Source organism: Kitasatospora hibisci (assembly GCF_043950205.1).
GTDB classification, from domain to species: Bacteria; Actinomycetota; Actinomycetes; order Streptomycetales; family Streptomycetaceae; genus Kitasatospora; species Kitasatospora hibisci.
Window position 1 is genome coordinate 505,998 of sequence record NZ_CP171642.1, and the last position, 57,671, is coordinate 563,668.

A 57,671-nucleotide genomic window follows, 5' to 3' on the forward strand; every position below is an offset into this window, starting at 1 on the left:
CGGGTGAGCGCCGGGGTGGCGCGCGGACCGAGCGCGGCGCGGGCCAGGTCGCGGACCTCGGACTCGTCCAGCGGGTCGAGCCTGATCAGCGCTCCGCCGACGCCGGCGGGGCGCCGGTAGGCGGCGCCGAGGGCGGGCGTGTCCGGCGGCAGGTCCTCGGCCCGGTAGGTGAGCACCAGCGCCAGCCCCGGCGGCACGTCGCGGGCGAGCAGCAGGAGCAGCTCGCGGGTGGCGTCGTCCACCCAGTGCAGGTCCTCGATCACGAGCACCACGTCGCCGAGCACGCCCAGCAGGGCGCGGACCGCCTGGACGAGCAGGTGCCGGCCGGGCGGTCCGTCGCCGGCGCTCGCCGGGTGGGGCGGGAGCCGGTCGGCGAGGTCGGGCAGCAGCGGCCGCAGCGCTCCGGCGCTCGCCGGGATGCCCTCGGACGGCGGCAGGAGCGGGCCGACGGCCCGCAACGCGTCCACCACCGGGCCGAAGGCCAGCGGCTCGCGCAGGGGGTGACAGAAGCCGGTCAGCACCCGTCGGCCCGCCGCTGCGGCGGCGGCCGCGGCCTCGGCGACCAGGCGGGACTTGCCGAGTCCGGCCTCGCCCTCGACCAGGACCACGGCCGGCGGACGGAGCATGGCCCCGGTCAGGCGGGCCAGCTCCGGCTGTCGCCCGACGAAGTCGAATCCCGCGCCGGGCGCCGCCGGCTCGACCGGCCGGTTCACGGGCGCCCCTCCCGTCCGTGCGAACGGCGCTCGCCGAGGAGGGGTGCGGAGGCCATGGGGCCATCATGCCGTGGGGGCGTTCGGTCGTGCCCGCCGGGGTACCCGGTTCCCGCTGCGGGGAGCGGAGCCGCGCGGAGTGCGGGGCGAGCCGTTCGGCGGGCCGCCGGGCGGGACCGGGCGGCGCGTCGGCCGACGGGGTGGCAGCGGTGCCCGGCCGGCTGGGGGCGGCGGTGCCGGCCCGGGTGGTGCGGGACCGGCGGCGGGTGCCCGGGGAGCCGGCGCGGCGCCCGGGGGTGGGGGTCGCTCGCACCACCTGCGGCGCGACGCCCACCGGGTACGGTCACGCGGTGCGGGCGTCGACCGGCAGCGGGCGGGGCGCGGCGGTGGGGGCGGCCGCCGGGGCACCCGGGAGCCGCCCGTACGCGCCGCGCGGGGCCGGCGGACGGGCGCGGCCTGCGCGGTCGGGGAGTTCGAGCACCGTGCAACCCAGGGCCTCCAACCGCTGGACGGTGGCGCGCGCGGCCCGGTCGTCGAGCGAGAACACGAACGGCCCCGGCACCAGTACCACGTCCACCCGGCCGTGCTCGGCCTGGCGCAGCAGCCGCTCCAGGGCGGGCAGCCGGGTGCCGGAGCGCATCCCGTCGTCCACGTAGGAGCCGGGCACCGGCAGCCCACGCTGGAGGGCGAGCCGTTCCAGAGCCGCGTGCTGGCACTCCAGCCCCGCGGTGTCACTGGGGTAGCAGCGTAGGTACAGCGCCGTCCGGGACGGCCGACCCTGCCGGGAGAGGTGGTCGATCATGCCGTTCACCTGCTTTTCCGAACGGAGAGATGGGAGCGGGCGGGGGAACCCGTCCACTCCAGCAGGCCCTGCGGAACGGTGCGGGATCAATAGGGGTGATCACCCAATCCTGCCGCCCCGCCGGTCCGCCTCCGTCACCGGTCCCGGCTCGGGCGGGGCCGGACGGGCGGGCGTGCGGGCGTGCGAACGCCCCGGCCGCGCGGTGCGGCCGGGGCGCCCGGTGGCGGTGGCGGTCAGCCGTCAGCCGTTGGAGCGGGAGAACGCCTCCAGCCAGCTGAGCTTCGGGCCGAAGAGACCCACCGACGCGGCACCGGCCGACAGAGCGGACGCCGACGAGGGCTGGGGCGCCTCGCCGCCGTCCGCCATGGCCGCCGTCGGGACGGCGATCGTGGCCACCGCCGCCAGGACCGCGGTCGCGGCGAACTTGCAGAGCGTTCCGCGAACGGACATCTCATGACCTCCAGGTCATCGCTGCTCGTCGAAATCTGCCCGGGTGGGCAGGCCGGGCCCGGAGCGGGCCGCGGAGGCGCCCCGCCGAGGGGCGCGCGAGCCACGTTTGCACACGAACACAGCCGGTTCGAGTTCCCTGCAACCGCAGCGGTGCGAACGGGTGACAGAGATCCCCCGCCCGGACGAACGGGACGGGCCGACCGGGGTACGGGGGGACCGCGCGCGCAGGGGGCACCGCCCGGCCTGCGGCGTCCCGGAAGCCGGCCACGCCGAGACCCGGAAACCCGCTCAGGAGCCGGAACCCGCCGTGGCGCTGACGGCGGGTTGCTCGGCGTCGCCGAAGCGGGCCAGCGCCAGAGCCCCGGCGATCGCCGCCGCGAAGCCGAGGACGGCCAGCGGGACGGCGCCGTGCCGGGTGTGGTCGCCGAGCACGGCGACGCCGACCACCGCCGGCCCGAGCGTCTCGCCCAGCACCATCGCCGCCGTCGCGGCGGTCACCGAGCCGCACTGCATCGCCCAGGTGAGCGCCGCGAAGCCTCCGAGCCCGGCGACGGCCACCGCGTACGCGGAGGGTTCGGTCCACAGCTCGGCCGGGTTCAGGGCCGGCAGCACCCGCACGGCCACCCCGACGACACCGAACTGCAGGCCGGCCACCAGCCCCAGCAGCGGCGCGGCCCGGTGGCCGCCGAACCGGCCCGCGGCCCAGCCGGCCGCCAGCAGCAGCACCGCGACGACCAGGGTGCCCAGCCGGAGCCCCTCGCTCCCGTGGCCCTCGCCGTCGCGACCGGCGGTCACGGCCAGCAGGCAGAGCCCGGCGGAGACCGCGACGACGCCCGCCCACTCCGTGCGGCGGAGCCGGATGCGCAGCACCCGGGAGGCGCCGACGGCCGTCACCGCGAGGGCGGACGCCAGCGCGGCCTCGACCACGTAGAGCGGCAGCCGCTCCAGCGCGTACAGCTCGGCGCCGAACCCGGCCATGTCCATCCCGACGCCGACCGCGAAGGGCCACTGGCGCAGCGTCCCGGCCAGGGCCGCCGCCTCCCCCGGGCGGTGACCGACGGCGGCCCGGCGCGCTCCGAGCGCCTGCAGCACGGTGGCCGATCCGGTCAGGAGGGCGGCGAGCAGCGCCGCGAGCAGGCCGGTGGACATGGCCCCGACCGTACGTCCCGGAGCGGCTCCACCGGACCCGGACACGCTGGCGGCGACGCGCGCCGGGCCGAACGCGGCGTTCTGCGCGATGGCCTCGCCCACCGGGTGCGAGGCGCGGGGACGGCCCGTCGTGGCCGTCCCCGCACCTCGCCTGCCATCACGCGGCGGCCGACGCGGTCACCTGCCGTCACCTGCCATGGGGCGGATGCCGAGGGGGATACCGTCGCCGTCGGCGAGTCGGCGGGTCGTCCCCGGCGGAGAGGGCCGGCGCGGCGGCCGGGGAACGGCCTGGAGCAAGCCCCCGGGTCAAGGCCGCGCAGGCAGCCGCTGCGGCTGCCGACGTACAAGCCCGTCGGATGGACTGCCGGAGAACTCCCGCCGGTGCCGCCGGTCGGAGGTTGTGCCCGCTCGCGCACAACCGGGTCCACCCGGCCGGTGGGACCACGCCTTCGCAGGGCTGCCCCCGCCAGCGCGGGCAGCCCTCGATCGGCGGCCGCTGTGGCCTTCCTCAGCCCGGCACCTCCAGCTCGATGTCGCCGATCCGCAGGCTCAACCGACGGTCGGACCCGGTGCCGATCCTTCGGGTGCCCGTCAGGTTCTTCGCAAAGGCCTTGCGCTGGGCCGGACTCACGGAGCGCCAGCGCAGCTCGAGGACGGGGCGTACCGGCGGGATGAGGTCCCGCAGCCATTGGTCGACCTGGGCGAGGCCGGTCTCGTAGTCGTCGTCTGGTCGGTAGACCAGATCGAGGTCGACCGACGGCTCGGCGCCACCGGCCTGGTGGTGACAGGCCATGAGCCATCGGGTGATCGAGTCGAGTGCGATCCGGACCGTGGAGGAGATCTGCTCCTGCCACTCTCCGAGGTAGGGCGCGTTCACCGACTCCGCGGTCACCTCCTCCGACATCACGATCAGCCCGCGTACCGCGGTGCCGAGCAACTCGACGTGGATGCGCGGCCACAGGCCGCTCGCGTCGATCCGGAAGGAGGGAAGGCGTCCCGCCATGTCGATCCCCAGCCGCAGCTGGGCCCAGTTCATCGCGTCGGTCGGTGGCCGGTCGGCTGTGTACGGCCCGGTGGTCCGATGCCCCAGCTGGCTGGCGCGCATCATGAACACGGCCTCGAACTCGTCGCCTCGCAACGTCATGCTGACGGGGAAGAGCGCCCCGATCTGACTCATGAACGCCTTGCCGATGATCAGAGCTTCGATACTGGGCCGAGCCTGGTTCATCGCCGCCTCCTCCATCGCCGCCGCGCCGGCTTCTCCGGCGCCGGCTCCCGCACGTTGTCCAGCTCCGCCTGGACGGCGAGGGTGTCCGGGTGGTCGTCGCCCAGGTGCAGCCGCCGCTTCGCCAACACCTCGCGCAGGGCCGGTTCGGCGTCGCCCGGTCGCCCGAGCCGGTGGTGCACGCGCGCCAGGCCCACCCGGGCGTCGAGCGTCCGGCCGTCGTCGCGGCCGAAACGCTTCACGAGCCGGGGCAGTAGGTCGCCGTACACGCGTTCCGCTTCCGCCTGCTCGCCGCTCAACGAGAGCAGGGAGGCGAGCCTCGCAGCCGCGTCCAGGGTGGCTGGGTGGTCCGGCCCCAGGTCCTGTGCGCGCTCCCCGGTCACCGCTTGGACCAGCGCCAGGGCCTCCGGCTCCCGGTGCAGGTCGGTGAGGACCCCGGCCCAGCCGAGCATCGCGCCCTGGGTTTCGGGGTGCCCGGCGTCCCAGAGGTGGGAGCGGACGTCGACGACGAGTCGCCATGCGTGTTCGGCGGCGGCCAGGTCACCCTCGCGGTGCAGGACCACGGCGGCCTCGGCGAGCGTGACGAGGTCGTCCTGGAGCTGCTGGGCGAAGTAGCCGGCCCAGAACTCCTCGGACCGGTTCAGCTCGGCCTCCGGTCGAAGCAGCATCGCGAGTCGTTCGGCCGTGCTCGGAATCTGTGTCGGCTCCCGGGTCGCCGCGTCCGCGGCCACCCGGCGCGTGTACAGCCGGTAGCCGGTCCCGGTGCGTGAAACGATCTTGTCCAGTTCGCCGGCGAGCTCCAAGGTGCGCGTGGCGGCGTGCCGCTGCCGGTCGCCGAGGCGGGCGAACGCCTCGGCGAGAGCCGGGCGGCCGTCCTCGCGGGAAGGCAGCGGTACGGCGACCTCGGCCCGCAGCTCGTCGAGCGCGGGCCCGGCCTCCGACCGCGAGCCGGTCACCGAGCCGAAGTCGTACTCCCAGTCCAGGGCCCAGGTCAGCAGGCGCCCACCCTCGTCTCCGGCGAGGAGCAGAGTGCCATCGGGGGTCAGTGCGATGCGTGTGACCGCGTCCGAGAAGCCGGTGAAGGCGCGCAGCTGGAGGCCGGTCGCGAGGTCCCACAACCGCGCCGTCCGATCCTCCCCGCCCGACGCCGCGAGCCGGAAGTCCGGTGTGACGGCCAGGCTCCGCACGGTGCCGGCATGCCCGGCGAGGACCCGGACGCAGCGAGCACCGGCGACGTTCCAGAGCCGGACGGTGCCGTCCGCCGAGCAGGACAGCACCTGCTGCGCGTCCGGACTCGGCAGGACGTCGACCACGGCGTCCGCGTGCCCGGTGAGCGCAGCCACGCACTGCCCGTCGGAGGTACGCCAGGCCCGCACGCCGGCGTCGGCGCCACCGGTGACCACGAACCGGCCGTCGTCGCTCGGCCGCGCGGCGCCGATCCACTCGCCGTGCCCGCCCAACTCCCAGCGGAGCCCGCCGTCGCGCAGGTCCCATATCCTCACGCGGGCGTCCTGGCCGCGCGAGAGCCCGTAGCGGTGATCGGCGCTGACGGCCACGTCCAGCACTGCCCCCGGATGCGCCTGCCAGCGCCCGATGGCCCGGCCGCTGCCGATGTCCCAGGCCGCGACCAGGCCGTCGGCGGTTCCCGACAGCGCCACTTGGCCGTCCTGGCTGACCGCGACGTGGTACACGTGGTCGCGGGGGTCGGTGAACAGCCGGACGATCCGCCCGTCGCGCGGGTGCCAGGCGACGACCCGGCCGTCCTCGCCTCCGGACACCGCGAGCCGGCCGTCGGCGGTCATCGCCACGGCGTTGATGTGGCCGGTGTGCAGGCTGAGCGTGTGCAGCAGCTTCCCGGTCTCGACGTCGAAGACCCATGCTTCGGCGTCGTTCCCGTTGCGGGCGAGCGCGGTGGGGCTGCGGCCGCCGAACTCCAGGGCCCACGACCGGCCGTCCTTCAGGACGATCCGGCCCGCGGCCCAGGCGTCGACGAGCTCGGTCCGGCGGCCGAGGGCGCCGAGCCGTCGCCAGAGACGCACCGGCTCGGCGTGGCGCCGGTGCCCGGGCAGTGCGCGAGCGGTGCGGATCCGTCCGGCCGCGTCGCCGATCCGTCCGGCACCGGCCAGCGTGGCCGCCTCCGCCAGCAGCTCCGCCGCCCGGGCGGCGGTGGCCGCGATGTCCGAGGCCTCGCGCGGGCGGACGTAGCTCCACGGGGCCGACGGTCCCGCGGGCGGCAGGTGCCACACCCGCACCGACTTGCCCTCGGCGGTCACGGCGACCCGCCCGGCCGCGCTCAGCACGACTTCCTTGGTGTCGGGCGCTGGGTCCAGCGACAGACGGCACCGGCCGGTGTCCAGGTCCCATAGGCGTGACGGCTCGTCGCGGCCGCCGCCGGAGAAGCCGACCGTGCCGTCCCGGTTGACGGCGATCCGGCCGTGGCCGGTCCTCAGCTCCCGCCGGGGTCCGCCGGATGCGAGATCGACCAACCGGACTCCGAGGCTGCCGGCGCCGATCACCGCGAGGCGGCCGTCGCCGCTGAACCGAGTTCCCGTCAGGGTGCGGTCGAACCGGTGCACCAGCTCGCCCGTGCGGACGTCGTACACGGAGGTCGTGCGGCGCTCGTGGTCGATCACGGAGCACAGGGTGCCCTGGGCACCGAGGACGTCCGCCTCCCTCTCGAACTGCCGGACGTCCAGGGCCTGGCGCGTCTCAAGGTCCCAGGTCACGGTCTCTCCCTCGGAACCGCTGGTGACCGCGTGGCGCTGGTCCGCCGTCAACGCGACCAGGCCCACCCTTCCGGGGTGGCCGGGCAGCTCGAAGCCGGCCCCGGCTTCGAGGTCGAGCACGAGCGCCCGTCCGGTTCCCCCGCCGACGACCACGAGCTGCCCGTCGTCGCGCACCGCCAGGGCCGAGGCGCTGAACTCCTCGAACTGCAGCTGCTGCCGGCACTCCTGCGCCGGGACGTTCCACATGCGCAGTCCACCCGAGCTGTCGGCCGAGACCGCGGCCTGGCCGTCAGAGGTCAGGGCAAGGGCGGTGATCCAGTCCTCGTGCTCCCCCGGCAGGACCGATTGCACGGGCGAGGGCGCGTACTCGACGGACGCGAGCGCGGCGGCGACGTTCGGGTCTTCGGGCATCCGCGCGGCCGCGTCCCGCAGCAGCGCGGCCGCCGCGACCGGGTCGCCGCGCTCCCGGTGCACCAGCGCGAGCAGGTACGCCCCCGCGCCGTCAGCCGGATCCCCGAACCGCACGGACTCCAGTTCGTCGACCAGCTCGGCGTCGGTGATCACCCCGGTTCGCCACCGGTGCAGCCCGCGGTTGTAGCGGGCGTGCGGATGGTGCGGATCCGCCCGTAGGGCCCGAGCCCACAGCTCCTCGGCGTTGTCGCTGCGGCCGAGGTCCAACATCGACAGTGCGTGGTTGGACAGGCCATCGGCGAGCAGGGTGGCCGCCGCAGGGGTGCGCCGGGGGTACGGGCCGACCTCTCGCTCGTACACCCGGATCAGGCGCTCCGCGAGCGGCCCGAGACGGTCCGGCCTCGTGGCCGGGTCCTCGGCGAAGCACTCGCGCAGCAGGTCCGCCACCTCGGCCGGCACCGGTGCGATCGCGTCCGGGGCCCCGGAGCGGGCGAAGCCGTCGAAGGCGCCGCCGGCCCCGGTCCCGTCCGTCACCGGTGGCCTGCCGAGGAACATCTCGAAGACGGTGACCGCCCAGGACCAGGTGTCGGTGGCCGTCGAGAGCCCGCCCGGCGACCGTGCCTGTTCGGGCGAGCAGTACGCGGGCGTCAGGCCGCCGCGGCTGACGAACGCATCGGCGTCCCCGGGTGCCTCCCCGGTGGCGACGCGGGCCCGGGCCATACCGAAGTCGGTGACCTTGACCGTGCCGTCCCTGGTGAGCATCACGTTGGCGGGCTTGACGTCCTGGTGCACGACGCCGTTCTCGTGCGCGTGGTCGAGCCCCCACGCCGACTGGATCGCGACGTCCAGCAGCGATCCCAGGGGGTCGTTCCCGTACAGGAACCGGCTGCGGACGGCTTCGGCCAGGCTGCCCCCGTCCGCCCACTCCGCGAAGACCCGGGGCACGCCGTCGAGGGTGCGGACGTAGACGCAGTTCGCGATGTGAGGGTGCAGACCCAGCCCGACCCACACCTCCGCTTCCCGTTCGAAGTCCCGGATCGCCTCCGGCGAGCGGACCAGGGATTGGCGCGGGGTCTTCACCGCCAGGTCGATGTCCCAGCCCCGGTGCCGGACCCGGTGCACCAGTCCCATGCCGCCGGTGCGCACCACGTCCAGGACCTCGTAAAGGCCGAGGACCACGTCACCACGGCGCCAGGCCGCCATCGCCGTCAGTCGACGGTGGCCACGTACACCGGCGTCCCGAGCAGCACCGACCCGGCGGTGCCGTCCGGACTGTCGCCGTGCAGCAGGCGTTTGGCCACGAATTCGACGTTCTGCGCCGGCCACCGCAGGCTCGCCACGGCGCTCTGCACCCGGGCGAGCGCGGCGCGATCGGCCCGGTCGAGGTCGCCGTCCACCGCGTCGGCGACGTACTCGTCCTCAAGGTCCGAGGCGGCTCCCAGCCCGTCGAGCATCGACGACATCATCGAGCGCCCCACCCCACGTGCCTCGGCATCCGGCACGGAGTCGCACACGTGCCTGTACGAGCCGCCCAGCCCGACGACGGTGTCCTCGCTCCGCCCGCCGAAGAACACCAACGAGGAGGTGGGATCACCGGGGAACGCCCCCCAGCGCATCGGCAGCACCCCCCAGAAGAACTGACCCGGCTCGTCCACCGAGCCGAGATCACCGTGATCGCGCAGGTACCCGACGACGGTCTCCAGCCGACGGATCCGGTCGTCGGACGGGCCCTCGGTCGTTCGCCTCGCCGACAGCACCGTGAGGTTCACGCCCAGCTCCGTCTGGCGCTTCGCCCCGAACCCGGGGTCGATCTGCGGTAACAGCATGTTGACCTTGCTGTCGCTGACGTACACGTAGTAGCTGAACGACACTCCCGGTTCCCTCCCCGGCGTCGACCCGTACCAGCGTAGCGATGACCGCCCGATGAGAGCCACCGGATACGGGAGCGGATACCGTGAAGTTGCAGTGCCCGCACTCCGATTGAGATGACCGGCCGTCAAGATGCCGAGGACGGGCGGAAGCGCCGGGAGGCGCCGGCCCGTCGGAACCGCGACGCCGGCGACGACGGCTGCCCGGCGGCCGCAGACGGCTCTGGTCCTGGTGGTCGGTTCGGGCCGCGGATCCCGGGGAGTTCCGCCCGCGCGCTCGCGCAGGCGGAACGGTGATGGCGCAGGCACGCGTCATCGCGTGTCGTCGCCGGGCGGGTGGGGCCGTCGCAGCCCCTGGAGGAGCACTTCGATCAGCCGGCGGGGGTCGTAGCGGGGGTCGGCGTCCCGTCCGATGCAGAGGTTGCCGATGCCGCGCATGAGTTCGTAGGGCTGGATGCCGGGCCGAGTCTCTCCGGCCTGCGCCGCAGCGTCGAGCAGCTCCCCGCAGACGGGCGTCAGGCGGTCGAGGAAGTGGGTGTGCAGCGCGGCGAAGCGGTCGGTGTCGGACTGCAGGGCGTCCGCGAGCCCGTGTTTGGTGACCAGGAAGTCGACGAAGAGGTCGATCCACTGCCGCAGCGCGTCGAACGGCGAGGCGGCGCCGGCCAGGAGACGCGGGCCGGCCTGGGCGCAGGCCTCGATCTGGTGGCGGTAGACGGCGGTGACGAGGTCGGCCCGGGTCGGGAAGTGCCGGTAGAGCGTTCCCAGTCCGACCCCCGCCCGGGCCGCGATCTCCCGGATCGGCGCATCGACCCCCGAGGACACGAACACCTCCGCGGCGGCGTCGAGCAGCGTCTGCTGATTGCGCACCGCGTCCGCCCGCTTGCTGCGGGCAGACGCGCCTTTGGACTGGCCTGCAGTGGGCACTGCGCACTCCTTCCAGTGGCCGTTGACGAAACGGATCACTGTTCCATATCGTAAATGGAACAACGATCCGCTTCAGGTTAGCCGAAGGCGGACGCTCCGTCCTACCCACCGCCGGCTCCACCGGCGGCAGGGGCCGTCGAAAGGCACATCATGAGCAGTCCCACGTACGCGGCCGGCGTCCCCGGCTCGCCCACGCCCGTCCTCTCGGTCAGCCCGGTGGTGCTACCGGCCCCCGGACGCTCCGTCGACCTGCAGGTACGCGTCTCCGCCCCGATGACCGGCAGCGGGCTTCCGGTCATCCTCCTCTCGCACGGTCTCGGCTTCTCCAACAACCTCTCCTCGCTGAACGGCTACGCCCCTCTCGCGAACCTCTGGGCGGCGCTCGGCTTCGTCGTGATCCAGCCGACCCATCTGGACTCCAGGACACTCGGTCCGGCCCCCGACGGGACCGGGCCCGCAGCGCACTGGCGCACCCGCGCCGAGGACATGAAGCGCGTCCTCGACCAGCTCGACGTGATCGAGGCCGCCGTCCCGCAGCTCCTCGGCCGCATCGACCACCACCGAGTCGCGGTGGCCGGCCACTCCATGGGCGGGCACACCGCGAGCCTGCTGCTGGGCGCCCGCCTCACCGATCCGCACGACGGAACCGAGGTGAACCTGGCCGAGCCCCGGATCAAGGCGGGTGTGCTGCTCGCCGCGCCCGGCCGCGGCGGTGACGCCCTCACCGGGTTCACGGTCGAGAACTACTCCTTCTTCCTGACGACGGACTTCTCCACGATGACGACGCCCGCGCTGGTCGTCGCCGGCGACAAGGACGACTCCGCCTTCCTGACGGTCGCCGGCCCGGACTGGCACGCCGATCCGTACGCCCTCTCCCCGGCGCCCAAGTCACTGCTCACCCTGTTCGGTGCAGAGCACGGGCTCGGCGGGGTCTCCGGATACGACGTCGCCGAGACCACGGACGAGAACCCCGAGCGGGTCGCCGCGGTCGCTCGGCTCACCTCGGCCTACCTGTACGGCGAGCTCTACGGCGAGGGCTCCGCCTGGCGGACCGCGTGCGACGCGCTGGCCTCCGGCCCCGACCCGCTGGGACGGGTCGAATCCAAGTAGCCGGCATCGGCCCGCCCTCCTCCCCCACGATGCCCGGCCGGGAACCGTAGCCACGCATCGGCCACCTCGGGCGGCAGCCCTTCGCGCGTCGACAGGCAGGCTTTCGGGGAGGATCGGTCCGGGTTTTGGCGGTAGCGGTCAGCCGCCGGTGATCTGCTTCGGGACTCGCCCGGAGGCCCGGAGTTCCCGCAGGTCGGGGATGTGGTTGTAGAGGGTGCCAGGGCTGACGCCGAGGATCTTGGCGATCGAGGTGATCGAGTTCTCCGGGTTGGGCAGCATGTCGCGGGCGGCCCGAATGATCTCGGCGGTGGCGACGGTGGGGCGTCCGCCGACCCGGCCGCGGGCGCGAGCGGCGTCCAGGCCCTCGCGGGTGCCGGAGACGATCAGCTCGCGGATGAACTCCGCGAGCGCGGCGAAGACGTGGAAGACGAGCCGGCCACCGGGCGTGGTGGTATCCAGGCGCTCGTGCAGCGAGCAGAAGCCGACCTCGCGGCGTCGGAGCTCGCCGACCATGTTCACCAGGTCCTTGAGCGAGCGGCCGTAGCGGTCCAGCGACGGGACCACCAAGGTGTCGCCGGACTGCAGGAAAGCGTGGCACGCCTTGAGCTCCGGACGCAGGTCGTCCTTGCCGGACTTCTTGTCGGCGAAGATGCGCCGGCAGCCGGCGGCGGTGAGGGCGTCGATCTGGCGGTCGAGCTTCTGGCCGCCGGTGGAGACCCGGGCGTAGCCGATGAGGATCTCGGTCCGGTGGGCGGGTTCGGCGACCAGGAGGTCGAGCGAGTCGGGTCCGAAGGGGGTGCTCACGCCCCGGATTCTGTCAGAAAACAGTGTTCCGGAGTTCTTGAACGGACCCGGTTTTTGAAGGAGTTTTTGAAGGCCCTGAGGAGCCGTCGGATGGTCAGGTCGGTGGTCTTCAAGAAACGATGGTCTGTTGAAGCCTGTGTCCTGTCGGCATGTGCCTGAAGGTGTTCGGACGAGGACTTGGTGGCTCCTGGGCATCGACGCGGGCCAACGGGTCGGCCTCGGACCACCGGGCTTCCCGGATCCGATCTCGGAGTGCACATAGATTTCTTGCCATAACTGGTTTGCAATGCAAAGCTGATGGCATGACAGATGCATCTGTGCCCTCATCGGGCACGCCCCGTGAAGTCCTGACAGGCCTCAGCGACCTGACCCGCAAGGTCCGGGCCGCGCAGCGCGGCACCTGGTTCCCCCTTCTGCTGCTGGGGGTGCTCACGCTGGGCGGGATCCTGGTCGGCCGCTTCACCTTCAAGGTCGAGACCGTGGCCTGCCCGGCGGGTGAAGCCGCGACGGGCAGCGGCTGCACCCTGGTCACGCAGGGTTCGGCGCTCTACTGGCCCCTCGGGCTCGCCCTGGCCTACGCCGCGACGGCGTTCTTCTACATTCGCCGCTCCCGCAACCGCGGTGTCGGGACCCGGGTCCGGCCCTACGTCCTGACGGGGATCGTCCTGGTCGCCCTGGCGAGTGCCACCGCGCTCTGGAGCCTGCGCCACGGGATGCCGCAGCTCGGCGAGCGGCTCGACTTCTGGGGCCTGCACCTCGACCCCGCTTCCGGAGTGACGAGGTTCCTCGAACGGCTCGCCGGGAACGCCATGGCCGTCGGGCTGCCGCTGCTGGTGCTGGCCTGGGTGGAGCGCAGCCGCGCCTTGCTGCTGCTCGCCGCGGTCTACCTGGCCGTCGAGCTGGTGCCGCTGTCCACCGGTTGGTCGGGGATCCCGTTCACCTCGCCGTGGTCCGCTCTGCCCACCTTCGGCGTCCCCGGCGTGCTTCTCCTGCTCGGCGCCCTCGGTTTCGGCCTGGCCGAGCTGTCCGGCCGGCGCGACGCGTCATGACCGATCAGCCCGAGCAGCACCCCGCCACCGGCCTGGACGACGTGGTCCACCAGCGCGTGCGCCTGGGCATCCTCACGGTTGCCCACCAGGCGCGCCGGGTCGAGTTCGGCTTCCTGCGCACGGCGCTCGGCCTCACCGCCGGAAACCTCAGCCAGCACCTGTCCGTGCTGGAGAAGGCCGGGCTGGTGGAGATCGAGAAGGGCTACGAGGGCAAACGCGCCCGCACCTGGCTCTCCCTCACCCCCGCCGGCGACCGCGCCCTGCGGGACGAGGTCGCCCAGCTCAAGCGCCTCATCCACCAGATCGAGCACGGCAGCTCAGCCCCGGAGTCCTGATCCGCACCCCGGCGAACCGCGGTGAGCCATGAGCGGCTCCCGCCGACATCCGGCGGGCCCGGACAGCACGCCGAACACCGTCCAAGAAACCCAGGGAGGACATGTGACCATCACACCGGTCACCACGACGGACGTGACGCGCCGTCGCTTGCTCGCAGCCGCGCTGGTGACAGGGGTCGGGGCCGCCGTGCCGATCAGCGCAGCGCGCCAGGCGTGGGCTGCTCCGGCCACCCCCGGTCCGTCGCAGCTCACGCTGCCCAGGCCCACCGGGCCACACCCAGTGGGCACGGTGCCGCTCCACCTCGTCGACACCTCGCGTCCGGATCCTGTGGCCGGCCCGGGGCATCACCGCGAGCTGATGGCCAGCGTCTGGTACCCCGCTTGCAAGACGAAGGACCTGCCGCGTGCTCCCTGGATGACCCACGGTGCGCTGCGGGCGATCCTGGCGGACGTCGGCTTCCCCCTCGATCCCGCCCTCGGCCCGCTCACCGCCGCCCACGTGGGCGCGCCGGTGCACCGAATGGGCCATCGCCTGCCCGTCCTCGTGTACTCGCACGGCGCGGGCAGCCACCGCGGCGACCACACCATCATGGTCCAGGAACTCGCCAGCCACGGCTATGCCGTGGTCACCGTCGACCACACGTACGACGCGTTCAGCGAGTTCCCCGACGGCCGACTCACCGTCCCGGCAGAGGTCCCGCCGTTTCTGGGGCCCCGGGACTTCGCCACGGACCTCCGGTTCGTGCTCGACGCCGTCGAGGGCCTTGCCGCCGGGCACAACCCCGACGCCGACGGCAGGCCACTGCCCCAGGGACTGCTCGGCGCCCTCGACCCTCAGCGCATCGGCGCGTTCGGCTGGTCGAAGGGCGGCACCGCCACCGCGCTCACCATGCTCGCCGACCAGCGCATTGGCGCCGGGCTCAGTATCGACGGCCCGATGCAGCCGACCATCACCACCGACCTGGACCGGCCGTTCATGATGATGACCGCCTCGTTCACCCGGGCCGCCGTGCCGGACGTCGCCGAGTTCTGGACACACCTTCGCGGTTGGCGGCTGAACATCCAGGCCGACGGGGCCATCCACACGACGTACGGCGACAACGCGACACTGATCCCGCAAGCGGGCACGATCCTCGGCATGACCAACCAGCAGATCAAGGACATGATCGGCACCCTCGATCCGGCCCGGGCGGTCCGGATCCAGCAGGCCTACCCGCTCGCGTTCTTCGACCAGCACCTGCGACACCGCGGGGGACATCTGCTCGACGGCCCGAGTACAGCCTTCCCCGAGGTGAAGTTCATCCCATGAGAAGCGTTGGACCGCGCGAGGCGCGGTCCGACCAAGACCGCCAGGAACGCCATCGCCATCCGGGTGCGGCCTTTGCAAGGCCAGCTATCCGCGCAGTCCTTCCATCGCGCGGTCGGCGCTCCTACCGCTCGCCGTCGTCCTCCCCGCCGGACGAGGGTTCGCGTAGTGGCCTGCGGCCAGCCTCCTGCGGGCGGAAAAACGCGTAGCGGCCGAAGAAGTTGATGTGGTCGAACTGCAGCGGTGACAGGCGAGCCAGCAGGTCGTCGGTGACGGGGAAGCCGTCCGCGGCGAGCTGCTTGGCCGCCCGGTCCAGGTAGAGGCTGTTCCACAGCACCACGGCGTTCAGGGCCAAGCCAAGGGCGCCGAGCTGGTCCTCCATGCCCTCGCGGTAGTTCTGCCGCAGCTCGCCGCGCTGACCGAAGAAGATCCTGCGGGCCAGACGATGGCGGGCCTCGGTGATGTTCAGCTGCTTGCCGATCATGCGGCGGTAGCCGTCGTCGGAGATGAACTGCAGCAGGTGCAGGGTCTTGAAGATCCGCCCGTAGTGGGCGAGCGCATCACCCAGACCGGTCGGGCGCCCGTCCCGGGACAGCATGTGGATCAGGTCGTGCCCGCGGACCTCACCGAGGGTCAGGGAGCCGGCCACCCGCAGCATGTCGCCCCAGTGCGCCCGGACCCGGTCCAAGCGCACCGTGTGCCGGGAGGCATCCTGCAGCGGCCCGTAGTCCGCGCTCGCGTGGGTGCGCCACAGCCGCGCGTCGGAGATGTCCGCGATCCGTGGGGAGAACTGGTAGCCGCAGATAGCGAACAGCCCGAAGACGATGTCGCTGTAGCTGGCGGTGTCGGTGACCACGGTTTCCGGCTTCGGTCCGCCGTCGCGGCCCAGCAGCGCGTCCAGGATGAACAGCGAGTCGCGCAGCGTGCCGGGCACCACCACTCCGCCCAGGCCCATGACCTGGTCATTGACCACGTTCAACCAGGTGGCGCCCTTCTTGCGAAGGCCGAAGTAGAGAGGGCTGTAGCCCGCGTGGATCGTCTGGACCGGCACGGTGAACCGCACCCCGTCCGCGGAGGCGACCAGTCCCCCGCCCCAGGCCCGGACGATGTCCACCTTGGCCTGCGCGCCGATGAGCATCCCGTTGGCGGCGCTGATGGTCTCGGCCCGCAGGTAGCCCTGGTCGACCTGGACCAGCCGGGCGCGGGTGAGCGCCGGCACATTCGGCTTCGCGACCGGGGTCAGGCCAACGTTGCAGGCCTCCGCGAGCAGCAGCGCGCACACGCTGACCTCGAAATCGTCCATGTGCGGATCAGCGCCGGAGATGTGGGTGAACGCGCTGGTCATGCCAGTCAGCTCGGCGACCTCCAGCAGCAGCTCGGGGAAGTCGACCTTCGGCAGCATGCTGTTGGCCAGCTGCCGGAAGGCCGGCATCAGGTTCGGCTCGGGGGCGGGGCCGAGCCGGTCCAGGTGCAGCTTGCCGTCCTTCACCGTCACCGCGCTGTTGGTCGGCAGCCCGGCGACGACCTGGTGGTAGGCGCCGTGCAGGGCCGAGGCGAGCTCGGCCAGGTGCGCGGCAGGCTCCGCCTCCAGTCCCAGCGCCGTCAGCACCGTCGTCTCGGCGCTCTCCCAGCGGTCTCCGGCCAGCAGCTTCGCCCGCGGGTCGCCCCACCGGTCCCCGTCCCTGGCGAACACGTCCCGGCGCCGAAGCGCCCGGTGCAGGTGCTCCAGCACGCAGAACGAGTACGCCGCCTTCTCCACACAGCCCGGCTCGGTGTCGGGGTTGGCGAACACCAGGCGCCGCCACGAGCCGGTCACCAGCTGCTGGTCGACCTCGGAGGCGGCGACCTTGCGCCGGCCGACCAGGTGCGGCAGCTGCTTGAGCGCCTTCACCACCGGGGTCCCGGCCGACACCGCGCCGAAGTCCACGGTGTCGACCAGCAGGCGGATGAAGCCGCGCACCGTCCCGTACCGGGAGGCCAGCGCGGCCCGCCACTCCGCATCCTCATCACCGTCGCCGTCCGGCACACACTCGGCGATCACGGCCAGCGCCTCCGCGAGCTTGCCGCGCGGCACCACCTTCTCGATCGCCTCCCAGGCATCCAGTACCGAGGTCGCCTCACCGTCCGCGGTGGCCGGGGCGGTGCCCAGCAGCACCTCCACCGCCTTGGCCACCCGTCCGGCGGCCTTCTTCAGCTTCGGCAGGTTCTTGAGCTTCTCCTCCCGACCGAGCCGCTCGGCCCGAGCCAGCAGCCGACTGCCCATCAGGATGTCGAGCAGGTCCAGGGCGTCGTCCACCGCCGCGATCTCTAGGTGCCGCACCGTGGCCAGCATCGTCGCGGTCTTCCGGGTCTCCTCCAGGTCGCGAAGTGTCGGGGCCTTCGAGCCCATCCCGTACCGGGCCAGCGCCGCCATCCGCGCGGGCGGCACCGCGCCGACCTCCACCAGGCCGGCACCGAGCGAGCGCACCTCCCGAGCCCGGTCCAGGGCCTCGCGCATCGCGGTGCCCGACACCCGCACCGGCCCGGTCCGCAGCCGTTCCAGCTCCGAGACCCGCTTGCCGGTCGGCACCTTCAGCAGTTCGCGCAGCGCCTGCCGCAGCTCCTGCGGCACCGCGGCATCCAGCGTCCGGTGCAGCTCGGCCATCTCCTGCGCCCTCGTCTCGGCCACCAGCCGCGTCAGCGTCGTGATCCCGGGCAGCAGCACGCGGTTCTCCACCAGCCACACCACCGCCCGATCGAACAGTGCCCGCGGCCCCTCGACCGACGCCCACACCCGCGCCGCCAGAAACGCGCGGACCTCCTGCTCGGCGGCGGAGAACTCGCGGTAGCCGTACTCCTCGCGGATCTCCCAACTGTGCTCGTACGCCGTCTTCGGCCGACTGCCGTACTCGGCCAGCACCTGCGGCTCCAGCCCAAGCTGCTCGGCGACGAACGCCACGGTCGATACGGGCACGCCGGCCAGGTCGTCCAGCAGGAACGTGCCCAGCATCCGCACGATCCCCCACTGCACCGCCCAGCCCAACCGGGTCGCATCACGCCGCTTGGCGGCCCCGAGCTCTCGGGCCCGAGCGTCGAGGCGAAAGAACTGCTCCAGCTCGCCCGGGGTGGGCACGGCGGCAAACCGGCCGTAGCGGGAGACCTGGTCATCGGAGAGGAAATCAACTGGAATGAGCCGGAACGTAGGCCCGCTGACCAGGCCAAACAGGCCGAGTCACCGCACTGGTACCGAGATCACCGGTCTACCGCCAAAACTCGGACCGATCCTCCCCGAGGGCCAGGCAGCGGAAGTGGTCACCGGCCGTCGCGGAGCTGCGGGGATGGAACCCCCGCCGGACGGGCTCCGGCCCGTCCTGCCGTCCATCTCCTCGACCCGGCTCACGGGCCCCTGTCGCGGGGATGTCCACCCCGCCACCGTCCGGTCCGCGACCGACGGATGCTCAGGCCGTACGCAGGGGAGGAGGATTGTCGAGGAGGAGGTCGTGTCCGACGTCGGTGACGGTGTGGCGGACCTGCCTGCCCTCGCGGCGGGTCGCGATCAGGCCGGCGGTGCGCAGGGCGGCGGCATGGGCGGAGGCGGAGGGCGGGGTGACGCCGAGCCGCTGTGCGAGCTCGGTGGTGGAGCAGGCGCTGCCGGCGACGGCTCGCAGGACGCGGGCCCGGGCGGGGCCGAGCACGACGGCGAGGCCGTCGGCAGCCGGTGTCCGGGCCGCAGGATCGGCGGTCGGGGCGGCGATCGGGTGCAGCAGCAGGCTCTGGCGGCCCGGCTCGGCCAGCAGGCTGATGCTCCGCTGGACGAAGTAGTTCGGCCGCAGTTCCAGGCCCCGGCCGCCGAGTTCGAAGGAGCCCTCCAGTTCGCCGAGGGTGCACTCCAGCACTCCCTCGTCCCGCCAGACGGCCTTCGGGTGGAGCGAGTCGAGCATTTCGCCGATCCCGGAGCGGGCGGCGGTGCGGGCCCGGACGGCGATGTCGGCCTCCAGGGCGCGGCGGATGTCGGGCCAGTCCGGGGCGAGACAGGACCGGAACAGCGCCCAGGCGCCGTCGCTGACCTCCCGCAGGCCCCGGCTGCCGTCCTCACGCAACCGGGCCAGGGCGGCCGGGACTTCCGCGCCCCTGCCGAACATGGCGACGCCCTCCTCCACGGCCTGCTGCGGGACGGAGAGGAGCGCGTCGAGCTCGTCGGTCAATTGCCGCCGGACGCCGTCGAGGTCCGCCACCATGAAGTCGGGGACGCCGACCGGGCTCGCGTTGACCACCTCAAGGAAGCGCACGGCGCGGTGGGGCACGTGGCGGCGGATGTCCCGCCACCAGCGCTCGCTGCGCGACCCGCTGCCCTGGTGAACGCCCAACCGGGCCGAGCCGGCCATCAGGTGGTCGAGCGGGGATATGACGAACCGGGTCCTCGCGAGGTCCGCGACCCCGAACCTCAGTGCGATCACGAACCTTCCTCCGGTTCCCCGCAGCCGCCCTGACCTGCCGCGTTGTTGACTATTAGGCCCAGAGGCTAATGCATGGCCGTCCGGCCGTCCGCGTTGGCATGCTCTTCTCGCCGGCGCGACCGAGGCCCGCTCCGGCCCCCACCACGAGGGGAGTGGGGGCCGGAGCACGATCCTCGACCGGGCGTTCGTTGAGCCGAACGCCCGGCGTCGCCCGGCTCACCGCGCCAGGCCAGCGCCCGGTCGGCTCCCGGGTCGGTGTGCGCGCCCCGCGGCCCGGGAACGAGGCGGAGCCCGTCGAGTACTGAACCTCCGGCCCGCCCGCCGACATCCCCGCCCGGGGCCCGGTCCGACTCGTGGAGTCACGCCGGCGGCTCGGCCCCGACCGCCACGGACCGACAGGACGGCGCCCACCCCGATCCGGGCCGTCCCGCGCCGGATCGCCTCGACCGGGCGCAGCGCGAGACCGGCGGCCGGCCGGGCCGCCCCGGGCGGGCCCCACGACGGCACGTCGTCCAGCAGTCGAGCCCGGACGAGCAGCCCGTCACCAGCCGACGCCGCGCCATCCGGCGCCCCGCTCCGTACCGAATCCGTCGACGGTCACGGCCGCAGAGCCCGTTACCCCTCGCCCAGGGGGCCTGCAAGTCCTGACAGGCCATCATCCGACGCATGGATGCGCACTAGGGGAGCGCGTCTGCGCTTCGTACGCCCCGCTGATCGAGTGACCCTCGGTGGGACGAATCACGCCACACCCCGATGCGAACAGATCTTCGATGCACGTCCGCCCATCCGGCCCGGGAGAGTCCAGCCCGCCCCGCCGGCCTGGGACTTGGCCCCGGAGAGGCGTTCGACCGCCCCGCCGACCCGGCGCGCGCGGGGGCGTGCCGAGAGTGCTCTATACCACCAACTACCGCTTCTCGGAAGAGTCTTCCGGTACATACCCCTCGCATGGGCGAACTGGGCGCAGGCACGGGCACGGCAAGCCCCGGGCGCGGTAGGACTGGTGCCGGCACCACCCCGGCAGACCGGGCGGGCGCCCCGCGCCGGAGTCCCGGGAGATGGCCGAAAGCCACCCGCCGACCCACTGCGGGGTGCCGCCCCGGGCCCGGACCACCCGACCCTTGTCCCTCCCAACCCCCCTTTCCTACGAGTCGCTTGAGGATGCTGATGCTTGGTGCTGGATCGTCACCCAGAGGCCGGCGCGCCACTCCCGTCCTGGTGTGGCTCCTGCCCACGGTCGTGACGGCGGCGGTCGCCGTCGCCGCCGCATCGGTGGCCTCCGCCGGCGCCCGCGCCGGAGTCGCCTGGTGCGGGGCGGTCGGGACCACGGCGGTGGCCGTGGTCGCCGCCGAGACGGCCCGCCGGGGGCGCGCCCTGGACGCGCTGCGCGAACAGAGCTCCCGGCAGGAGATAGAGCTGCGCCGCCGGCTGGCCGAACAGGAGGCCGAGACGGTGCGGCTGGCCACGAGCGCCCTGCCCGAGGCCGTGGCCCGGCTCCAGCGCGGCGAGTTCAGCACGGACGTGCTGAAGGCGTACGAGTCCCACAACCCCGCCGTCGGCGCCGACTTCCAGGCCGCCCGGCACGCCGTGCTGCGCACCGTCCTGGAGGCGGTCGACAACGAGGAGGGCATGCGCGAGGCCGCCCAGCGGGCCTTCGTCAACATCGCCCGCCGGGTGCAGGCGATCGTCCACCGCCAGGCCCACGAACTGCGCGAGATGGAGCACCTGCACGGCAACGACCCGGCCGTCTTCGGCGACCTGCTGCGGCTGGACCACGGCAACGCGCTGATCGGCCGCCTCGCGGACAGCATCGCCGTCCTCGGCGGCGCCCGCCCCGGCCGCCAGTGGAGCCGGTCGGTGCCGCTCTACAGCGTGCTGCGCGGCGGCATGTCCCGGATCCTGGACTACCAGCGGGTCGAGCTGCACCCGGTCTCCGACGTCGCCGTGGTGGGCCCGGCCGTCGAGCCGCTGATCCACGCCGTCGCCGAGCTACTGGACAACGCCACCCGGTACTCGCCGCCGCAGACCAGCGTGCACCTGACGGCGGCCGAGGTGCAGACCGGGATCGCGATCGAGATCGAGGACGGCGGCCTCAGCCTGAGCGAGGAGGGCCGGGCCCGGGCCGAGCGGATGCTCCGCGAGGCGCAGGCCGGCATCGACCTCAACGACCTCGGCGAGACGCCCCGGCTCGGCCTGGCCGTGGTCGGCCGGCTCGCCCAGGCGTACGGGTTCCAGGTGTCGCTGCGGCACTCCGCCTACGGCGGGGTCCGTGCGGTGCTGATCGTGCCCCAGGAGCTGATCACCACGGCCCCGGCGACCGGGCGCGCCCACGGCATCGGCGTCACCTCGACCTCGCGGCCGGACCCGTCCACCGCCCCGGCCGCGGCCGGCTTCGACCGCTCCCCGTGGGGTGCGCGCAAGGTCTCGCCGTCCCGATCCGGATCGTCCGCGGGACGGTCCGCGACCGGCCCGCTCCGGTCCCCCGGCGCGGCGCCGTCCGCGGCCGGTGACGACCTCCCGGTGGTGACCGAGCGGACCGCGAACGGCCTGCCGCAGCGCCGCCGGCACGGCGCCCCCGTCCGGAGACCCGTTCCCGGGACGGGCCGCCCGGAGGCCCGGGCGGTACCCGAGCCGGCCCCGGAACCCGTCCAGCCCGGACTGTGGCTGGCGGCGTTCCACGAGGGGGTGAACGGCACCGGGCCGTCGGTCACGGCGGACGGCCCGACCGTCAACGGCCACGGCTCCCGGGCCACCGGTGCGCAGGGCACCACCACTCAGGGCACCGGCGCACAGGGGCACGACGCCGGCGGCCACGGCACTGGCGCCCACAGCAGCGAAGAGTCGGCAGGGAAGGGCGAGCAGTGATTCAGCAGCGGACCAACATGGACTGGATGCTCAAGGACCTGGCGGAGGGCGTCCCGAACGTCCGGAACGTCATCGTCCTGTCCGCCGACGGCCTGCGGATGGCCCAGTACGGCACCGAGCCCGACACGGCGGACCGCCTCGCCGCCGCCTGCGCCGGCCTGCAGAGCCTGGCCGCCGCGGTGGGGCACGAGTTCCCGCACGGCGACGGCCGGATGCGGCTGGTCGTGATCGAGATGGGCGGCGGCTTCTTCTACCTGATGGCCGCCGGCGCCCGGGCGTTCCTCGCGGTGCTCGCCGACGAGGGCGTCGACGCCGGTCTGATGGGCCAGCGGATGCGCGACCTGGTCGCCCGGATCGGCGAGCACCTCAGCACGCCTCCGCGCAGCAGCAGCGGGCAGGTGGCATGAGCGAGGCCGACCGGGACTGGGACGACGGCGATCCCGAACGTCTCTACGTCATCACCCGCGGGCGCAGCGGCCCGGCCGAACAGACCCCGTTCGACCTGGTCACCCTGATCGTCGCGCGCGCCGAACCGACGCCCGCGATGCAGCCCGAGCAGGCCGCGATCCTGCGGATCTGCGGCGCACCGCTCTCGGTCGCCGAGATCTCCGCGTACCTGCGGCTGCCGGTGAGCGCGGTCGCCGTGCTGCTGACCGATCTCCTCGCCGAGGAACGGATCGAGGCCCGTGCCTCCGTCCCCGCGGCGATCCTCCCCGACCGTGCCCTGTTGGAGGCGGTGATGCATGGACTTCAGAGACTCTGACACGCTGGTCGGCCCGGCGAGCGAGGACCTCCTCCCGGACACGGCCACGATGGCGGTCAAGATCGTGGTGGTCGGCGGTTTCGGTGTCGGCAAGACGACCCTGGTCGGCTCGGTGAGCGAGATCCGCCCGCTGACCACCGAGGAGACGATGACCCAGGAGGGCGCCGGGGTCGACGACCTCGCCGGCGTCGAGCGCAAGACCTCCACCACGGTCGCGATGGACTTCGGCCGGATCAGCATCAGCGAGGAGCTGGTCCTGTACGTGTTCGGCACGCCCGGGCAGGAGCGGTTCTGGTTCCTCTGGAACGGCCTGTTCGAGGGCGCGCTCGGCGCGGTCGTGCTGGTCGACACCCGGCGGCTGGAGGTCAGCTTCGAGGTGATCGGGCGGCTGGAGGACCGCGGCGTGCCGTTCGTCGTCGCCGTCAACGCCTTCCCCGAGTCTCCGGCCCACCCGGTCGACGAGCTGCGGGCTGCCCTGGACCTGACGCCCGAGGTGCCGATCATCACCTGCGACGCCCGGAGGCGCGAATCCAGCCGGGACGTCCTGCTCACCCTGATGCGCTACCTGTACGACCTCGCGGCCCCGGCGGGGTGACCGGGCCTGGTCGGGGCGCGCTCCCCCGGGCCCGCCCCGACCAGGCCCGGTCCACCACCGCTATCGCCCTCACCCCGGAGAGACAGTGACCACCCCCTTCGCAGACGACGACGCCACGCCCGCCTCGCCGCCGCCCGGCTGTCCCGCCCACGGGCTGGACACCACCGGGCTGGGCGCGGTCGGCCCGGATCCGGCCGGGTCGACCGGCCTCGGGCTCGACGCCCCGGGCCTGCGGCGGATCTACGGACCGGAGGCCGAGGCCGACCCGGCTGGCCTGTACGAGAAGCTGCGCGCCGAACACGGCGAGGTGGCCCCGGTACTGCTGCACGGAGACCTGCCGGCCTGGCTGGTCCTCGGCCACTCCGCCAACCTCACCGCCCTGCGCACCCCGTCCCGCTTCTCCCGGGACTCGCGCCGCTGGACGGCCTTCCAGGAGGGCCGCGTCACCCCGGACTCCCCGCTCATGCCGGTGATCGCCTGGCAGCCGCTCTGTGTCTTCGCCGACGGCGAGGAGCACCGGCGGCTGCGCGGCGCCGTCACGGAGAGCCTCAACCGCTTCGACCGGCGCGGGATCCGCCGCTACGTCACCCGCTTCACCGACCAGCTGGTCCGGGACTTCGGGCCGAGCGGCCGGGCGGACCTGGTCAGCCAGTTCGCCGAGCACCTGCCGATGCTGGTGATGACCCAGCTGGTCGGCATGCCGGAGGAGTACGGGCCGCGGCTGGTGGACGCCGCCCGGGACCTCATGAAGGGCACCGAGACCGCGATCGCCAGCAACGACTACGTCGTCGCCTCGCTGCGCCGGATGATGGAGCGCAAGCGGACCTCGCCCGGCTCCGACCTCGTCTCGTGGCTGATGGAGCACCAGGCCGGACTCACCGACGACGAGGTGCTGGAGCACCTGCGGGTGGTGCTGCTGGCCGCGAACGAGACCACCGTGAACCTGATCGCGGACACCCTCAAGATGATCCTCACCGACGAGCGGTTCCGCGCCCACCTCTCCGGCGGCCACATGACCGTGCCGGACGCCCTGGACCAGGTCCTCTGGGACTCCGCGCCGATGTCGCTGGTGGCCGGCCGCTGGGCCACCGGCGACACCGAACTCGGCGGCCAGCAGATCAGGGCCGGCGACATGCTGCTCATCGGCATCGCGGCCGGCAACGTCGACCCGGTCGTCCGGCCGGACCTCTCCAAGCCGCTCTACGGGAACCGCTCCCACCTGGCCTTCGGCAGCGGGCCGCACGAGTGCCCCGGGCAGGACATCGGCCGGGCCATCGCCGAGGCCGGCATCGACATCCTGCTCACCCGGCTCCCGGACCTCCAACTAGCCGTCCCGGAGTCGGAGTTGACCTGGACCTCGGCCTGGATCTCGAAGCACCTGGTGGAGCTGCCGGTGAGCTTCAGCCCGCGGCTCCCCGGCGAGGACGACACCCTGCCCCAGCAGGCCGCGGGGGCCGCTCCCGGCGACGAGCCCGGTGCACCGGCCGCCGTGCCGGCGTCGTCGCCCGTCGGCGCACCGGCGCCGGAACCTGCGGGCCGGGTGGCGCTCCCACGCCAGCGGCGCAGTTGGTGGAGCCGGCTCACCACCCCGTTCCGGCGCTGACGGGCCCCGGCGGAGGGGTGGCCGTCCAGGGCCGGACGGCCACCCCTCGCCTACCGCGTCGGCGTCACCAGCGACCGTGCACGTGGGGGCGGATCCGCCGGTCGTAGAGGTCGCGGACGGCGGCCAGGGTCTCCTCGGGCAGGGGCGGCAGCCCGGCGGTGCCGGCATTGGCGCGGGCCTGCTCGGGGTTGCGCGCGCCCGGGATGACGGTGGTCGCACCGGGCTGCTGGATGATCCAGCGCAGCGCCGTCTGCGCCGCAGTCGTGCCCTCGGGGGCGAAGGTGGCGAACTCTGCCGCGGCCTCGACGCCGGTGGCGAAGTCCACGCCGGAGAAGGTCTCGCCCTGGTCGAAGGCCTCGCCCTGCCGGTTGTAGGTGCGGTGGTCGTCGGCGGCGAACATCGTCCGCGGGGTGTAGCGGCCGGACAGCAGCCCGGAGGCGAGCGGGACCCGGGCCAGGATCCCCACCCCGGCCGCCGCGGCGGCGGGCAGCACCTGCTCCAGCGGCTTGAGCCGGAACGCGTTCAGGATGATCTGGACACTCGCCACGCCTGGCCGGGCGATCGCGGTGAGCGCCTCCGCACAGGTCTCGACGCTGACGCCGTACGCGGCGATCCGCTCCTCGACGACCAGCGTGTCCAGCGCGTCGAACACCTCGTCCGAGGAGTAGACGGGCGTCGGCGGGCAGTGCAGTTGCACCAGGTCCAGCCGCTCCACACCAAGGTTGGCCCGGGAACGGTCGGCCCAGGCCCGGAAGTTGGCCAGGTGGTAGTGCTCGGGACGCTGCTCGACGCGGCGGCCGAACTTGGTGGCGACGAAGACCTCCGCGTCCGGCCTGCCCTTCAGGTAGCGGCCGATCAGCTGCTCGCTGCGCCCGTCGCCGTAGACGTCGGCGGTGTCGAAGAGGGTGACGCCGGCCTCGACCGAGGCGTCCAGGACGGCGAGCGCGTCCTCCTCCCGCACGTCGCCCCAGTCGGCGCCGAGCTGCCAGGTGCCGAGCCCCACGACCGAGACGGGCCGGCCGGTGCGGCCGAGTACGCGCTGTTCCATGGGGTGACCCTCTCACGGCGGCCGCGCGGGAGCGCCGGACGGCGCGCCCGCGCGGCGGCACGGCCGGGCGGCGGGTGGGTGGGTGGCGGGTGGGTGGGTGGCGTGTGCTCGGGTGCGGCCCTGGGTGTGCGGGCGCGTCAGACGCCGGCGGCGTGCAGGCGCCGCAGGATCGCCATCAGCTCCTCGGGCGGGGCGACCGAGAACGATCGGGTGGCATCGTCGATCACGGTCAGCGAGGTCACGACGCCCTGGTGCCACCAGTAGAGGCGGGGCGAGAGCGGGCCGGGGTTGTCCTGGTAGGCGCCGAGGCCGAAGGCGGCGAGGTCGTTCACCGCGTCCACGGCCCGGGCGTCCAGCAGCGGGTGGAAGACCAGGTAGTGACGGCTCGGGACGGTGAACAGAGCCCCCTCGGGCGGGAGTTCACGCCCGGTCAGGGTGCGGGCGAGCTCGTCGAGGACGAGCGCCTTGCTGGCCACGAACATCGACTCGCCGGACACGATGTGCATCGCCGCGCCGGTCTGGCCCTGGGCGGTGTCGTACTCGACCGGCTCCCGGAGCAGGTTGGCGCGGCCGGCGGTACGCAGCCGTTCCAGCCCCACCTCGGCGACGAACGGGTCGTCGAGCATCCGGACGGCCTCGGGGAGGTCCAGCGCGAGGGCCTCCAGCAACCCGGCGGCGACCGGGCGGACGTAGCTGAACGACGCCGCCGCAGCGGGCGGGAAGGCGTCGTCGGCCACCAGGCGCAGGACGACCGCACGGAGGATCTCGTCGGAGCCCTGCGGCGTGGCGTCCACGGCGCCGTCCAGGGCCCGGAAGTGGTGCTCCACCAGACGGGGCCACTCGCGCGGGTCGGCGCGGCGGCAGAGCTCGGCGAGGTTGTACAGCGGCCTGGTGCCCTGCGGGGCGCGGAGGGAGTCGCCCTCGACGACGACCTGCGGGAGGCCGGCGTGGAACTGGCGCACCAGGCCGCGCAGGTAGTCGGCCTGGTCGACCGTCAGCGCGGTCAGATGGGGGTCGAATTGGACCGAGGGCTTGGACCGGAAGAACTTCATGCACCAGACCCTATGTTCGAGGTGGGGATGCTCCCACCAGCGGGGTCGGTGTGAGGTCGGTCGGTGGGCTCCGGCCCGGGCCGTGCCGCGAGTCCGCCGTCGGTGCGTCAGGCCGCCGCCACCCGGGCGAACGCCTCGCCGCCGACGACCCACTCGCCGCGGCGCATCACGGCCACCAGGTCGTAGCCCGCCGAGTCGACCACGACCAGGTCGGCCTGCTTGCCGGGCTCCAGCGAGCCGACCCGGTCGGCGAGGCCGAGCAGCCACGCCGGGGCGGCGCAGAGCGACTCGACGGCCTGGCCGAGCGTCAGCCCGTTGACGGTGACCGACCGTTTGAAGGCCACGTCCAGGGTGAGCGTGGAGCCCGCGATGGAGCTGCCGTCGGCGAGCATCGCGACGCCGTCCTTGACCTCGACCTGGAGCGGGCCGAGCGGGTAGAGCCCGTCGCCCATCCCCGCCGCCCCCATCGCGTCCGTGATCAGCGCGACCCTCTCCGCCCCCGCCGTCCCGTACGCCAGATCGAGCACCGACGGATGCAGATGCACCCCGTCGTTGATCAGCTCCACCGTGACCCGCTCGTCCTCCAGCAGCGCCACGATCGGCCCGGGCGCCCGGTGCGCGATCGCCGGCATCGCGTTGAACAGGTGCGTCGCCACCGTCGCCCCCGCCTCCACCGCCTCCAGCGTCCGCCCGTAGTCCGCATCGGTGTGCCCCACCGCGGCCACCACCCCCAGCTCCGCCAGCATCCGCACCGACTCCAGCCCACCCGGCAGCTCCGGCGCCAGCGTCACCATCCGCGCCCGCCCCCGCGCCGCGTCCACCAGCTTGCGCACCAGAGCCGGATCCGGATCCCGCAACAGATCCGGACGGTGCGCACCGCACCGGTTGTGCGAGATGAACGGCCCCTCGAAGTGGATCCCGGCCAGCACGCCGTCCTCCACCAGCTCCGACAGCACCGCCGCCTGCCGCGCCACCTCGTCGATCTCCCCGGTCACCGTCGAGGCCATCGTCGTCGTCGTACCGTGCTCCAGGTGCGTGCGCGCCACCCGCAGCGCCTCCTCCGCGATCCCCGACGCGTACGACGCACCACCACCACCGTGCACGTGCAGGTCCACGAACCCCGGCACCACCGTGAACCCCGACAGGTCCAGGTCCCCCGGCGCCACCGGGCCGCCGACACCGGCCACCACCGCGCCCTCCACCACCAGACGGCCGCCCTCGACCACCCCGGACGGCAGGACCAACCGGGCGCCGGACAGTGCAGTACGGTCCGCGACAGTCACGCGGCCACCCCCTGGGCTCGTGTACGGGCATCTGGACGGGCAGGCGTGCTTCCGCACGGGCGCGCGCGTCCGGTTCGGTAGGGGACGACGCCCGGGAGCAGTTTCGCGGGGATCGGCTGAGTGAAGTTGCTTGAAGACTTGCCATCATAGTCATCTTCGAGCGCAAGGCCAGCCCCTCGGAGCCCTGACCCGGGCCCCGAACCGGGCCCAGAACCCCCTGCTACCGGGCCGATCCGGTCCGAGCCGGCCGTACAAGCCCGTTGCGGGTTTAGACTCGCGGCATGCTCAAAGCTGATCGCTCCGCCCGGATACTTGCGCACGTCACCGCAGCCGGGAGCGCCGATGTGCACGCGCTCGCCGGGCTCCTGGGCGTCTCGACCGCGACCGTCCGCCGGGATCTCCAGGAACTCCATGAGCAGGGGCTGCTGCACCGCACGCGCGGCGGCGCGGTGACGGGCCCGGTCAACCTCGAACTGCCGCTGCGCCACCGCAGCGGGAAGCAGCGCGAGGAGAAGCGCAGGATCGCCCAGGCCGCCGCCGAACTCGTGCCGGACGGCGCGGTGGTGGGCCTCAGCGGCGGCACCACCACCAGCGAGCTGGCCCGGGTGCTGGCCGAACGCGGCGGCATCACCGTGGTGACCAACGCGGTGAACGTCGCCGCGGACCTGATCGTCCGCCCCGAGGTGCGGCTGGTGGTGATCGGCGGCATCGCCCGCGCCGCGAGCTACGAGCTGGTCGGCCCGGCCGCCGACCGGATGCTCTCCCAGTACCACCTGGACGTCGCCTTCATCGGGGTGGACGGCCTGACGGCCGAGGAGGGCTGCACCACGCACGACGAGATGGAGGCCCAGACCGACCGGGCGTTCCTGCGCAGCAGCGCCCGCGCCGTCGTCCTGGCCGACAGCACCAAGGCGGGCAGGGTCACCTTCGCGCGGATCTGCCCGCTCACAGAGGTCCACGACCTGGTGACGGACGACGGCCTGACGGATGCCCAGGAGAAGGCCTTCACCGCCTGCGGGGTGCGGGTCCGCCGCGCCTGACGGCGCCGGGACGGGTGCGCCCCCGGCCGGCTGCGTCGGACGGCGCGGCCCCCACCGGACGGCTCATCCGACGGGGGCGGCCGCGATGGTCGGCAGGAGGCGGGCGGCGGCCTCGGTGACGGCGCCGCGCCCGGCGGCGAGGTAGCCGCGCGGGTCGACGGCGCGCTCGTCGACGGCGAGGTGGGCGCGGACGGCGGCCGTCATCGCGATGCTCAGCGCCGTGCCGATGTTGACCTTGGTGATGCCGCCGCCGACGGCCCGCCGCAGCTCGTCGTCCGGGACGCCGGAGGAGCCGTGCAGGACGAGCGGGACGTCCAGCGCCACGTCCAGCTCGGCGAGCAGGGTGTGGTCGAGCCGGGCGTCGCGGGAGGTCATGGCGTGCGTGCTGCCGATGGCGACGGCGAGGGCGTCCACACCGGTCTCGGCGACGAAGTGCCGGGCCTCCTCCGGCCGGGTCCGGGCCCCGGGCGCGTGCGCGTCCAGCGGTCCCCGGCCGTCCTTGCCGCCGACCTCGCCGAGTTCGGCCTCCAGCCAGAGCCCCGCGCCGTGCGCCCAGGCGGCGGCCGCGCGGGTGGCGGCGACGTTCTCCTCGTACGGCAGGTGCGCGGCGTCGAACATCACCGAGCTGAACCCGCAGTCAGCGGCCTGACGGAGCAGCCCGCCACTCGTCACGTGGTCCAGGTGGAGCGCCACCGGGACGGTGCTCGGCTCGGCGGACCGCACCGCCGCGGCGGCCAGCGGGCCCGGCCGGCCGCCGTGGTAGCGCACGGCGTTCTCGCTGATCTGGAGGATCACCGGGGAACCGGCGGCCTCGGCCGCGGCGACGACGGCCTCGATGTGCTCCAGGGTGATGACGTTGAAGGCGGCGACGGCGCCGCGCCGGGCTGCGGCCCGGCCGACCAGGTCACCGGTGGCTGCCAGGGGCATGTGCTCTCCTGAGGGTGTGAGGGTTCCGGGGCGAACGCGGCGCTGCGTTCGTGCGGGCTCCGGCGGAGCCCTCGCGGGAAGTGCGGGTCAGACCGGGCGGAGCCGGACCAGGGGAAGGTCGTACAGGTACGCCTGCCGGTCGAAGTGGCCCGCGTACGGCGCCCGGACGGCCGCGGCCGACAGCGCGACCGCCTCGGCGAGCGTCTGCGGCCACGGGCTGCCGCCGGCGAGCGCCGCGGCGAGCGCGGCCACCGCTGCGTCTCCCGCGCCGGTCGGGTTGCCCCCGCGCACGGCGCGCCCTTCGGGCAGGCCGGCGTGCCAGGCGCCGCCCGGCGTGACGGCCAGCAGGCCGGCGGGCCCGAGCGAGGCGACCACCGCCCGGGCGCCGCCGTCCGCCAGGACCCGGGCGGCGGCGAGCGGGTCGGCGATCCCGGTGGCGTCCCGCAGCTCGGCCGCGTTGGGCTTGACCAGCGTCGGCCGGGCCGCCAGCGCCTCGGTGAGCGCGGCCCCGCCGGCGTCGAGGACGACCGGGACGCCGTGCCGGTGGGCGAGGCGGACCAGGTCCCCGTAAGCGCCCGGGTGCAGGCCGCGGGGCAGGCTGCCGGAGAGCACCAGGGCGCGGGCGGCGGGCAGCAGGCCCGCGGCACCCGCCAGGACCGCCGCCCAGTCCTCGGCGGTGAGCTCCGGCCCGGGCTCGTTGAGGACGGTCGCGTCGGCCTCGTCGACGACGGTGACGGTGCGCCGGGTGGCGGCGCGGGAGCGGAGCGGGACCGACAGGTACGGGAGGCCGGACCGGTCCAGCTCGGCGCGGACGACGTCGCCGGTGGGCCCGCCCAGCGGCAACAGCGCGGTGGTCGGACGGCCTAGGGTGTGCAGCACGCGGGCGACGTTCACGCCCTTGCCGCCGGCCTGTTCGTGGACGGCGTCCACCCGGTGGGTGGTGTGCGGACGCAGCGCGGGCACGGCGTAGGTGACGTCCAGCGCAGGGTTGGGGGTGACGGTCACGATCACGGCGCCGTGGTCCGTCCCGGTGTCGGGGCGGGGCCGGGTGTCGGGGCGGGTGCAGGGTGAGCGCCGACCGCCGCGTCCAGGGCCCCCAGACCGGCGCCCAGGCAGCCGGCGGCCGAGCCGAGTGCGGCGGGGACCAGGCGCGGCGGGACCAGGATCCGGGCGCGGGCCGCCAGCGCCGCGGCCAGCGGGTCGAGCAGCAGGCGGCCGGACTCGGCCAGCCCGCCGCCGAGCACGACCAGCGGAGGGTCCAGTACGAGGGCGGCCGTCGCCAGTGCGTCGGCCAGGGCGTCCACCGCCTCGGCCCACACCGCGCGCGCCGCCCGGTCACCCGCGGCCGCCAGCCGGGCCACCTCCTCCGCGGGGCACCGCCGCCCGGTGGCTCCGGCGTAGCGGCGGGCCACGGCGGCGGCCGAGGCGTAGGTCTCCGCACAGCCGAGCGCCCCGCAGGCGCACTCCTCCCCGCCGGGGCGGACCACCAGGTGGCCGATCTCACCGGCCCGGTGGTGCGCGCCCGGCTCGGCGCGTCCGCCGGTCATCACGGCGGCCGCGATGCCCGTGCCGACCGGAACGAAGAGGAAGCGCTCCGCACCGCGCCCGGCGCCGAGCCGTGCCTCGGCCGTGCCGCCGGCCCGTACGTCGTGGGTGACGGCGACCGGTAGGCCGGTGCGATCGGCCAGCAGCTCGCGGAAGGGGACGTCGCGCCAGCCGATGGTGGTCGAGTGGACCCCGGTGCCGGTGGTCTCGTCGACGATGCCGGGGACGGCGAGGCCGACGGCGTCGACCTCGGCGCCCTGCCGTTCGGCCTGCCGGAGCAGTTCGGCGACCACCGCCACGATCGTTTCGACGACGGCCTCGGGGCCGCTTTCGCGCCCGGTGGCCCGGTGTGCGCGGTGACGGACGGCGGCCTCGCGGTCGAGCAGCGCCGCCTTGATCCCGGTGCCGCCGACGTCCACGGCGACGACCAGGTGCCCGACGGTGCGCCCGTGCCGGACGCGCCCGGCCTCGGCGCGCCGAGTGCCCGTCAGGTCGGCCCGCACGGAACCGGCCACGGAACGAGCCCCGGTCGAGGGGACGGGGCCGGCGCCCCGGCCGCGGTCCATCGGTGCACGGCGCACGCTCATGCGCCGCTGAGGACCACGGAGCGGGTGAGGTGCCTCGGCCGGTCCGGGTCCAGGCCCTTCGCGGCGGCGAGGGCCGCGGCCAGCCGGTGGACCCGGACGAGGTCGGCCAGCGGGTCCAGCCCGTCCTCGATCCAGCGCGCGCCGGTCCCCCGCACCTGCTCGGCGAGGCCGGCCGGAGCCGTGCCGAGCATCCAGGTCGTGGTGGACGGCGCGGCGATGCTGATCGGCCCGTGCCGGTACTCCATCGCCGGGTACGCCTCGCTCCAGGCGAGCGCCGCCTCGCGCAGCTTCAGCCCGGCCTCGTTGGCCAGGCCGACGGTCCAGCCGGTGCCGAGGAAGGTGAACTGGGTGCAGCCCGTAAGGCCTTCGGGCAGCGGTTCGGCCAGCGCGCGCCGCCCGTCCGCCTCGACCGCCTCGGTGTGCAGGCCCAGGTGGGCGCGGAGCAGGGTGAGCGCGGTGGTGGCGAACCGGGTCTGGACCACGGACCGCTCGTCGGCGAAGTCCAGGACGGCGAGGTCGTCGGCCGCGCCCGCCACCGGGGTGTCCGGGTCGGCGGTGATCGCGGAGGTGCGGATGCGCCCGCGCAGCCCGTCCAGCAGGGTCAGCACTTCGGTGGTGGTACCGGAACGGGTGAGGGCGAGCACCCGGTCGTAGGAACGGACGCCCGGGAACTCGGAGGCGGCGAAGGCATCGGTGAGGCCGCGTCCGGCCGTCTCCCGGAGCCCGGCGTAGGCCTGGCCCATGAACAGCGACGTCCCGCAGCCGACGACCGCCACCCGCTCGCCGTGTTCGGGCAGCGCCGGGCAGTCGGCCCGGGCGAGCTCCGCCGCTCGGCGCCAGCAGTCCGGCTGGCTGGCGATCTCGGCCTCGACATGGGTCGCCATCGGCCACCTCCATCGTGAGTGCTTGCCGATAACTGATCTCTTTGCGCCCGATTCAAGCATCTTTGAACATGGCGTGGAAGCATGATGCGCAGATCTCTGCGCGAAGGTGCGACATCGCGCGACGTCTGCGCACTCCCGGGGCAGACGCGGCGGGGGCGGCCGGCGAAGGGCCTCGGCGGCAGACCGCGCCCTGCTGGTCGGCCAGGGCTCTCTCCGTCAGCTCGCCGGGTGCCCTGGTCACGGTGTCCCGCCCGGCGTGCGTCCCCGGGTTGATGCCGGTGTCGGCGAACACCACGCACGGCGTCCGCCCAGGCCCGGCCCCGGCCTCGCCGCCGAGGACCAGGACCGGCCCGACGCGCCCCGGCCCGGGCCCGACCCGGTCAGTTCGCCCAGTCCGGCTTCCAGACCGGCCGCGGACCGGACGACGGCACCGCGAGGTGGCGGCGGAGCAGGGCCAGGGCCGGGTGGGCGTTGTCGCGGTGCCAGAGCAGGTAGTGCGGGTAGACGGGGGTCGGGTCGAGCACCGGGATACGCCGGAGGTCGCAGCCGGCGGGCCAGACGAGCCTGGTCTGCGCGCCGACCAGGCTGGCCAGGGTCGTCGAGTCGGCGACCACCTCCAGCAGGCCCTCGATGCCGAAGTTGGGGCCGGTCGACTCGATGCGGAGCCCGAACGCGGCGGCGAGGTCGTCGTAGTAGGCGGCCCATTCCGTCCCCGGGACGATGCCGGGGATCCAGATCCGGTGCCCGAGCAGCCCGGCCGGGGTCACCGAACGGGCGTCGGCCAGCGCGTGGCCCGGTCCGGTGAGGAGTTCGTGCGGCTCGTCCAGCGCCGGGGCCGCCTCGATGCCGTCGGGCAACTGGAGGCCGGGCGCGGTCACGGCGCGGAAGGTCGCGTCGATCGTGCCCGCGGCGACCTCGGCGAGCGCCGTCGCGGCGTCGAACAGGGTCACCACGTCGAGGTCGACGTCCGGGTGCGCCCGGTGGAACTCGCGCAGCAGCGCCGAGGGCGCGAGCCGGGAGCCGAGCACGTCGACGCGCAGCGCCCGGCGGCCCGGTCGGACCGAGTCCGCGGCCCGCTCCGCCGCCCGCAGCAGCTCGCGGGCGTGCGGCAGGAACGCCTGGCCGTCGACGGTGAGCCGGGCGCCGCGCGCGGTGCGGGTGAACAGACGCACGCCGAGCTCCTTCTCCAGCACCGCGATGCGTTTGGAGACGGCCTGCTGGGTGACCGACAGGTCCGCCGCGGCCTCCTGGAACCGGCCCGAGTCCACGACCGCGACGAAGGTGCGTACGGCTTCGAGGTCCATGCCCGCCAGCCTAGGGTGCGTCTCGACCCTGGTGACACAACCATCGGTTGTGTCAGGGCCGCCGGGCGGTTGTTTGCCCTCGGGCCCCCCGGCTCGCTTTGATGCCGGTCGGCGGCGACGGGCGAGAGGCGGGATGGCGTGGCGGAGACGGCTGGAGGACGACGGGGGGCAGGGGCGTCCCTGGGCCGGCCGTTCCGGTGGCTGTGGGCGGCGTACGCGGTCAGTGCGCTCGGCACCCGGCTGGCCTTCAACGCATTTCCGCTGGTGGCGCTGCAGGTCCTGCACGTCGGCCCGGAGCGGGTCGCGGTCCTGGCGGCCGCCGGAGCCGCCGTGGGCGCCCTCGTGGCGGTCCCGCTCGGGCCGTGGGTGGAGTTCCGCCGGAAGCGGCCGGTGATGGTCGCGATGGACGCCGTGCGGTTCGCGGCACTGATCAGCGTCCCGGCCGCTTACGCGCTCGACCTGCTCGGCTTCTCCCAACTGCTGGTTGTGGCGGTGGTCGTCGCCGCCGCCGACATCGCCTTCGGTGCGGCCTCCGGCGCCCACCTCAAGGCGCTCGTCCCACCGGCCGACCGGCTCCGCGCGAACGCGAGGTTCGAATCGACGGCCTGGACCACCACCGTCCTCGGACCACCGCTGGGCGGCGCCGCGGCCGGCCTGTTCGGCCCGGTGGCGGCCGTCGCCGCCGACGCGGTGAGCTACCTGCTCTCCGCCCTGGGCCTGCGGGCCATCGGCGGCCGGGAGCCGCAACCCGACCGTCCGACGGCCCCGCTCCTGCGCCCCGCCGGCCTGGCCGAGGGGTGGCGCCACCTGCTCACCGATCCGGTGCTGCGGCCGCTGTTCCTCAACACCGTCCTGGTGAACGGCCTGATCATGGCGGCGGAGCCGCCGCTCGCCGTCCTGATGCTCGGCGGACTCGGCTTCGCTCCCTGGCAGTACGGGCTCGCCTTCGCCGTGCCGTGCGTCGGCGGGCTGGTCGGCTCGCGGCTGGCCGGGCGGCTGGTCACCCGGTTCGGCCGGCACCGGGTCCTGCGCACCGCCGGGGTGCTGCGGGTGTGCTGGCTGCCCGGCCTGGCCTTCGTCGGACCGGGCCCGGGCGGGCTGCTGCTCGTGATGGCGGTCGAGTTCGGGCTGATCCTCTGCGTGGGCGTCTTCAACCCCGTGCTCGCCACCCACCGGCTCGACCGCACACCCTCGGACCGGCTCGCCCGCACCCTCGCGGCCTGGTCCGTCACCGGAAAGGCCGTCATCGCGGCGTTCACCGCGCTCTGGGGGGTGCTGGCCGCCGTGGCCGGCCCGCGCGCCGCGATCGCGATCGCGGGTCTGCTGGCGCTGGCGACGCCTCTCCTGCTGCCCCGGCGGGAGCCGGGCGCGGACCGGGCGCCAGGCGACGCGGCGGATCGGGACGCCCCCGGACGCACGACCGACCGGACGGCCCGGTGAAGGGGCCGCCCGGTGGCGCCGCGCTCCGGCCCGGGCGAGAGGTCGTGGACGATCACGGTGAGCAGCGGGGCCGCGCCCACCGGGAACAGCAGCCACGTCCGGACGAGGACGGGCCCCCGGCCGCGAACCCGCGCCGGCCCGTTGTCCGTGCCGCGTGCCATGCTGGTGGCGTGCGCTTCGAATTCGATGCCGAGCTGTGGATCTGGGACGCCCGGCGGTCCGACAGCTGGACGTTCGTCAGTCTGCCCGCCGAGGCGTCCGAGGAGATCCGGGACCATCCCGGCGGGCCGCCGCGCGGCTTCGGCTCGCGGCGCGTGCAGGTCACCGTCGGCGGCAGCACCTGGCTCACCTCGATCTTTCCGGACAGCGCACGCGGCTGCTACGTACTGCCGGTCAAGCGCGCCGTCCGCAAGGCCGAAGGCCTGGAGCCGGGTGACACCGCGTCGGTGACCGTCGAGCTGCTGGACGTCTGACGTCCGGACGGCCGTGCCCCCACCGGCCTAGACGACGCAGAACTCGTTGCCCTCGGGGTCCTGCAGGACGACGGCGTAGTACGCCGTGTCCGGCTTGTCCATGATCCGCAGCACGGTGGCACCGGCCTCGGTGAGCCCTTCCATCTTGGCGGTGACCCGCTGGATGCGGGTCTCCAGCGGAACCTCACGCCCTCCGCCCACCCTCAGGTCGAGGTGCAGCCTGTTCTTGGTGACCTTCGGCTCCGGGACCTGCTGGAACCAGATCCGCGGTCCCCGCCCCGCCGGGTCGACGATCGACTCCGGCGTCTCCCCAACCCCGGCCGGCAACTCCTCCGCGGGCACGCCCAGGTCCGCCCAGTACTCCCGCCACGTGGCGTGGCCGCCCAGCGGAGGCTCCGGCACGTACCCCAGAGCACCGGCCCAGAAGCCCACCAGCCTGCGCGGGTCGGCGCAGTCGATCACCAGCTGCGGTGTCGTCTCCATACCCGGAGGATGGCACGCGGCTCCGACGGCATCGACTCGTCCACGTCGGGTTCCGCCGTGCGCCGGTCCGGCTCGTGCCGAGTGGTCCGGGGGCGCAGTCCGCCCCCGGCCTCCCCGTCCGGACCAGCCGGCGCGACCAGAGTGCTCGCCCGGGCCTTCGTGTGCCGACTCGACCGCTTCCGGCCGAGGGCGGGCTTGTCCTGCGATGCGTGCGATCAATTTGCGTTATCCCCGTCCGGTCTGACGGATCTCCTGTGATGTCGGCGCATGACGCGTCGGCCGGCCGGGTGGCGCGGACGCGGTGGGAGAGCCGCGACGCCCTACCGGGCCGCCGGTTGAGAACGAGGAGTCCGTGTGCTCATGCAGTCCATACGTCGCCGGCAGGGGCTGGCCCTTGTCGTGGCGGTCGGTGTCGTGGCAGCCGCAGCGAGCGCGTGCGGCCCGGAGGCCGGCACACAGGCCTCGGACAGGTCCGGTGCGGTGGCCGCGGCGGTGGCACCCGTCGGCGGCCTCCCGTCCGCGGATCCGGCTTCCGCACCGTCGGCGACCGCCTCCGCCGGCCCTCCCACGACGGCGACCGCGACCGCGACCGCGTCGGCCACGACGCCCGTGACGGCCACCCCGTCGAAGCCCGCGAGTACCCCGACCGCGGCGGCCACCAAGGCCTCGCCGGGCCCGGCCGCCAAGACTCCTGCCGCTGCCACGCCCCGTCCGGTCGCCGCCACGCCGTCACCCCGGACCGCTCCGAGCACCGGCAACGCGGCGCCGGACCGCTCGGCCGGCAGCGCCGAAGCGCTCTCCCTTCGACTGATCAACGAGGAGCGGGCCCGCAACGGCGTCCCGGCGCTGGTGGTGAAGGCCGATCTGACGGCCTTCGCCGAGAACTGGGCCCGGCACATGCGCGAGACCGGGTTCGCCCACTCGGAGAACGCCTCGGGTGCCGGTCCCAGCCTGACCGGGAGCCGGACGCTCACCGGCGAGTGCATCGTCATGTGGGGCGACGCCGCCATGACCGGGGAACAGGCCGCTGCCCAGTTCCAGAAGATGTGGACCGGGTCCCCGGGCCACCACGCCGCGCAGATCAACCCCCGCTACAAGGAGATCGGCGTCGGCTTCTTCCACGATTCCAGCGGCTGGTGGGGCGTGCACGAGTTCGCCGGCTGACCCGGCCACGCCGGGCGGTCCCGGCCGAACCGCTGCCCCGCCGTCGCCGGGCGCACCCGGCCCGGGCCCGCCGAGGAGGCGGGGCCGGGGTGGGGTCGGATAGCGTCCGGGGTGTGGTGGAGATTCGACGGGTCGTCGGCCCGGAGGCGGAGCGCCCGGCGGTGCCCGAGCTGGTCTGGTACGCGGCGTACGGGTCGAACATGCACGCCGAGCGGCTGAACGTCTACCTGCGGGGCGGGCGGCCGGTGGGCGGGGCGCGCAGCTGCCCGGGAGCGCGGGACCGGCGGCCGCCGCGGCGCAGCGTCGCCGTGGTACTGCCCGGGGTCCTCTACTTCGCCTCGCTGTCGCTGATGTGGACCGGCGGGTCCGGGTTCTACGACCCCGGTGCGGACGGGGAGATGCCGGCCCGCGCCTACCTTCTGACCGCCGAGCAGTTCGGCGACATCGCCCAGCAGGAGATGCGCCGGGATCCGCTGGAGGACCTCGACCTCTCGCCGGTGCTCGCCACCGGCCGTGAGCGGCTCGGGTCCGGCCGGTACGAGACGCTGGTCTGCCCGGGCGACCTGGACGGGCTGCCGGTGCTGACGTTCACCGCGTCGTGGTCGCCGGCGGAGGCGGTGCTGAACCCGCCGTCCGCCGCCTACCTGCGCAACCTCGCCGCCGGGCTGGCCGAGGCCCACGGCTGGGGCCCGGGTCGGGCCGCCGACTACCTCAGCAGCCGGCCGGGCGCGGCCGGGCACTGGACCGCGGACGCCGTACGCCGGACCCTGGAGGGCGCCGGACCGGTGGGCTGACGCACCGGCAGGCGGCCCCGGACGTCAGGACCCGATCGGCGCCGGGATGCACCGGGAGGCACCGGGGCGGGCGTGGTTCGCCGGGCTGGACGAGGACGAAGCCGTCCCCGGTGCAGGAGAGCTCCCGGCCCTCGGTCACGGCGCCGTGCCGCGGCCGGCCACCGGTGTCGGCGCTCTGCGCCGGCAGCCGCACTCCGCCGCCGACCAGCCGACCAGCCGACCAGCCGACCAGCCGACCACCACGTCGTCGTCCGCGTGGACGGTTGCGGGCCGCCCGGCCTCACGATCGGCCGGCCCGCGACGGCCCGTCAGCCCGGCAGGCCGACGGCGCGGTCGCCGCTGCGGCGCTGCTGGACGACCACCGCCACCACCAGCAGCGTCCCCTGGGCGACGTTCTGCCAGAAGGAGTTGATGCCCTGCACGGTGAGCCCGTTCTCCAGCGCGCCCAGCAGAGCGACGGCAAGCAGCGTGCCGCCGATCCCGCCCTTGCCGCCCTTGAGCGCGCAGCCGCCCAGCGCGGCCGCGGTGATCGCCTTCAGCTCCAGCCCCTCGCTGCCGGAGACCGGCTGGCCGGAGCCGGTGCGGGCGGTGAGCAGGATCCCCGCGACCGCCGCGACCACACCGATCAGGGCGTACACCGCGACCAGGTACTTGTTGATCGCGATGCCGGCGAGCCGGGCGGCGGTGTCGTTGCCGCCGATCGCGTAGAGGTTGCGGCCGATGTCGGTGTACTTCAGCAGCACGTGCACCGCCGCCGCGGCCAGGATCAGGATCCAGACCATCACCGGCAGCCCCGCGATCCTCCCGCGGCCGAGGAAGACGAACACCGCGTCGTTGAGCACGTACCCCTGGGCCCGCCCGTCGGAGACCAGCTGCGCGACGCCCTTGTAGGCGGCGAGGCCGGCCAGGGTCGCGATGGTGGCGTTGACCCGCCCGTAGACGATCACCGCGCCGTTGAGGAGTCCGACCAGCGCGCCGACCGCGAGCGCGACGGCCGTGCCGGCGAAGGCGTTGGAGCCGGCCGAGGTGAAGGCCATCGCGCTGACCACGGAGGCCAGGCCGGCCTGGGAGCCGACCGAGATGTCCAGGCCGCCGCAGATGATGACCACGGTCTGCACCACGGCGAGCAGGCCGGTGATGGTGGCGGCCTCGGCGATGACCTGGATGTTGGTCCAGCTCAGGTAGTTGTCGTTGAGGATCCCGAACACGGCGAGCACCGCGAGGAGCGCGCCGACCAGGCTGAGGTTCTGGCCGCCGAGCCCGGCCAGGGCGCCGAACGGGCCGGCGGGCCGGGTGCGTGCGGTGCTCTTGGAAGGGTTCTCGACGGCCGGCGGGGTGGCGGCACTGGTCATGAGGAGGCTCCGGAGGCGGTCGTGGTGGTGATGTCGTCGGCCATGGCGAGTCTCAGGACGGCGGCCTCGGTGGCTTCGGCCCGGCTGAGTTCGCCGGTGACCCGCCCGCCCTGCATGACCACGATCCGGTCGGCGAGGCCGAGCAGTTCGGGAAGCTCGGAGGAGACGACGAGGAGGGCGACGCCCTGTTCGGCCAGGTCGGCGATGATCTTGTAGATCTCGGCCTTGGCACCCACGTCGATGCCGCGGGTCGGCTCGTCCAGGATGAGCACCTTCGGCCTGCGGGCCAGCCAGCGGGCCAGGACGACCTTCTGCTGGTTGCCGCCGGACAGGGTGCGGACCTCCTGTTCGATGGACGGGGTGCGCACCCGCAGCCGGTCGGCGTACTGCCGGGCGAGGTCGCGCTCGGCGGAGCGGCGCACGAAGCGCAGCCGGCGCAGGCGCTCCAGTACGGCGATGGAGGTGTTCTCCCGGATCGGCCGGTGCAGGAAGAGGGCCTGGTCCTTGCGCTCCTCGGGGGCGAGCCCGAGGCCGGCCCGGACCGCCCTGCCGGGGCTGCCCGGCAGCAGCGGGCGGCCGTCCAGGGTGATGCCGCCGCTGCGCACGGGCAGGTCGCCGGCCAGGGCCAGGGCGAGTTCGGAGCGTCCGGCGCCGACCAGGCCGGCCAGGCCGACGACCTCGCCCGCCCGGACGGTGAGGTTGACGCCGCGGACGTGGTCGGTGGTGAGGTCCCGGACGTCCAGCACGACGCGATCGGTGGCGACCTCGCGCCGTTCGAACAGGGTGGAGAGGTCGCGGCCGACCATCTGGCGGACCAGGTCGCCCTCGGTGGTGCGGCTCGCTTGCTGCACGCCCACGAGGGCGCCGTCGCGCAGCACGGCGATCCGGTCGGCGATCCGGAAGATCTCGCGCATGCGGTGCGAGACGTAGACGACGGCGATGCCCCGGGAGCGCAGACGGTCGATGAGCGCGAAGAGGGCCTCCGTCTCGTGCTCGGAGAGCGAGGAGGTGGGCTCGTCGAAGGCGATCAGCTTGGCCTCGCCGGTGAGGGCGCGCATGATCTCGACCAGTTGGCGCTGGGCGGCGGTCAGGTCGGAGCCGAGCAGCTCGGGGCCGAGCAGGCCGGAGAAGCCGAACCGCTCCAGGTCCGCGGTGGTGCGGCGGCGCAGCTCGGCGCGGTCCAGCCGGCGGCCGGCGGCAGTGGGCAGGGCGCCGACGTGGACGTTCTCGGCGACCGAGACGTGCGGGACGATCTCGGGCTCCTGCGGGACGATCCGGATACCGAGGGCCCGGGCCTGGGTCGGCGAGCGGAGTTCGACGCGCTCGCCGTCGATGAGGACGTGGCCCCTGCTGGGCCGGTGGTCCCCGGTCAGGATCTTCAGCAGGGTGGACTTGCCGGCGCCGTTCTCGCCCATGAGGGCGGTGACCCGGCCGGGCGGGAAGTCGAGGGTGACATCGGTGAGCGCCCGGACGGTGCCGAAGTGTTTGCTGACGTCCGCGAATCCGGTGGCGCCGCCGGTCGGGCGGCGGGCACCGGTCCGGTCGGTGCCGGTCCGGTCGGTGCGTGGCCCGTCCCCGGTCGGACGGGGTTCGGTCGGACGGGGTTCGGTCGGCCGGTCCTCGACCGGGTGCGGTGCGCCGGTGGGGTGGTGGTCTCCGGTGGGGCGGGACGCGCTGGTCACGGCTGGGTCACCTCGGTGCTTCGGGCGGGAGGGCGGTGCGGCCGGGCGGCCGGGCAGCCGCCCGGCTCGGGGCCGGGGCGGCCACGAGTGAGGACCGGTCAGTTGCAGCTGACCCCGGCGCTCTTCCAGGTGGCGGCGTCGACCATGGTGGTCTTGGCGAACACCTCCGCGGGCATCTCCTTGCCGTTCCTGAGCTTGTCGTACATCGTCTGGACGGCGAGCGCGCCGACGTCCCGGCCGTTGATGTAGAGGGCGGCCTTCATGCCGGTGGGCTGGGTGCCGCCCCAGTCCTTGCAGGCGAGGTAGGCGCCGAGGCCGACGCCGATCACGTCGTCGGCGCCGACGCCGGCGTTGCGCAGCGCGGTGACCCCGCCGTGCACGTTCTCGTCGTTGCAGCCCCAGACGACCCAGTGCTTGACGCCGGGGTTCGCGGTGACCGTCGCGGCGACCTTGTCCTGCGCGCCGGTGGGGGTGTTGTCGGTCGCCACCTCCAGGGTGCGCACGCCCGGGGCGGCGGCGTCGAAGGCCTCCTTGGCCGCCTTGACCCGGTCCCCGCAGACGGTGACGTCCTGCTTCCAGGCCGCGATGATCCGGGTGTCGGCCGCGGTCCAGCCGGCCTTGGTGTACTCCTCGGCCGCCCGCTTGCCGACCTCGCCGCCCATCTGGGCCCCGCTGAACCCGACCCGCGGCACCAGGTCGGTCGTGGCGCAGGACGCCGGGTCCGGGCCGGTGGCGCAGACCTGGTCGTCCGAGGTGAGCAGGCCGATCTTCGCGTCCCGGGCGGTCTGGACGACCTGCGGCCCCACCGCGGGGTCGGGCACCACGACGATCACGCCGTTGGTCTTCTGCGCGATGGCCGCCTGAACCTCGCTGACGGTCTTGTTGGCGTCGTTGCCGAGGTTCACCACCTTGAGGTCGACGCCGAGTTCGGCGGCCTTCGCCTTGGCTCCGGCCGCCTCGCCGACGAAGTACTCCTGGTCGCCCTGCTTCTGCAGGTAGGTGATCGAGATCCTGCCCTCCACCGGGGCGACCGACGGGGAGCCCGACGTGGCCTCCTGTCCGGTGGAGCACCCGGCGGCGGTGAGGCCCAGGGCGAGCAGGAGACCGGCGGGGGCGCGGCCGGTGGTGCGTCGGATCATCAGGGGGTTGCTCCTCTGCGCCGGGCGGCGGGTCACGGATGTCCGGCCCGCTCTACGAACAGTCAGATCTCAACAGGTTCAAACGTGATGTGAAATATCGCATCGCCCCCATCCCGGCCGTCAAGGGCTCGGACGCGCCGAGATCAAGCTGTGACATGACCTGGTCGATTTTGCCAACTCTCCCATGTAACAGCCGATTCGGCCGGAGAGACCGATCCGCGACCGCCCCCTTGAGTCCAGCCTCCGGGCGCGCCTATGCTGCGTTGCTTTCTGTTTGACGTTCCAACAGAAACGAACGGAATGGTTCACCATTCCCCCAACCCCCCACACTCGCGGATGCTGGAGCACCCATGCGAACACCCCTGCCCCGGTCACGGCCCCGCGCCCTGGCCCGACAGCTGGCCGCCCTCACCCTGGCGGCCTCCGGACTCGGCGGCACCGCCCTGGGCGCCGCCGCCCCTGCCGCCGCCCTGGGCAACGGCCCCACGCCGAACGCGAGCCCCGCACCGGCCGGCACCCCCGCCCTCGGCAACGGACTCGCTCTCACCCCGCCGATGGGCTGGAACTCCTGGAACACCCTGGGAACCGGGGTCACCCAGGAACAGGTCGTCCAGACCATCGACTTCATGGCCGCCAACGGCCTGGTCGAGGCCGGCTACGACACCGTCACCATCGACGACGGCTGGTCGGAGAACCACCGCGACGGTCAGACCACCGACCTGGTCAAGAACTCCTACGGCGCCATGCAGCTCTACGACGCCGCCGGGAACCCGGTGAGCGGCACCGACGGCACCGGTATCGACCCGACCAGCGGCCATCTGATCCCCCACCCCGGCCGCTTCCCCGGCCGCACCGTCAACGGGCAGCCGGTCAACGGGATCCAGTACCTCGCCTGGTACGCCCACAGCAAGGGCATGAAGTTCGGCCTCTACGCCACCGACACCTACACCACCTGCCAGGGCCACCCCGGCAGCCTCGGCCACGAGGGCACCGACGCGGCCGACTTCGTCGCCTGGGGGGTGGACTTCGTCAAGTACGACGACTGCCCCTACGGCCCGCCGATCACCGGCCCGGACGGCCACAACTACGGGACGCAGGGCGAGGGCAGGGAGCTGACCCGATCCGTCTACGCCCGGGTCCGCGACTTCCAGCGGGCGCTCGACGCGGCCTCCGCCACCCAGGGCCGGCCGCGGGTGACGGTCAGCGTCTCCGCGCAGCCGGTGCACACCGGCATCCCGTACCTGCTGGCCGGGGACGACCCGGCCCGTACCGACCCGGTGGTGGTCGCGGCCGGAAACCCGCCGTACGAGGCCCCCGGCTACGCACCCACCGGCATCTGGTGCGGCCAGGTGGCCAACCTCTGCCGGATCGGCGGCGACCGCGGGCCCGACCTCGAAGGCGTGCTCTACAACGGGCAGTTGCGCACGACCCTGCAGTACCCCGGCAACGTCCGGCCCGGCAGCTGGAACGACATGGACATGATGTTCGCAGGCTGGCAGGATCCCTACGGCCTCTGGGGCACCACCGACACCTGCCCCTGCCACGAGCCGATGACGCTCACCGAGTCGCGCAGCGAGATGTCCGTCCTGGCGATGGCCGCCTCCCCGCTCATCTCGGGCGCGGACTTCCGCAGCCCCGAGGACTCCCGGCACACCCAGGACGGCTACACCTGGTCCACCGGCATCGCCCCCGAGCAGCTGGCCGTCTACAAGAACGCCGACGTCGTCGCCGTCGACCAGGACGGCCTCGCCGAGCCCGCGACCCTGGTCGGCGCCCCGCCCGCGAACGGCGCCGCGCCGCTCGTGCTCAAGCGGCCGCTCGCAGACGGCGACACCGCCGTCCTGCTGGTCAACCAGGACCCGGCCGCCACCCGGACCGTCTCCACCACGCTGGCCGACCTCGGACTGCCCGGCCCCGGCTACTCCGCCAAGGAGCTGTGGACAGGGTCCACCGGCAACGTCACCGGAACGCTCACCGCCTCGGTGGAGCCGCACGGCGTCGCGATGTACCGGCTCAGGCCGTTGCCCGTGACCGTCCCGGCCGCGGTGGTGGGCGACGGCCGCTACCACGGCCTCGGCGCGGGCGGCACCGGCGGCCTCGCCCTGGAGGTGCAGGGCACCTGCAGCGCGCCGGACGGCTCGGTGCTCGACGTCAACACCTGGTGGTGGTGGCACACCTCGGAGAAGTGGACGTTCACCGCGAACCCCGACGGCACCGTCCGCATCACCGACGACTGCGACACCCCCACCCAGCGGCACGGCACCCTCACCGGCCCGAACTCCCCGGGCGGCGCCGCCTGGGTGCTGAACCGGTGGGACCCGAACAGCCCGCACCAGAAGTGGCGGGTGGAGCAGAACACCGCGACCGGGGCGCTGACCATCACCAACGTGGCCACCGGCCTGGTCCTGGACTCCCCGCAGACCGCCGCGACGTCACCGGTCGTGCTGAACCGGCCGGACGGCGCGGCCGCCGGGCAGTCCTGGTCGCTCCTCAACTGACCTTCCCTCCCCCGGCACCGCCGGCCGCCGGGCCGGCGGTGCCGGCAACCCGTCCGCACACCCACTCCTGGAGGACCCTTGCGTTCCCGCCGCTCCGCCCCGCGTCGCCGCATCGCGTCGGCGCTGACCGCCCTGGCGCTGTCAGTCGGCGCCGGCGCCCTCTCCACCGGGCTCCAACTCGCCACCGCACCACCGGCCGCGGCCCTCGACAACGGCCTCAACCTGACGCCGCAGATGGGCTTCAACAACTGGAACTCCACCTGGTGCGGCGCCCAGTTCAACGAGGACATGATCAAGGGCATCGCCGACCTCTTCGTCAGCAAGGGGCTCAAGACGGCCGGCTACCAGTACGTCAATCTGGACGACTGCTGGGCGCTGCCCCTGCGTGACGCCGAGGGCAACCTCGTCGCCGACCCGGTCCGCTTCCCCAGTGGGATCAAGGCGCTCGCCGACTACGTCCACGGGAAGGGGCTGAAGTTCGGCATCTACTCCAGCGCCGGCATCCACACCTGCGACGTGAAGGGCTTCCCCGGAGGCCTGGGCCACGAACAGCAGGACGCCGACCTCTGGGCCTCCTGGGGCGTCGACTACCTGAAGTACGACAACTGCAACAACATGGGCATCGACGCTCAGAAGCGCTACAAGACGATGGGCGACGCGCTGAAGAAGACCGGCCGCCCGATCCTCTACAGCATCTGCGAGTGGGGCAGCACCGGCCCGTGGAACTGGGCGGCCCCGATCGGCAACTCCTGGCGCACCACCGGCGACATCAGCGACACCTGGCAGAGCATGATATCCATCGCCCAGGCCAACCAGGGCCTGGCGGACTACGCCAAGCCGGGGGCGTTCAACGACCCGGACATGCTGGAGGTCGGCAACGGCGGCATGACCGGCACGGAGTACCGGACCCACTTCAGCCTCTGGGCCGAGATGGCCGCCCCGCTGATGATCGGTACCGACCTGCGGATGGCCGAGTCGGAGACCTTCGAGATCCTGACCAACGCCGACGTCATCGCCGTCGACCAGGATCCGCTGGGCAAGCAGGGCTCGGTCGTCTCCAGCACCGACGGCCTGGTGGTGATGTCCAAGCCGCTGGCGGACGGCGGCCGCGCCGTCACGCTGACCAACGAGGGCTCCTACGACGCCACCATCACCACCACGGCGCAGACCGTGGGCATCGGCGGCGCGAGCTCCTACACCGTCAAGGACCTCTGGTCGAAGAAGACCACGACCGGTGACGGGACCGTCAGCGCCACGGTTCCGGGGCACGGCACCGCCATGTTCCGGGTCACGCCAGGCTCGCCGGTCTCCCCGCCCACCGGGACGACCTATCTGAGCGACCTCCCGTTCAAGTCCGTCACCAACTACTGGGGCCCGGTCGAGCGCGACCGCAGCAACGGCGACCACGTGGCCGGCGACGGACAGGCCATCACCGTCCGCGGCCGCTCCTACCCGAAGGGCCTCGGCGCGCATGCACCCAGTGAGATCGCCTTCCACCTCGGCGGCACCTGCAAGAACCTGGTGACCGACGTGGGGGTGGACGACGACGCCTACGGCCACGGCTCCGTGGTGTTCCGGATCTACAAGGACGACACCCTCGTCGCCGACAGCGGCACGCTCACCGGCAAGGACCCGGCCAAGCACCTGACCGCCGACCTCACCGGGGCCGCCACCGTCCGCCTGGTGGCCACCGACGCCGGCGACGGCACCAGCTGGGACCACGCCGACTGGGCCGGCGCCAAGCTCGCCTGCGGCAACGGCCCCGCCGCCGGAACCCACCCGCTCTCCGACCTCGCCTGGAGCTCGGCCGGCAACAGCTGGGGACCGGTCGAGAGGGACATGAGCAACGGCGACAACCAGGCCTACGACGGCGGCATCATCACCATCGCCGGCACCACCTACGAGAAGGGCCTCGGGGTCAACGCCTTCAGCGAGATCGTCTACTACCTCGGCGGCACCTGTTCCTCGCTCGCCACCGACGTCGGCGTGGACGCCGAGGCCCAGGGCCGCGGCACCGTCTCCTTCGAGATCTACGCGGACGGCACCAAGGTCGCCGACAGCGGGCGGATGACCGGCATCACCCCCGCCAAGCACCTCACCGCCGACCTCACCGGCGCCTACGAGCTGCACCTCGTGGTCACCGACGGCGGCGACGGCACCAACAGCGACCACGCGGACTGGGCCGACCCCGTGCTCAGCTGCTGACCGCAGCCGCACCGGCGCCACGTGACCGAACGGCGGCGCCGCGTCGGGGCCTCCCCCGGCGTGGCGCCCGCCGCGCGGCGCCGTCGGGGGTGCCGACCGGGCCGCGCGCGGCACAGAAGAACACAAGGGGGAACATGACCGGACATGACCGGACAGGAACCGACAGAACCCGTTGGGGGGATCCCCCGCCCGCCTGCCATGATGGCGGTGACCGCCGGCAGAGCGCCGGCGCCGACCCGGAGGTGATCCGCCATGGCCGACAGCGCCCAGCCCCTCGCCGGACAGCGACGCATGCTGATCCTGGAGCGGGTGCGGTCGCGCGGCGCGGTCCGGGTCGCCGACCTGGTGCGCGACCTCGGGGTCTCCGACATGACGGTCCGTCGGGACCTCGACGCGCTCGCCACCCAGGGCCTGGTCAACAAGGTCCACGGCGGCGCGGTGCGGATCGAGGCGCCGCTCAGCGGCGAGCCCGGCTTCGAGACCAAGGCGTCCTGGGAGCTGCCGGCCAAGGCGGCGATCGCCCGCGCGGCCGCCGCCCTGGTGGCGCCGGGCTCGGCGGTGGGGCTGGCGGCCGGCACCACCACCCACCTGGTGGCGCGGCAGCTGCGCGGCGTCGAGGGCCTGACCGTGGTCACCAACTCACTTCGGATCGCCGAGGCCCTGGAGGATCCGGGTGAGGACGGCAGCCCGGCCGGCGCGACGGTCATCCGCACCGGCGGGGTCCGGACTCCCTCGGACGCGCTGGTCGGCCCGGTGGCCGACCAGGCGATCCGGTCCCTGCACGTCAACGTGCTGATCCTGGGGTGCCACGGGCTCTCCCCGGCGACCGGGCTCACCACGCCCAACCTCGCCGAGGCCGAGACCAACCGGGCCTTCCTGCAGTCCGCCCGCCGGGTGGTGGTCGTGGCGGACCACACCAAGTGGAACGCCCTGGGCCTGGCCTCGTTCGCCTCCCTGGACCAGGTCGACGTCCTGGTCACCGACGACGGGCTGTCCGAGGAGGAGCGGGAGGCGGCGGCTCAGCTCGTCGGCGAACTGATCGTCGCGCCGACGACCTGAGCCCCCGCCCGCGCGGCCTGCTGCTCAGCAGGCCGCGCGGGCCGCGGGTCGGGCGTGCACCGCGGGTCGGGCGTGCACCGCGGGTCAGGCGTGCCGGGCCGCGGCTTCCGCTTCGAGGCCGAGGAGGGCCACGGCCTGCTCCCGCATCTCCACCTTGCGGATCTTCCCGGTGACCGTCATCGGGAACTCGTCGACGAGGTGCACGTAGCGCGGGATCTTGTAGTGGGCGATCCGTCCGGTGCAGAACTCGCGGAGGGTGTCGGCGGTGAGCCCGGTGGCGCCGGGGCGCAGCCGGATCCAGGCCATCAGCTCCTCGCCGTACTTGGCGTCCGGGACGCCGATCACCTGGGCGTCCAGGACGTCGGGGTGGGTGTAGAGGAACTCCTCGATCTCGCGCGGGTAGACGTTCTCGCCGCCCCGGATGACCATGTCCTTGATGCGACCGGTGATGTTGAGGTAGCCCTCGTCGTCCATCACGGCCAGGTCGCCGCTGTGCATCCAGCCGTCGGCGTCGATCACCTCGGCCGTGCGATCGGCCTGGTCCCAGTAGCCGAGCATCACCGAGTAGCCGCGGGTGCAGAGCTCGCCCGGCGTGCCGCGCGGGACGACCTCGCCGGTCTCGGGGTCCACGACCTTCACCTCCAGATGCGGGCCGACCCGGCCGACCGTGGAGACCCGGCGCTCAAGCGGGTCCGCGGCACGGGTCTGGGTGGAGACCGGCGACGTCTCGGTCATCCCGTAGCAGATCGACACGTCGCGCATCCCCATCCGCTCGACGACCTGCTTCATCACCTCGGTCGGGCAGGGCGAGCCCGCCATGATCCCGGTGCGCAGGCTGCTGAGGTCGTGCTCGGCGAAGCCGGCGTCGTTGAGCTCGGCGATGAACATGGTCGGAACGCCGTAGAGCGAGGTGCAGCGTTCGGCGGCGACCGCGCGCAGCGTGGCGGCGGGGTCGAAGGCGGCGGCCGGGATCACCACGCAGGCGCCGTGGGCGAGCGCCGCCAGGTTGCCCATCACCATGCCGAAGCAGTGGTAGAAGGGCACCGGCACGCAGATCCGGTCGAGTTCGGAGTAGCCGCAGAGCTCGCCGACGAAGTAGCCGTTGTTGAGGATGTTGCGGTGCGAGAGCGTCGCGCCCTTGGGGAAGCCGGTGGTGCCCGAGGTGTACTGGATGTTGATCGGGTCGTCCGGGTGGAGGGCGGCGCCGAGTTCGGCGAGCCGGCCGCGGTCGAGGCGGTCGCCGGCGGCGAGCAGGTCGTGCCAGGCGCCCGAACCGAGGAGCAGGACGTCCTTGAGGTCCGGGCAGCGCGGGCCGGCCTCGGCCAGCATGGCCGCGTAGTCGGAGGTCTTGAAGGACGGCGCGGCGATCACCGTGCGGATGCCCGACTGCCGCAGCACGTACTCCAGTTCGTGCACGCGGTAGCCGGGGTTGACGGTCACCAGGACGGCGCCGATCCGCGCGGTGGCGTACTGGACGAAAACCCACTCCGCGCGGTTCGGCGCCCAGATCCCGACCCGGTCGCCGCAGCCGACTCCGAGCGCCAGCAGCCCGGCCGCCACCCGGTCCACCTCGGCGGCGAGTTCGTGGTACGTCCAGCGGCGCCCGGCCGGCAGGTCGACCAGCGCCTCGCGTCCGGGGTGGGCGGCGACGGCACGGTCCAGGGCGGCGCCGATCGTCTCGTCCAGCAGTGGCGTGGCCGACGTACCGGCGCTGAGGCTCAAGGACGGGGTGGGCATGCGGCGGCTCCTCGGCTCGTCCGGACGGCTGCCGCCCGAGTCTATGCAGGGCGGCGCCCGCCGTCATCGGCTCCGGCGATCGCGCACCGCGGATCCGTCCGGCCGCCCCGCCCGCGCCCCGGGAACGCCCGCCCAGCTCACCGCTTGACGATCCGGTCGAGGACCTCGGCGAGGCGCGCCTTCACCGCCTCCCGGTGGTGGACCGGCTGCGGTGCGGACTCGCTGTTCGGACGGACGCCGCGGTCGGCCATGATGTAGAGCAGGCGCAGCGTGCGCAGGCAGTTGGTGAGGCCGGCGGACACCGGGGTGCTGATGCGCTCGGCCCCGTAGCCGGCGGCGATCGGCTCCAGCCAGGCCGTGGCCGCGCGTTCGCCGAGGTCGGTCCGGGTGAGGACGCGGCCGATCGCCCGTGCCAGCCGGTCGTCCTCCAACTGGTCGAAGACGTGGTCGGTGGGCGCCGTCAGCCGTGCGGCGGCGAGCTCCAGCATCCGCACCGGGTCCACCTCGGGGTGGCGGCCGAGCCGCGCCAGCAGGTCCGCGCCGTGGGCGACGGCGTGGAGCCAGCCGAGCTTCTCGTCGTGGCCGCGGAGGTCCTGCTCGGCCGGGTACCAGCGCTCGAACGCGTCCACCCAGGCGGGCCGGACGTCCCCCTGCTCCACGATCATGTCGAGCACGAGGGGGGCGAAGGTACGGGCCTGGACCTCCGGGTCGCCGAAGCGCGCCGCCATCTCGTCGCCGAGGGCCAGGCGCCGGGGCCGGTCGACCACGCCGCGCTCGATCCAGGTGGCGAGGACGGTGTAGGCGGCGCCGTCCCGGACCAGCGGGTCGGGATCCGCCAGCGCGCGGGAGAGTTCGCCCACCAGCGCATCCGTCGGGAGGTCGTCGGGGACGGCGCAGTCGGCCGCTTCGATCCGGTTCCAGTCGATCACGGCAGGCAGGATAGACCGGTCGTGCCGTGCCCCACACGGCATTTACCCGCCGGTCCGCGGTCCCGGGAAGCCGCTGCGGGCGGTCGCCGGAGGCAGGTCACGGCGGTCGCGGCGGTCGCGGCGGCGTCCGAATCGGCGTCCGGCGCCGTTCCGCGCCGTGCCTTCCGCCGTTCGCCCCGGTGGGCTGGGAGCATGGCACGACGGCAGCGCCCTGCGCCGTCCCCATGCCGAAGGAGCACGTATGACAGGCCAGTTCGAGGCGACCGTCGACGTCGAACGCCCGATCACGGACGTCTTCGCCTTCCTCGCCGACGGCCGGAACGATCCCGCCTTCAGCCCGCGTGTCCTGGAGATCCGCCGGACCCCGGACGGGCCGACCGCCGCCGGCACCGTGTTCACCAGCCGGGTCAAGGACGCCGGGATGAGGACGAGCCGGGAGATCCTGATCACCGAGGTGACGAACCCGACCCGGCTGCGCTGGACCGAGACGTCGAAGAACCTGGTCACCTCCGCCTCGGGCGGCTACGACCTGGCGCCGCTGTCGGCCGGGGCGACCAGGATCCGGATCTTCAACGTCCTGGAGGGTCACGGGTTCGGCAAGCTGCTGGTCGGTCTCGCGGTGAGCGCCGCGCGCAAGGACGCGACCGCCTTCGGCTCCCGGATCAAGGCGGCCGTCGAGGCCGCCGTCCCGCGCGGCGACGGGTAGCGGAACGGCCGGGCGGCTCAGCGGGGACCGCGGTCCGGCGGGCCGCGGTAGCTGCACCTTCGGGCAGAGATGATCAGGAGGCCTCAGTGCAGAAACGATCATTCAGGTAGATTCACAGGGGTCTGACGATCAGTCGGCAGGGCTGTCGCGACGGTGCGTGCCGTCGTGCACCACGCCGGCGCCCGATCCGCCCCTCCTCCGAGACAGGACGCCCATGCCCGCTCCGCACCCCGCCGTCAGCCGGCGCGCCGTCGTCGGCGCGATCGGCGCGGCGGCCGCCGCACTCGCCGTCTCCCCCGCCGCCCCCGCGGCCGCCGCGGTGACCACCACCCCCGCGCCCGGCACGGGCGCCCCCGGGGGCCGGTCGCAGACCGCCCGGACCGTCAGCGTTCCCGCCACCCGGGCGCACTCCGCGGCCGGTGCCGAGGCCACGAGCGTGCAGGCCGACTTCCCCATCCGGTACGTCGGGGTCAGCTGGGACGGCCCGCACCGCGGCGCCGCGATCCGGCTCCACCGGGACGGCGCGGCGCCGGGCCCCTGGCGTGCCCTGCCCGCCGGCTGCGCGGGCGGCCCCGACCGTCCGGCCCACCGGGACGCCGACGCGAGCACCCGCACCGCCACCGCGCTGATCGCCGCCGACGGCGCCTCCGGCTACGAGCTGCGGCTGCCCGACGGCGCGGGCAACCTGCGCACCACCGCGTTGGACACCGTGCACGGCCCGGCCCGCACCGCGGTGGTCGCCGCCGCCGCGCCGGCCTCGCTCTGCGGCGTCGAGTACCTGCCGCGGGCCGCGTGGGGCGCCGACGAGTCGAAGCGCTTCAAGAACGGCGTGGAGAACTCCCCCGCCAAGTACTACCCGCTGCAGACCCTGACGGTGCACCACACGGACACCGCCAACGCCGACCCCGACCCGGCGGCCACCGTCCGGGCGATCTACGAGTACCACGCCGTCACCCTGGACTGGGGCGACATCGGCTACCACTTCCTGATCGACGAGGCCGGGCGGATCTACGAGGGCCGCTGGTCGGGCGACGACGGCCTCCCGGCGCAGGACGCCACCGGAAAGGTGGTGACCGCCTTCCACACCGCCGGCTTCAACTCCGGCAACCTCGGCATCGCCCTGCTCGGCACCCTCACCGACCAGGAGCCGACGCCACAGGCCCGCCGCTCGCTGACCGGCCTGCTCGCCCTGGCCGCCCGCACCCACGGGCTCGACCCGCAGGCGAAGGTGACCTACGTCAACCCGGTCAACGGGGTGACCAAGCCGGTCGACATGATCAGCGGCCACCGCGACTGGCTCGCCACCGAGTGCCCGGGCGGCGTGATGTACGCGAGCCTGCCGACGCTGCGCACCGAGGTGGCCGCGCTGGGCGGCGCCGGGCGCTAGACCCTCTCCCGGGGCGCCCGCGCGGGTCACCCCCGTGCCCGCGGGGGCGCCGGCCCGGCCCCGACCCAGTGCAGAACCCGCACTGGGTCGGGGCCGAGCCGACCGCGGACACCGTGCGGGGCGACGCCGTCGTGGTGCCGGTGCAGTCGCCCAGACGACGGAGTCGTCCGCGCCCGGTCCGAAGTCGCCCGTGGGCCGGCAGACGCCCTGGGTCGGGCCCGGGTGCCCGTCGACCCGGGTCACGCCCGGCTCGGGCCGGGGCCGGAGCCATCGGCGACGGCCCCGGGAGGTCCGCCGCATGGTGCGCGGGCGTCCCATGGGCGTCCTCTCGTCGTGCGCAGGACTGCGCATCCGTGGTCGCACCGCGCCGGGAGCCGTCGGCAGGCCCCTACGACGCGGCCCACCGACCAGGCTCAGAACACCGACCAGCCGGTCGCCGTGGTGAGGGCGTCCAGCGCGGCCACCCCGAGGACGGAGTTGCCGGCCGCGTCCAGGCCCGGGCTCCAGACACAGACGGTGCCCCGACCCGGCAGCACGGCGAGGATCCCGCCGCCCACGCCGCTCTTGCCCGGCAGGCCCACCCGGTAGGCGAACTCGCCGGCCGCGTCGTAGGTGCCGCAGGTCAGCAGCACGGCGTTGATCCGCTTGGCCTCGCTACGCGAGAGCAGCCGGCTGCCGTCGGCCCTGATCCCGTGGCGGGCGAGGAAGAGGCCGGCCAGCGCGAGGTCGCGGCAGCTCGCCGTGATCGCGCAGTGCGCGTAGTAGTGGGCGAGGACGCTGTCGACCGGGTTGCGCAGGTTGCCGTAGCTGGCCATGAAGTGGGCCATGGCGGCGTTGCGGTGGCCGTGCCGGGCCTCGGAGGACGCCACCGAGTCGTCCACCCCGACCTCCGGGTTGCCCGACTCCGCTTGGAGGAAGCCGCGGACCGCCCCCACCGCGTCGCCGGTCAGCTTCAGCAGCCGGTCGGTGACGATCAGGGCGCCGGCGTTGATGAACGGGTTGCGCGGGATCCCCTGCTCGGTCTCCAGCTGCACCAGCGAGTTGAACGGGTTGCCGGAGGGCTCGCGGCCCACCCCGGCCCAGAGGCCGTCGCCGCCCTCCGCCAGGGCCAGCGCCAGGGTGAACAGTTTGGACACCGACTGGATCGAGAACGGGTGCTGCCAGTCCCCCGCACCGAACACCGCGCCGTCGACGGTGGCGATCGCCATCCCGAAGGCGGTCGGGTCGGCCTGCGCGAGCGCCGGGATGTAGTCGGCGACCCGACCGCGATCCGGCGACCGGCGGGCCGTCTCCATGGCGTCGTCCAGCAGTACCCGGTAGTCCACATCGTTCACCCGCACATTCTGGGCCACCGCCCCGAGCAGGCACGATCCGGGTCCACCCGGCGGCCCTGCAGCCACCCGCCGGGCGCCGGCGCTCCGATCTGATGCGATGTCAATATTCTTGACGCACCGGCATACACGCCGTTCCGGGGACAGTAGGGTGTCCCGACCGGCATGACGCCGCGGTGACGGCCGCGGCGGAAGCGGCGCCGCGAGAACGGCGGCCGGCGAGAGCGGCACTCCCCCGGGCCGGCCCGGGGGCGGGGAGGGGAGCGGACGGGATGGCCGACGGCACGACGGCGGAGCCGGGGGCGACGGGCGGCGGGCGGGAACGCCCGGGCGTCCCGCGCACCAAGGTGGACCGGCTGCTCCGCGGGCGGCGCGGCAGCGGGCGGAACGGGTTCCAGGAGCCGTCCTCGCGGCTCGGCATCCCCGCCGCCCGGCCGGCGACCGAGGCCGTCCCGAACCCGCCGACCCGGGTGCTGCCGGGCACCCGCGCCGATCCGGCTCCGACGACCGGCGGAGCCCCTGCCGCACCCGCGCCGCCGCCGGCACCCCCCGGCGCGCCACCAGCCGCACCGCCCGGCGGACCCGGCTCCGGTCCGGCCCCGGGCACCGCCCCCCGGGGCCCCGCCCCCAGGCGCGGCGGCCACTTCGGCGGCGCCTTCCCGGCGGCGCTGCTCGACCGCTACGAACCGCTCGGGGTGGCCGGCTCGGGCACCGAGGGCACGGTCTGGCAGGTACGCCGCACCGACGGCGGCGGCGAGGCCGCGGTGAAGGTCACCGTCGCCGGGCAGGCCATGGACCCGGAGCTGCTGGAGCACCTGCGCGACGACGGCTACCGCCGCCACGTGCCGCTGATCACCGGGCACGGCCGGGTGGAGCACGCCGGGGCGCACTGCGACTGGGTGGCGATGGAGTACCTGCCGGTCACCCTGGCCGACCACTTCGCCGAGCTGCAACGGGCGGGGCGGGCGGCCGACGGTGCGGAGACCGAGCGGATCGTGCGCGAGCTCGTCGGCCTGCTGGACTTCTGGCAGCAGCGGATCCGGCGGAACCCGGTCGACTTCAAGCCGTCCAACATCCTGCTCCGCCCGACCACGGCGCCCGACGGCACGGCCGGGCCACCCGAGTTCGTGATCGCGGACTTCGGCGGCGTCGCCCGGCTCACCGCCAGCCGCAGCTTCTCCCCCGAGATGCAGGTGACCGTCGCGTACATGGCGCCCGAGCAGCTGGCCGGGACCAACCGCGCGGAGGGCCCCTGGTGGGCGCTGGGCAACGTGCTGTACGAGCTGTTCACCGGCCGCCCCCGCTACCTGGGCGCGGACGGGCTGCTGCTGAGCGACGAGGTGCTGCAGTACGACCTGGTGATGGCCGCGGAGGTGGACCTGTCCGGGGTCGCCCACCCGCGCCGGCAGCTGCTGCTCCAGGGCCTGTTCACCAGGAACCCGGTGCACCGCTGGACCGCGCCACAGGTCCGGACGTGGCTGGCCGGCGGCAGTCCCGAGGTGGTGCGGCCGGCCGTTCCGTCTGGCGGTTCGCCCGTCGCACCCGCCCACCGCCCGATCACCTTCCTCGGCGACCTCTTCCACGACCCGGCCGCGCTGGCCACGGCCATGCTCGGGCGGTCCGCGGACGCGGCGCACTGGCTGGCCCAGGGCGGCGCCCAGCGGCTGCGGGAGTGGCTGAGCGACGAGGTGCGGGACACCGTCGTCGACCTGAGCCAGCTCCGCGACGTGGAGCGGCTGCGCGGACCCGGGCGGGCCACCGCGGCAGCGGTCGCCGTCCTCGCCTTCGGCGCCGCGTTCGCGCCGGGCACCGTGCCGTCCTACCGGAACCATGCGATCGACTCCGCCGGACTGGCCCGGCTCGCCGCCGATCCGGGGCTGGTCGCGCTGGTGGACGAGCTGGTCGCCGGCTCGGTGCCGGCCGTCGCGGCCCGGTACGACTGCGACCACCCGGAGTGCTTCGGCGAGCAGTGCGCGCGGCTGCTCGCCGTGGCCGAGCTGCCCGCCGTACTGGCCGCGGTGGAGGAGGCCGCCCGGGAGGTCGGCGGCGGCCGGCGCGGCGGCGACGGGCTGAGTGCGGACGAGCGGACCGAGGCGTACCGTCTGGTGGTCCTGCTGACGGTCCGCGCCGAGGAGCACCCCGAGCTGGTGGCCCGGCTCTCACCGCTGCCGGCCGTCCTGCACCGGCTCGCCGAGCCGGCACTGCTGTCCACGCCGGTGGCCGTGGCCTCGGCCGTCGCGGTGAACGCCGCCCTGGCCGCGCGCACCGCCGTCCGCCGCGAGGCGCCGGACCCGGTACGGCGGCGCTGGTCCGCGCTGCGGCGCCGGGCGGTGGGTGCCGACCCGGCGACGGTGACCGGCCGGGCCGCCCTGGTGGCCGCCGCGGTGCTGCGGACCAGGACCACCCCCGCGGCCGGGCCGCACGGGCACCGCCCGTCGGCCAGGCGGGACTGGCTCGGCGTCTGGTGGTCCAACGCCCGGACGGCACTGCCGCG

General features: G+C 74.1%; 46 protein-coding genes (2 of these 46 cut by a window edge). 20 read left to right on the top strand and 26 right to left on the bottom strand.

Annotated elements, in window-relative coordinates:
• The 8 genes from ACF9IK_RS02445 to ACF9IK_RS02480 all read right to left on the bottom strand — a co-directional run.
• Window positions 1–713 carry the 5' end (the start) of an ATP-binding protein gene (locus ACF9IK_RS02445; protein ID WP_395292564.1) on the bottom strand. 2,254 nt of this gene lie to the left of the window's left edge, so 713 of the gene's 2,967 nt are visible here — the first part of the coding sequence; the start codon lies at window positions 711–713; its stop codon lies off the left edge, out of view.
• Between the two features lie 340 nt (window positions 714–1,053).
• Window positions 1,054–1,512 (bottom strand): recombinase family protein, encoded by a 459-nt coding sequence (locus ACF9IK_RS02450; RefSeq protein ID WP_395292565.1) that lies wholly within the window; start codon window positions 1,510–1,512, stop codon window positions 1,054–1,056.
• Window positions 1,513–1,752: 240 nt separating this feature from the next.
• A complete protein-coding gene (locus tag ACF9IK_RS02455; protein WP_395292566.1) occupies window positions 1,753–1,962 on the bottom strand; it encodes a hypothetical protein in 210 nt (69 codons plus the stop codon).
• Between the two features lie 288 nt (window positions 1,963–2,250).
• The gene (locus ACF9IK_RS02460; RefSeq protein WP_395292567.1) at window positions 2,251–3,111 is read right to left on the bottom strand and encodes a hypothetical protein; all 861 of its coding nucleotides are present in this window, start codon (window positions 3,109–3,111) and stop codon (window positions 2,251–2,253) included.
• A 508-nt stretch (window positions 3,112–3,619) separates the two neighbouring features.
• Entirely contained in the window at window positions 3,620–4,339 is a 720-nt protein-coding gene (locus ACF9IK_RS02465; RefSeq protein WP_395292568.1) for a hypothetical protein, read from the bottom strand.
• Window positions 4,336–8,676: a protein kinase domain-containing protein gene (locus ACF9IK_RS02470; RefSeq protein ID WP_395292569.1), complete on the bottom strand. Its 4,341-nt coding sequence runs from the start codon at window positions 8,674–8,676 to the stop codon at window positions 4,336–4,338. The genes ACF9IK_RS02465 and ACF9IK_RS02470 overlap by 4 nt, the downstream gene beginning before the upstream one ends.
• 5 nt (window positions 8,677–8,681) lie before the next feature.
• Window positions 8,682–9,344 (bottom strand): DUF7019 family protein, encoded by a 663-nt coding sequence (locus tag ACF9IK_RS02475; protein WP_395292570.1) that lies wholly within the window; start codon window positions 9,342–9,344, stop codon window positions 8,682–8,684.
• A gap of 309 nt (window positions 9,345–9,653) precedes the next feature.
• A complete protein-coding gene (locus ACF9IK_RS02480) occupies window positions 9,654–10,265 on the bottom strand; it encodes a TetR/AcrR family transcriptional regulator (RefSeq protein WP_395292571.1) in 612 nt (203 codons plus the stop codon).
• A gap of 150 nt (window positions 10,266–10,415) precedes the next feature.
• Here ACF9IK_RS02480 and ACF9IK_RS02485 point away from each other — a divergent pair, with 150 nt between their 5' ends.
• Window positions 10,416–11,375 (top strand): alpha/beta hydrolase family protein, encoded by a 960-nt coding sequence (locus ACF9IK_RS02485; protein WP_395292572.1) that lies wholly within the window; start codon window positions 10,416–10,418, stop codon window positions 11,373–11,375.
• Window positions 11,376–11,513: 138 nt separating this feature from the next.
• On the opposite strand, the gene ACF9IK_RS02490 is transcribed toward ACF9IK_RS02485, so the two are convergent.
• Window positions 11,514–12,179 (bottom strand): recombinase family protein, encoded by a 666-nt coding sequence (locus ACF9IK_RS02490; protein ID WP_395292573.1) that lies wholly within the window; start codon window positions 12,177–12,179, stop codon window positions 11,514–11,516.
• 302 nt (window positions 12,180–12,481) lie between these two features.
• Here ACF9IK_RS02490 and ACF9IK_RS02495 point away from each other — a divergent pair, with 302 nt between their 5' ends.
• Genes ACF9IK_RS02495 through ACF9IK_RS02505 form a run of 3 tightly spaced genes read left to right on the top strand, consistent with a single transcriptional unit; the run spans window position 12,482 to window position 14,872 of the window.
• Window positions 12,482–13,228: a hypothetical protein gene (locus ACF9IK_RS02495; RefSeq protein ID WP_395292574.1), complete on the top strand. Its 747-nt coding sequence runs from the start codon at window positions 12,482–12,484 to the stop codon at window positions 13,226–13,228.
• A complete protein-coding gene (locus ACF9IK_RS02500) occupies window positions 13,225–13,563 on the top strand; it encodes a winged helix-turn-helix domain-containing protein (protein WP_395292575.1) in 339 nt (112 codons plus the stop codon). The genes ACF9IK_RS02495 and ACF9IK_RS02500 overlap by 4 nt, the downstream gene beginning before the upstream one ends.
• 28 nt (window positions 13,564–13,591) lie before the next feature.
• Window positions 13,592–14,872, top strand: coding sequence for an alpha/beta hydrolase family protein (locus ACF9IK_RS02505; RefSeq protein ID WP_395292576.1), 1,281 nt, complete (start codon window positions 13,592–13,594; stop codon window positions 14,870–14,872).
• A gap of 121 nt (window positions 14,873–14,993) precedes the next feature.
• Here ACF9IK_RS02505 and ACF9IK_RS02510 read toward each other — a convergent pair whose 3' ends face one another.
• The gene (locus ACF9IK_RS02510) at window positions 14,994–18,038 is read right to left on the bottom strand and encodes a Tn3 family transposase (RefSeq protein ID WP_395298451.1); all 3,045 of its coding nucleotides are present in this window, start codon (window positions 18,036–18,038) and stop codon (window positions 14,994–14,996) included.
• Between the two features lie 268 nt (window positions 18,039–18,306).
• On the bottom strand, window positions 18,307–19,305 hold the full coding sequence (locus ACF9IK_RS02515; RefSeq protein WP_395292577.1) for an ArsR/SmtB family transcription factor: 999 nt from the start codon (window positions 19,303–19,305) through the stop codon (window positions 18,307–18,309).
• A gap of 1,164 nt (window positions 19,306–20,469) precedes the next feature.
• Between ACF9IK_RS02515 and ACF9IK_RS02520 the strand changes: the two genes are divergently transcribed.
• The 5 genes from ACF9IK_RS02520 to ACF9IK_RS02540 all read left to right on the top strand — a co-directional run bounded on the left by ACF9IK_RS02520 (window position 20,470) and on the right by ACF9IK_RS02540 (window position 25,128).
• Window positions 20,470–22,167 carry an ATP-binding protein gene (locus ACF9IK_RS02520; protein ID WP_395292578.1) on the top strand — a complete coding sequence of 566 codons (1,698 nt, stop codon included), beginning with the start codon at window positions 20,470–20,472 and terminating at the stop codon, window positions 22,165–22,167.
• Window positions 22,164–22,574, top strand: a complete 411-nt coding sequence (locus tag ACF9IK_RS02525; protein ID WP_395292579.1) for a roadblock/LC7 domain-containing protein — start codon at window positions 22,164–22,166, stop codon at window positions 22,572–22,574. The genes ACF9IK_RS02520 and ACF9IK_RS02525 overlap by 4 nt, the downstream gene beginning before the upstream one ends.
• Window positions 22,571–22,930, top strand: coding sequence for a DUF742 domain-containing protein (locus ACF9IK_RS02530; protein WP_395292580.1), 360 nt, complete (start codon window positions 22,571–22,573; stop codon window positions 22,928–22,930). The genes ACF9IK_RS02525 and ACF9IK_RS02530 overlap by 4 nt, the downstream gene beginning before the upstream one ends.
• Window positions 22,911–23,525, top strand: a complete 615-nt coding sequence (locus tag ACF9IK_RS02535; protein ID WP_395292581.1) for a GTP-binding protein — start codon at window positions 22,911–22,913, stop codon at window positions 23,523–23,525. The genes ACF9IK_RS02530 and ACF9IK_RS02535 overlap by 20 nt, the downstream gene beginning before the upstream one ends.
• Window positions 23,526–23,610: 85 nt before the next feature.
• Window positions 23,611–25,128 carry a cytochrome P450 gene (locus tag ACF9IK_RS02540; protein ID WP_395292582.1) on the top strand — a complete coding sequence of 506 codons (1,518 nt, stop codon included), beginning with the start codon at window positions 23,611–23,613 and terminating at the stop codon, window positions 25,126–25,128.
• Window positions 25,129–25,192: 64 nt separating this feature from the next.
• Here ACF9IK_RS02540 and ACF9IK_RS02545 read toward each other — a convergent pair whose 3' ends face one another.
• The 3 genes from ACF9IK_RS02545 to nagA form a co-directional block, all read right to left on the bottom strand.
• Window positions 25,193–26,176, bottom strand: a complete 984-nt coding sequence (locus ACF9IK_RS02545; RefSeq protein WP_395292583.1) for an aldo/keto reductase — start codon at window positions 26,174–26,176, stop codon at window positions 25,193–25,195.
• Window positions 26,177–26,313: 137 nt separating this feature from the next.
• Window positions 26,314–27,228: a hypothetical protein gene (locus tag ACF9IK_RS02550; protein ID WP_395292584.1), complete on the bottom strand. Its 915-nt coding sequence runs from the start codon at window positions 27,226–27,228 to the stop codon at window positions 26,314–26,316.
• A gap of 107 nt (window positions 27,229–27,335) precedes the next feature.
• A complete protein-coding gene (nagA, locus tag ACF9IK_RS02555; protein ID WP_395292585.1) occupies window positions 27,336–28,511 on the bottom strand; it encodes an N-acetylglucosamine-6-phosphate deacetylase in 1,176 nt (391 codons plus the stop codon).
• Between the two features lie 281 nt (window positions 28,512–28,792).
• Between nagA and ACF9IK_RS02560 the strand changes: the two genes are divergently transcribed.
• Window positions 28,793–29,551: a DeoR/GlpR family DNA-binding transcription regulator gene (locus ACF9IK_RS02560; RefSeq protein WP_395292586.1), complete on the top strand. Its 759-nt coding sequence runs from the start codon at window positions 28,793–28,795 to the stop codon at window positions 29,549–29,551.
• Window positions 29,552–29,614: 63 nt separating this feature from the next.
• Here the strand turns inward: ACF9IK_RS02560 and ACF9IK_RS02565 are convergent, their stop codons facing one another.
• From ACF9IK_RS02565 to ACF9IK_RS02585, 5 genes are all read right to left on the bottom strand, one after another.
• Window positions 29,615–30,478: a class II fructose-bisphosphate aldolase gene (locus ACF9IK_RS02565; protein ID WP_395292587.1), complete on the bottom strand. Its 864-nt coding sequence runs from the start codon at window positions 30,476–30,478 to the stop codon at window positions 29,615–29,617.
• A gap of 87 nt (window positions 30,479–30,565) precedes the next feature.
• A complete protein-coding gene (locus ACF9IK_RS02570; protein ID WP_395292588.1) occupies window positions 30,566–31,489 on the bottom strand; it encodes a 1-phosphofructokinase family hexose kinase in 924 nt (307 codons plus the stop codon).
• Complete coding sequence (locus ACF9IK_RS02575; RefSeq protein WP_395298452.1) at window positions 31,486–32,454, bottom strand: ROK family protein; 969 nt, start codon at window positions 32,452–32,454, stop codon at window positions 31,486–31,488. Before ACF9IK_RS02575 ends, ACF9IK_RS02570 begins: the two co-directional genes overlap by 4 nt.
• 152 nt (window positions 32,455–32,606) lie before the next feature.
• The gene (locus tag ACF9IK_RS02580) at window positions 32,607–33,494 is read right to left on the bottom strand and encodes an SIS domain-containing protein (RefSeq protein WP_395292589.1); all 888 of its coding nucleotides are present in this window, start codon (window positions 33,492–33,494) and stop codon (window positions 32,607–32,609) included.
• A gap of 380 nt (window positions 33,495–33,874) precedes the next feature.
• Window positions 33,875–34,798, bottom strand: a complete 924-nt coding sequence (locus ACF9IK_RS02585) for a LysR family transcriptional regulator (RefSeq protein WP_395292590.1) — start codon at window positions 34,796–34,798, stop codon at window positions 33,875–33,877.
• Between the two features lie 138 nt (window positions 34,799–34,936).
• Between ACF9IK_RS02585 and ACF9IK_RS02590 the strand changes: the two genes are divergently transcribed.
• Both ACF9IK_RS02590 and ACF9IK_RS02595 read left to right on the top strand, forming a co-directional pair.
• Window positions 34,937–36,238 carry an MFS transporter gene (locus ACF9IK_RS02590; RefSeq protein WP_395292591.1) on the top strand — a complete coding sequence of 434 codons (1,302 nt, stop codon included), beginning with the start codon at window positions 34,937–34,939 and terminating at the stop codon, window positions 36,236–36,238.
• Between the two features lie 170 nt (window positions 36,239–36,408).
• On the top strand, window positions 36,409–36,711 hold the full coding sequence (locus ACF9IK_RS02595; RefSeq protein ID WP_395292592.1) for a DUF1905 domain-containing protein: 303 nt from the start codon (window positions 36,409–36,411) through the stop codon (window positions 36,709–36,711).
• A gap of 27 nt (window positions 36,712–36,738) precedes the next feature.
• Here the strand turns inward: ACF9IK_RS02595 and ACF9IK_RS02600 are convergent, their stop codons facing one another.
• Window positions 36,739–37,194: a VOC family protein gene (locus tag ACF9IK_RS02600; protein WP_395292593.1), complete on the bottom strand. Its 456-nt coding sequence runs from the start codon at window positions 37,192–37,194 to the stop codon at window positions 36,739–36,741.
• Between the two features lie 360 nt (window positions 37,195–37,554).
• Here ACF9IK_RS02600 and ACF9IK_RS02605 point away from each other — a divergent pair, with 360 nt between their 5' ends.
• Complete coding sequence (locus ACF9IK_RS02605; RefSeq protein WP_395292594.1) at window positions 37,555–38,358, top strand: CAP domain-containing protein; 804 nt, start codon at window positions 37,555–37,557, stop codon at window positions 38,356–38,358.
• A gap of 113 nt (window positions 38,359–38,471) precedes the next feature.
• Window positions 38,472–39,152 carry a histone deacetylase gene (locus ACF9IK_RS02610; protein WP_395292595.1) on the top strand — a complete coding sequence of 227 codons (681 nt, stop codon included), beginning with the start codon at window positions 38,472–38,474 and terminating at the stop codon, window positions 39,150–39,152.
• Between the two features lie 308 nt (window positions 39,153–39,460).
• Here the strand turns inward: ACF9IK_RS02610 and ACF9IK_RS02615 are convergent, their stop codons facing one another.
• The 3 genes from ACF9IK_RS02615 to ACF9IK_RS02625 all read right to left on the bottom strand — a co-directional run bounded on the left by ACF9IK_RS02615 (window position 39,461) and on the right by ACF9IK_RS02625 (window position 43,325).
• Window positions 39,461–40,504, bottom strand: a complete 1,044-nt coding sequence (locus ACF9IK_RS02615) for an ABC transporter permease (RefSeq protein ID WP_395292596.1) — start codon at window positions 40,502–40,504, stop codon at window positions 39,461–39,463.
• The gene (locus ACF9IK_RS02620; RefSeq protein WP_395292597.1) at window positions 40,501–42,186 is read right to left on the bottom strand and encodes a sugar ABC transporter ATP-binding protein; all 1,686 of its coding nucleotides are present in this window, start codon (window positions 42,184–42,186) and stop codon (window positions 40,501–40,503) included. Before ACF9IK_RS02620 ends, ACF9IK_RS02615 begins: the two co-directional genes overlap by 4 nt.
• A 98-nt stretch (window positions 42,187–42,284) precedes the next feature.
• Window positions 42,285–43,325: a substrate-binding domain-containing protein gene (locus ACF9IK_RS02625; RefSeq protein ID WP_395292598.1), complete on the bottom strand. Its 1,041-nt coding sequence runs from the start codon at window positions 43,323–43,325 to the stop codon at window positions 42,285–42,287.
• Window positions 43,326–43,675: 350 nt separating this feature from the next.
• On the opposite strand from ACF9IK_RS02625, the gene ACF9IK_RS02630 reads away from it, so the two are divergent.
• The 3 genes from ACF9IK_RS02630 (at window position 43,676) to ACF9IK_RS02640 (ending at window position 49,087) form a co-directional block, all read left to right on the top strand.
• Window positions 43,676–45,823 carry a hypothetical protein gene (locus ACF9IK_RS02630; protein WP_395292599.1) on the top strand — a complete coding sequence of 716 codons (2,148 nt, stop codon included), beginning with the start codon at window positions 43,676–43,678 and terminating at the stop codon, window positions 45,821–45,823.
• Window positions 45,824–45,901: 78 nt separating this feature from the next.
• On the top strand, window positions 45,902–48,028 hold the full coding sequence (locus ACF9IK_RS02635; protein WP_395292600.1) for an NPCBM/NEW2 domain-containing protein: 2,127 nt from the start codon (window positions 45,902–45,904) through the stop codon (window positions 48,026–48,028).
• A 252-nt stretch (window positions 48,029–48,280) separates the two neighbouring features.
• Window positions 48,281–49,087: a DeoR/GlpR family DNA-binding transcription regulator gene (locus ACF9IK_RS02640; RefSeq protein ID WP_395292601.1), complete on the top strand. Its 807-nt coding sequence runs from the start codon at window positions 48,281–48,283 to the stop codon at window positions 49,085–49,087.
• An 84-nt stretch (window positions 49,088–49,171) separates the two neighbouring features.
• Here ACF9IK_RS02640 and ACF9IK_RS02645 read toward each other — a convergent pair whose 3' ends face one another.
• On the bottom strand, window positions 49,172–50,824 hold the full coding sequence (locus ACF9IK_RS02645; protein WP_395292602.1) for an AMP-binding protein: 1,653 nt from the start codon (window positions 50,822–50,824) through the stop codon (window positions 49,172–49,174).
• Window positions 50,825–50,961: 137 nt separating this feature from the next.
• Entirely contained in the window at window positions 50,962–51,753 is a 792-nt protein-coding gene (locus ACF9IK_RS02650; protein ID WP_395292603.1) for a DUF2785 domain-containing protein, read from the bottom strand.
• Between the two features lie 241 nt (window positions 51,754–51,994).
• On the opposite strand from ACF9IK_RS02650, the gene ACF9IK_RS02655 reads away from it, so the two are divergent.
• On the top strand, window positions 51,995–52,459 hold the full coding sequence (locus tag ACF9IK_RS02655) for an SRPBCC family protein (RefSeq protein WP_395292604.1): 465 nt from the start codon (window positions 51,995–51,997) through the stop codon (window positions 52,457–52,459).
• Window positions 52,460–52,673: 214 nt separating this feature from the next.
• A complete protein-coding gene (locus tag ACF9IK_RS02660) occupies window positions 52,674–53,846 on the top strand; it encodes an N-acetylmuramoyl-L-alanine amidase (RefSeq protein WP_395292605.1) in 1,173 nt (390 codons plus the stop codon).
• Between the two features lie 413 nt (window positions 53,847–54,259).
• Here ACF9IK_RS02660 and ACF9IK_RS02665 read toward each other — a convergent pair whose 3' ends face one another.
• Complete coding sequence (locus tag ACF9IK_RS02665) at window positions 54,260–55,171, bottom strand: glutaminase (RefSeq protein ID WP_395298453.1); 912 nt, start codon at window positions 55,169–55,171, stop codon at window positions 54,260–54,262.
• A 278-nt stretch (window positions 55,172–55,449) separates the two neighbouring features.
• On the opposite strand from ACF9IK_RS02665, the gene ACF9IK_RS02670 reads away from it, so the two are divergent.
• Window positions 55,450–57,671 carry the 5' portion of a protein kinase domain-containing protein gene (locus ACF9IK_RS02670; RefSeq protein WP_395292606.1) on the top strand. 1,006 nt of this gene lie beyond the right edge of the window, so the window shows 2,222 of its 3,228 coding nt (coding positions 1–2,222); the start codon lies at window positions 55,450–55,452; its stop codon lies beyond the right edge, outside the window.

Excerpts from the sequence above, each read along its gene's own strand:
- ACF9IK_RS02450 (WP_395292565.1), bottom strand. The coding sequence starts at position 1,512 with ATGATCGACCACCTCTCCCGGCAGGGTCGGCCGTCCCGGACGGCGCTG.
- ACF9IK_RS02455 (WP_395292566.1), bottom strand. The coding sequence starts at position 1,962 with ATGTCCGTTCGCGGAACGCTCTGCAAGTTCGCCGCGACCGCGGTCCTG.
- ACF9IK_RS02460 (WP_395292567.1), bottom strand. The coding sequence starts at position 3,111 with ATGTCCACCGGCCTGCTCGCGGCGCTGCTCGCCGCCCTCCTGACCGGA.
- ACF9IK_RS02465 (WP_395292568.1), bottom strand. The coding sequence starts at position 4,339 with ATGAACCAGGCTCGGCCCAGTATCGAAGCTCTGATCATCGGCAAGGCG.
- ACF9IK_RS02470 (WP_395292569.1), bottom strand. The coding sequence starts at position 8,676 with ATGGCGGCCTGGCGCCGTGGTGACGTGGTCCTCGGCCTTTACGAGGTC.
- ACF9IK_RS02485 (WP_395292572.1), top strand. The coding sequence starts at position 10,416 with ATGAGCAGTCCCACGTACGCGGCCGGCGTCCCCGGCTCGCCCACGCCC.
- ACF9IK_RS02495 (WP_395292574.1), top strand. The coding sequence starts at position 12,482 with ATGACAGATGCATCTGTGCCCTCATCGGGCACGCCCCGTGAAGTCCTG.
- ACF9IK_RS02500 (WP_395292575.1), top strand. The coding sequence starts at position 13,225 with ATGACCGATCAGCCCGAGCAGCACCCCGCCACCGGCCTGGACGACGTG.
- ACF9IK_RS02505 (WP_395292576.1), top strand. The coding sequence starts at position 13,592 with ATGAGCGGCTCCCGCCGACATCCGGCGGGCCCGGACAGCACGCCGAAC.
- ACF9IK_RS02520 (WP_395292578.1), top strand. The coding sequence starts at position 20,470 with ATGCTTGGTGCTGGATCGTCACCCAGAGGCCGGCGCGCCACTCCCGTC.
- ACF9IK_RS02530 (WP_395292580.1), top strand. The coding sequence starts at position 22,571 with ATGAGCGAGGCCGACCGGGACTGGGACGACGGCGATCCCGAACGTCTC.
- ACF9IK_RS02535 (WP_395292581.1), top strand. The coding sequence starts at position 22,911 with ATGGACTTCAGAGACTCTGACACGCTGGTCGGCCCGGCGAGCGAGGAC.
- ACF9IK_RS02545 (WP_395292583.1), bottom strand. The coding sequence starts at position 26,176 with ATGGAACAGCGCGTACTCGGCCGCACCGGCCGGCCCGTCTCGGTCGTG.
- ACF9IK_RS02550 (WP_395292584.1), bottom strand. The coding sequence starts at position 27,228 with ATGAAGTTCTTCCGGTCCAAGCCCTCGGTCCAATTCGACCCCCATCTG.
- ACF9IK_RS02560 (WP_395292586.1), top strand. The coding sequence starts at position 28,793 with ATGCTCAAAGCTGATCGCTCCGCCCGGATACTTGCGCACGTCACCGCA.
- ACF9IK_RS02565 (WP_395292587.1), bottom strand. The coding sequence starts at position 30,478 with ATGCCCCTGGCAGCCACCGGTGACCTGGTCGGCCGGGCCGCAGCCCGG.
- ACF9IK_RS02580 (WP_395292589.1), bottom strand. The coding sequence starts at position 33,494 with ATGGCGACCCATGTCGAGGCCGAGATCGCCAGCCAGCCGGACTGCTGG.
- ACF9IK_RS02585 (WP_395292590.1), bottom strand. The coding sequence starts at position 34,798 with ATGGACCTCGAAGCCGTACGCACCTTCGTCGCGGTCGTGGACTCGGGC.
- ACF9IK_RS02600 (WP_395292593.1), bottom strand. The coding sequence starts at position 37,194 with ATGGAGACGACACCGCAGCTGGTGATCGACTGCGCCGACCCGCGCAGG.
- ACF9IK_RS02605 (WP_395292594.1), top strand. The coding sequence starts at position 37,555 with ATGCAGTCCATACGTCGCCGGCAGGGGCTGGCCCTTGTCGTGGCGGTC.
- ACF9IK_RS02615 (WP_395292596.1), bottom strand. The coding sequence starts at position 40,504 with ATGACCAGTGCCGCCACCCCGCCGGCCGTCGAGAACCCTTCCAAGAGC.
- ACF9IK_RS02625 (WP_395292598.1), bottom strand. The coding sequence starts at position 43,325 with ATGATCCGACGCACCACCGGCCGCGCCCCCGCCGGTCTCCTGCTCGCC.
- ACF9IK_RS02630 (WP_395292599.1), top strand. The coding sequence starts at position 43,676 with ATGCGAACACCCCTGCCCCGGTCACGGCCCCGCGCCCTGGCCCGACAG.
- ACF9IK_RS02640 (WP_395292601.1), top strand. The coding sequence starts at position 48,281 with ATGGCCGACAGCGCCCAGCCCCTCGCCGGACAGCGACGCATGCTGATC.
- ACF9IK_RS02645 (WP_395292602.1), bottom strand. The coding sequence starts at position 50,824 with ATGCCCACCCCGTCCTTGAGCCTCAGCGCCGGTACGTCGGCCACGCCA.
- ACF9IK_RS02655 (WP_395292604.1), top strand. The coding sequence starts at position 51,995 with ATGACAGGCCAGTTCGAGGCGACCGTCGACGTCGAACGCCCGATCACG.
- ACF9IK_RS02660 (WP_395292605.1), top strand. The coding sequence starts at position 52,674 with ATGCCCGCTCCGCACCCCGCCGTCAGCCGGCGCGCCGTCGTCGGCGCG.